Raw genomic sequence first — 55,524 nt, 5'->3', positions numbered from 1 at the left:
CTCGGCGCGCAGAAGCTCCATCTCGGCGCGGATATCCTCGGCCAGCGCGTCGCCCGCGATCATCGTGAAGGCGCCGAGCGTCGCATCGGCATTGGCATCCGTCACGAGGATCGTCTGAACCCCGTCGCCGATCGCCTCGACGGGCACCGGGATCTCCAGAAGCCATTGCCCGGTCCCGCCAAGCGCGCTGACCCGCACCGCGCCGACCGGCTTGCCGTCGAGCGACACCGCGATCTCGGGCGTCGGCGCATCGGCGCGTTCGGCGGTCAGCAGACCCTCCCAGGTGCCTTCCCTGAACCGCGTCTTGGTCAGCGTGTAGCCACTCATCGCGCGCCCCTCACAACTCGGCCCGGGGGCGGCGGCTGAAGGTCAGATCGCGCAGCGTCACCTGGTTCATCTGCGGCCCCTCGAAGATGATGTCGAGCCAGAGCTTCTCGACGCGTTTCTCGTTCAGCTTGGTATAGGCGAGGTCGAACTCGATCATCACGTCATCCTGGTGCAGCGGCATCTCGCGCACCAGTTGTTCCGTGTTGGGCCCGTGCCGGATGTTGAGCCGGGCGAAGATCTCGATCGGCTTTTCCATCTCGACGATGGTCTCGAGCCGGACGAGATGCCGCCGCTTCAGGCCGCGCGCGGCCTCTTCGGGCAGGTCGATGGCCAGCGACAGGTAGGAGCCGGTGAAGCGGAAGACGTCGAGACGCAGCCCGAACGGCGCGAGATCGGCCTCGCGCGTGTTGCGCAGCTGGCGCAGCGTCAGCTCGGACTGGGCGCAATCGTGAAACAGCGTGGCCTCCCGGCCCAGCATGGATTTCGACTGCACCGAGGAGATGCCCTTGACCGGCAGCGGCCCGGTCCAGAGTTCGGGGCGCCAGGCCCAGTCCGCGTCATGCGGGCGCGGAAAGCTCTGGTTGCCGATGAGCGGCAGCGCGAGGCGATTGTCGGCCACATGCAGCAACTCGTCGATCTGCTGCTTGAGCTGGCGGGCCTGGGCCCGCTGGCGCCGCAGCGCGCGCAGGTCGGCCTCGGGCGCCGATTGCGCCGCCCGTTTCAGCCGCCGCAAGGCCGCGCGCTGAATGAGTCCGTCCAAGAAGCTTTGCCGCTCTGCCATCTGTCCCGTCGCCATGATCCGCACCGCACGGGTGCGGTCATGTTTCTTGTTTTATGACAAACTGTTTCGATTCCATAAACAGTCTTTTCAGCCGCGCGACCCGTCGCCCCCGCCCGCCGAGACCGGCTGGCCCAGCGCGGGGCTGGCCGCGCGGATGCGCTCGTAGGTTTCCTGCAGCAAGCGCGCGCCGTCGCGATCCTCGATGCCGCTGTCGGCGGGCGCGTAGATCGCAAGGCCGATCAGGCGTTTGCCCAAGAGGAACGCGCCGCGCCAATATTGCGGATCGCCGCCCTCGAAAAGCGTGTCGCCGCCCTGCCCTAGATAGGCGAGCGTCAGCCCCTCCGCCGAGCGCGCCTCGAGAAGCGGCGCCTTGGCGAGCCGCGCCAGCGTCTCGGCATCGGGTTCGGCGACGCGGCGTTCCTCGGGGCCGACGGTCACGGTGATCAGCGCGGGCGGCACCGCGGCGCCCGACGCGCCGTCGGACAGGATGTTGCAGCTTGCCAGCACCACGAAGCCGCGGGTGCGGCCGCTTTCGACCGTGGTCGGATCGACGCAATAGCCGAAGGGGCCCGCGACGATCACGTCGCCATCCGCGATCTCGACTGCCTCGATCAGCGCCCGCGCCGCATCGGGCTGCGCCAGCGCCGCATTGCCGCCCTCGGATCCCGGGGAGCTGAACCCGGTGAGAAAGCCGCGCGACGGGGCGAGCGTGCCGTCGGGCGCCACCTCGCAGCCTGCAAGCGCGAGCAGCGCCGTGGCGCCCAGAAGGCCGGATATGCAGCGGGACAGGGGCATCAGAGGTCCATATAGACGTGCTTTTCAGCCGCCCCGCCGGGATGCGTCACCGCCCCCTTGTAGGTGGCGCCGACAAGCTGGGCGAATTTCCAGATCGCGCCGGTCGCGTAGATCGTCTCGCGCGGGCCGGTCCAGGCCTTGCGGCGCTCTTCCATCTCGGCGTCGGAGATATCCACGGTCAGCGCGCCGGAGACGGCGTCGATGGTGATCATGTCGCCGTTCTTCAGAAGCGCGATGGGGCCGCCCTGCGCCGCTTCGGGGCCGACATGGCCGACGCAGAAGCCGCGCGTCGCGCCCGAGAAGCGCCCGTCGGTGATGAGCGCGACCTTCTTGCCCATGCCCTGACCGGACAGCGCCGCCGTGGTCGACAGCATCTCGCGCATGCCGGGGCCGCCCGCGGGACCCTCGTTGCGGATCACGATCACCTCGCCCTCGCGGTATTCGCGGTTCTTCACGCCTTCGAAGGCGTCTTCCTCGCATTCATAGACCCGCGCGGGGCCGGTGAAGACCTGGTCTTCGGCGGCGATGCCCGCGACCTTCACGATGGCGCCTTCGGGCGCGAGGTTGCCTTTCAGGCCCACCACGCCGCCGGTCTTGGTGATCGGGTTCGCGATGGTGTGGATGACTTTCCCGTCGGCTTCGCGCGTGGTGCGGTCCAGCTCCTCGCCGATACTGCGGCCCGAGGCGGTCATGCAATCCTCGTGAATGAGGCCCGCCTTGCGCAGCTCCTTCATCACGACCGGCAGGCCGCCCGCCTCGTAGAGGTCCTTGGCGACGAATTGCCCGCCGGGCTTCAGGTCGACGAAATAGGGCGTGTCGCGGAAGATCTCGCAGACATCGTCGAGGTAGAACTCGATCCCCGCCTCATGGGCGATGGCGGGCAGGTGCAGGCCCGCATTGGTCGAGCCGCCGGTCGCGGCCACGACGCGCGCGGCATTCTCCAGCGCCTTGCGGGTGACGACGTCGCGCGCGCGGATGTTCTTCTCGATCAGGTCCATGACCGCCTGCCCCGACGCCTCGCCGTACTGGTCGCGGCTTTCATAGGGCGCAGGCATGCCCGAGGAGTTGAAGAGCGCCAGGCCGATCGCCTCGGAGACGCAGGCCATGGTATTGGCGGTGAACTGCCCGCCGCAGGCCCCCGCCGAGGGGCAGGCCACCCGTTCGAGGATGTCGAGCGCCGCATCGGAAAGCTCGCCGTTCTGGTGCCGGCCCACCGCCTCGAACATGTCCTGCACGGTCAGGTCGCGGCTGGCGAAATCGGCGGGCACGTCGGCCCCGGCGGGCGCCTTGCCCGGCAGGATCGAGCCGCCATAGATGAATACCGACGGCACGTTGAGCCGCACCATGGCCATCATCATCCCCGGCAGCGACTTGTCGCAGCCCGCGAGCCCGACGAGCGCGTCGTAGCAATGCCCGCGCATCGTCAGCTCGACCGTGTCCGCGATCGCCTCGCGCGAGGCAAGCGAGGAGCGCATGCCCTCGTGGCCCATGGCGATTCCGTCGGTCACGGTGATGGTGGTGAACTCGCGCGGGCTGCCCGCCGCCGCCTTCACGCCGAGCTTCACCGCCTGCGCCTGCCGCGACAGCGCGATGTTGCAGGGCGCCGCTTCGTTCCAGCAGGTGGCGACACCGACGAGGGGCTGGTGGATCTCCTCTTCGGACATGCCCATGGCGTAGTAGTAGGACCGGTGCGGCGCGCGCTCGGGGCCTTCGGTCACATGGCGGCTGGGCAGTTTGGTCTTGTCGAAGGGGCGCTTGAGCATGGTGTCCTCCCGGGCGGATTATGCGGCTCTTTCGACGGGCATACAAAAGCGCCCGGGGCTTCACAAGAAGCAAGGCTTGGGGATGGCAGGCGGAGGTCTGCTTGTCAGGAGCAGGTCCGGTCCCGGCCAACGCGACCTCTGGGGGACCGACGCAAGACGCGCGGATGGCATGGTGTCGCGCGTCAGGCGCGCTATTGTGGCCCCAAAGCGCGCGGCCGGTCGCCCTGCGCAATCAGCATCAAGGGGAATGTCAGGATGAAATGGGCACGGGGCAAAACCGGGGACGGGACGGAAGTAACCGGCGTGATCGCGGACGACATGCTGCACCCTAGGGCGCATCTCGGGTCCGACGCGCCCGCGGGCGACCCCATCCCGCTCGGCGATGTGACATTGCTGGCGCCCGTCACGCCGGGCAAATTCATCGGGCTTTGGAACAACTTCAAGGAAGCCGCCGAAAAGGGCGGGCACGCGCATCCCGAGCATCCCCTGTATTTCTTCAAGGCCGACACATCGCTTTGCGGGCCCGGCGCCAGCGTCGAGCTGCCCGCCTCCGCAGGCCGCGTCGTGTTCGAGGGCGAGCTTGGGATCGTGATCGGCAAGACCTGCAAGAATATCAGCCTTGACGAGGCCCGATCCGCGATCTTCGGCTATACCTGCATCAACGACTTCACGTCGCTCGATATTCTGAACGGCGATCCGTCCTTTCCGCAATGGACTAGGTCCAAGAGCTTTGACGGGTTCGGCGTCGCGGGCCCGGTGATCGAGACCGAGGTCGATTGGCGCGATCTGACGATCAGGGTTCTGGTCAACGACCGCGAGCGTCAATCCTACCCGGCCTCGGACATGATTCTGAGCCCGGAGCAGATCGTGAGCTGCCTGTCGCGGGACATGACGCTTAACCCCGGCGATCTCATCGCCTGCGGCACCTCCATCGGCGCGCGCCCGGTCAAGGCCGGCATGGCGGTCGAGGTCGTGATCGACGGCATCGGACGTGTCGGCGTGACCATGAGCGCCCCGCCGGACTGAGTCTCGGGACCGGCTCGGGATACGGGATAGAGGCTGCGGCCGAGCGCGGATGCACCCCGGCCCGCCCAAGGCCGGGATGGGCGGCGTCGGCAGGCGGCGCGGACCGCCTGCCGACGGAGGGAGCTTACAGCGCCCGCGCCTGGCGGAAGGATACCAGGCGCCGCGACCCCTCGTCCCAGAGGTGCAGGCGGACGCTGTGCAGGCTCTGCCGGATGGTCATCCGGTTGGTGTCGGTCAGTTCGCGGTGATCGCGCAGGACCTCCGGCAGCCGGTAGAACGGGATTCGGCTGTAGAGATGGTGCACGTGGTGGATGCCGATATTGGCGGTCAGCCATTGCAGCACCGACGGCAGCACGTAGTGCGAGCTGCCGTGCAGGGCCGCGTCGTGCAGCTGCCAGTCGGCGTCTTCGTCCCAATGCGTCGTCTCGAACTGGTGCTGGACATAGAACAGCCAGACCCCCGCCGTGGCCGCCAGCAGTGTCGAGGGCAGGAAGATCAGCAGGATGGGCGCGAGGCCGCCGAAATAGAGGATACCCGCGACCCAGAGCAGAAGCGCGGCATTGGTGCACATCGCGCTGACCCAGTAGCGGACCTGCCCCATCAGCCCCAGCGGGATGCGGTTCTCGATCAGGAACAGGTAGCCGGGGCCGAGGCCGAACATCACGACGGGATTGCGATAGAGCCGGTAGATCAGCCGGTTGAGCGGCTTCATCTCGCGGTATTCGGCCACCGTCACGGTGGTGATGTCGCCGATTCCGCGCCTTCCGAGGTTGCCCGAGGCGCTGTGATGGATCGAGTGCGATCGCCGCCAAACGTCGTAGGGCGTCAGCGTCAGAACCCCCAGCACGCGCCCGAGCCAGTCACTGACCGTGCGGTTCTGGAAGAACGCCCCGTGCCCGCAATCGTGTTGGATCGCGAACAAGCGCAACAGGAAGGCCGCGTTGACCAGCGACAGCGTGAAGGCCAGCCAGTAGCTGACCGACATGGACCACCAGGCCAGTGCCCAGAGCGTCAGGAAAGGGCCCAGCGTGACCGCGAGCTCGAACGAGCTGCGTTTCGCGTCGGGTTCGCGGTATTCGGAAAGGATCCGCACCCAGTCTTTAGATGAACGTGTCTCGCTGCACGGACGGACTGCTTCAGATTGATCGAGCATTGCCTGCTTTCTTTTGGTTAGTGCCCACGTGGTAGTGGATCGCGGGCACTTCGCAAAGGTCCATTCTTTGACGCAGGGTAAAATCCCCGCGACATTTTCGCTTGCCGCTGCGCGCCCGGACCGGGTTTCGCGCGCCCCTCGCGGCGAAAACGGCCCGCGCGGCAGCGCCTACCACATCCGCGGCTTGGCGCGTTCCTCGTAGCCGTCATCATGCGAGGCACCCCCCATCTCGCCATCCGAGGCCTCGGCGATCAGCGTGCCCATGGAGGGCACCGCGTCGCCATCGTCGCGCGACCAGAGGCCAGAGCGCATGATGGATTTGGGGCATTGGCCGTAAGCCTCGGTGGCGTGGATCACGATCACCGTCTTGGGGTGCTTGCCGCGCTGCTCGAACCGGGCGAGCGCCTCGGGCGCATCGGTCAGGAAGGCGGTGCCGTTCACGCGCAGGATGGTCTTGCAGCCGGGCACCATGAACATCAGCGCCACGCGCGGGTCGCGGACGATGTTGCGCAGGCTGTCGAGCCGGTTGTTGCCCTGCCAGTCGGGCATCGTGAGCGTGCGCTCGTCCAGGATCTGCACCACCGGGCCGTCGTCGCCGCGCGGGCTGCCATCGGTGCCTTCGGGGCCGACGGTGGACAGGATGCAGAAGCGCGCGGCCTCGATCCACTGGCGATGCGCGGGGCCGAGTCGGGCCGTCACCTTGCCGAGCGAGGCCGGCACCGGCGCCTCGTAAAGCGCCTCCAGCGCCGCGATGCTGTCAATCTTCCGCATGCCGGAACCCCGCTTCGTCGAGCAGCTTGTCCGAGGCGGTTTCCACCTCGGCCTCGAGCGTCCTCAGGAATTCGTCCTTGGGCATGCCCGCCTTGATCCGCGGCAGGAATTCGACCACCGCGACGCCCGGCTTGCGGTAGATGCCCTTGCGCTGCCAGTAGACGCCCGCATTGGTGGCGACGGGCACGCAATCATGGCCGATCTCGCTGAACAGGACCGCGGTGCCGATCTTGTAGGGCACCTTCACGCCCGGATTCACCCGCGTGCCCTGGGAATAGATGATGAGCTGACCGGGCCGCGCGCGGCCCTTTTCCACATCGGCGACCATCTTCTTGATCGCCTGGCCGCGCTTGCCGCGATCGACCGGAACGCAGCCGATGCGCAGGCCGTACTGGCCGATGATCGGCGCGTACATCAGCTCGCGCTTCATGATGAACTTGCCCGCGGGCACGGCGTAGAAGATCAGGATGATGTCCAGAAAGCTCTGGTGCTTGGCGGCGATCATCACCTCGTCCTCGGGGGGGGTGCCGCGGATCTCGTAGCGCAGGCCGATCATCCAGCGCGCGGTCCACAGCACGAGGCGGCACCACATCTTGCAGCCCGACCGCGCGCCGCGTTCGGAAAACACCGCCCACGGGAACCACAGAAGGCCGATCACGGCCATGCCGATATAGATGACGATGATATGCGCGAGCGAGCGCAGCCACTGGATCGCATACGCCATCAGGCAAGCTCCTCGAGGACACGTTTGGCAGAGGCACGGGTCGCCAGAAGCGCGACCAGCGCGGCGAGGGGCGGCACCAGAAGCGGCCAGACCCAGTCCAGCCCGCGAAAGCCGAGCCCGGTCAGAACGCCCGCGGCATCGCCGGTATCGGGCATCAGAGTGACCGCGACCATGCCCAGAAGGACACCCGCCGCAGCCCCGCCCAGCGCCCGCAGCGTGAAGCGGCGCACGAAGGCGCCGGCGATATAGGCATCGGTCGCGCCCACCAGCCGCAGCACCGCGATCACCTGCGCATTGGCCGCCAGCGCCGCGTTGGCCGCCAGCGTCACCATCGCCGCGAGCGCGCCGAAGATCAGCACGAGCGCGGTCCAGCCCAGCGCCCGCAGGCCGCCCGCCGCCGCCAGAAGCGGCTCGCGCCAGCGCGCGTGATCGTCCAGCACCGCGCCCGGCACCTCGGCCTGCAGCCGCAGCCGCAGGCCCGCCGGATCGAGGCCCTCCTCGGTCTCGATCACTTCGATGAGCTGCGGCACCGGCAGGTCGTCGAGCGGCAGGTCCGGGCCGAACCACGGCTCCAGCAGCGCGCGCTGTTCGGCATCGTCGAGCGCCCGGGCCGAGGCCACGCCCGGCGTCGTCTCGAGCACGGCGAGCGCGGCGGCGGTCTGGCGGGACATCTCCTCGGCCGGCGCCGAGATGCGGATCGTGGCTGAGCGCGCCAGCTCGTCGCCCCAGCGCTCGGCCAGACGGCCCGCGGCCAGCGACAGGGCCAGCGCGAAGACCGCGAGAAAGGCCATGGAGGCGGCGGAAAACAGCGTGAGCTGCACGGTGAAGCCCGCCGGCGGCACAACCCGGTCGGCGCCGGAATCGCGCGTCAGGACCGTGCGCAGATCAGCCAGAAGCGCCTTCACAGATCCGCCCCCGCCGAAATCAGCCGCCGGTTCGAGATGCGCAGCACCCGCGCCTGCACATGCGCCTTGGCGGCGCGGATGAGGCTCAGGTCATGCGTGGCGATCATCACCGCCTTGCCCATGCGGTTGAGCTCGATGAGCAGGCGCAGCAGGCGCTGCGACATCTCCCAGTCGACATTGCCCGTGGGCTCGTCCGCGAGGATCACATCGGGCGACATGATGACCGCGCGGGCCAGCGCGGCGCGCTGCCGCTCGCCGCCCGACAATTCGGGCGGCAGCGCATGGGCGCGGTCGGTCAGCCCGACCCAGGTCATCAATTCCGCCAGATCGCCCTGATGCGTGCCTGCCTCGTCCCCCGAGACGGCCAGCGGCAGGGCCACGTTCTCGGCCACCGGCAGGTGATCGAGGAAGCGGCAATCCTGGTGCACCACGCCGATGCGGCGCCGCGCGAGGGCCACGCCGTCCCGGCCGATCTGGGTCACATCACGGTCGAACAGGCGCACATGGCCCGCCGTGGGCATCAACGCGCCGTAGCACAGCTTCATCAGCGTGGTCTTGCCGGAGCCGGACGGGCCGGTGAGGAAATGGAAGGACCCGGGCGGCAGCACCAGCGAGATGTCGGACAGAAGCTCTCCGCCGCCATAGCTATACGCTACCTTGTCGAACTCGATCACGCGGGGTCCCCTTCGGATTGCGCGATGTTGTGCCCGAGCATCGGCACGGTTTCAATCCATGGCTTTGACGAAAACGTCTTTTAACGTCCGAGACAGACGCTTATTGTTGCCAAAACAAGGGGTTTTCGGGTGGCACAAGACAAGCGGAGCAAGCGATGCGGCTGACCTGCCCAAATTGCAACGCGCAATACGAAGTTCCGGTGGACGTCATCCCCGAAGCAGGCCGCGACGTGCAATGCTCCAATTGCGGGCATACCTGGTTCCAGCATCACCCCGATTTCGCGCCCGATCCCGAGGATGCGGACGACCTTCTGGAAGCGCCAACCGAAGACGCGCCCGACGCCGAACCGGACCCCGAGGACGGGCTGTCGCCACAGCAAAGCGGCCCCGAAACGCCGGCCGGGGCCAAGCGGCGCGGGCTCGACCCGTCGGTCGCCGAGGTGCTGCGCGAAGAGGCCCAGCGCGAGGCCGAGGCGCGGCGCGCAGATAGCGGCGGCCTCGAAAGCCAGCCCGAGCTGGGGCTCGACAGCGCCAGCGAGACCGAGGAGGAACGCCGCACCCGGCAGGCCCGGGAACGCATGGCCAAGATGCGCGGCCCCGCGGGCGACGGCGCCACCACCGCCGCGGACCGGCCCACCGCCGAATATGCCGAGGCCGCGCCTGCCCCGCCGCCCCCGCGCGCGGAACGCGCCGCCGGATCGTCGCGCAGCGAAATGCTGCCCGATATCGACGAGATCAACCAGACGCTGCGCGCCGCCACCGACCGGCGCCCGACCGAGACCCCCGAGGGTCGGGCCCCCGAGGCCACCGATGACGGGCGATCAGGCTTTTCGCGCGGGATGGCGATCGGCATCCTGATCGCGGTGCTGGCGCTGGCGCTCTACATCTTCGCGGCCCCCATCGCCGAGGCGGTGCCGGCGCTGGCGCCGTTCCTCGACGCCTATGTCGCGCAGGCCAACGATCTGCGGGTCTGGCTGCAAGCCACCCTCGAGGGGCTGGCGGGGATGATCGGCGGGGCTGCCGAGGCGCCCCGGCCGGATACCTGAGGATGGCCCGGCGCCGCGCGCGCGCGGCACGGTGCATCGAATTGTCGGCATTTTCCGCCCGAAACCGGGTGCTGCATACCGATTGGTAAAGGTTTGACCCTAGCCTGATCTTCGAAACGCCAATTTCGGGGGTCGTCACGATGCAGCTCAACGCCAGCGATGCGGGACCGGTCCGCGTCATCTCGGTCCAGGCGGACCGGATCGACGCGGCGGTCGCGCTCGAATTCAAGGACGGCATGCGCGATGCCAGTATCGGGGCGCAGGATCGGATCCTGCTCGACCTGGGGCAGGTCAGTTTCATCGATTCAAGCGGGCTCGGCGCGATCGTCGCGGCCATGAAACAGCTGGAGGATGCGCAGAAGCTCGAATTGGCGGCCCTCAACCCGCTTGTGGAAACCGTGTTCCGGCTGACGCGCATGGATACGATCTTCCGCATCCATGCGACGCTTGACGATGCGCTGTCGCAAAATGCCGCTTAGCGCGATGGTCCTCCCCCCCGGAGAGGGCCCGCCGCCGCCCCGAACGCAGCCGGACGCCGACCGCGCCTGGCACTACGAGATCGGCCCGCGCCCCCGGCAGGTCAGCCTCATCTGCGTGCGCGTGGATGCCGACCTGCGGATAGCGGGCTATGCGCCCGATATCGCGGCCAGCATGGCCCTCGTCTGCGCCGAGGCGCTGAACAACATCGTCGAACATGCGCTGCCCGGCCGAAGCGATGGGTGGATCACGCTGGAGATCGACCCCGCCCCGCCCTGCCGCCTGACCTTTCGGGACAACGGCGCGCCCTTGCCGGACGGTCTGCTGCTGGCCGGTCCCGGCCCCGACCTCAGCGGAGAGCGCCGCGATCTCGCCGAGGGCGGCTATGGCTGGCTGCTCATCCGCAGCTTTGCCGAGAGCGTGGCGTATACCCGGCTTGAGGAAGAGAACGTTCTGCAGGTCACGCTGCGCATGTCCGGCTGAAGGGGGGGCTGCACTGCCGCCCGCCCCGAAGGAGCCTTTGGGCGCGGTGAGCACGGAACTGCGACCGGTCGCCGGCCTCTGCAGGGCGCACAAGCTTGGTCGCCGGGCGCGGGGCTCCGTGCCTTGTCAGAACCGACCGGCGCGTTATGGGCTCCAGCCGGTGTTCACCTGCAGCCCCATTGGATCTTCGATGTAGATTGGCGCGGCCAGATCTCCCGGACCGCAAGAGGTTTCACCGCCGCAATATCTGCGCGCATTGCCGATCTTGGGCGACGTGCCAGCGCTGGCCGTCCTGCCAGCCCTGCCATTCTTGCGCAGCGCGCAAGCGCCGCCGATCCTGCCAGCTCTGTCGAATCAACGCGCCGCGCCAGCGCCGCCGATCCTGACGGAAGCGTCAGAGCGGCAGGCCCCGGCCCGTTCTTCGGCCCCGGGATTCTCGGCGAGATCCGCCCTCCCACATCGGAAAAATTCCTCGGCATTTCGCAGACGAACACGTCCGCCAACTCAAAGCCGCGCCGCCCGGTCCCGCCAGGGTTGTGCCCCCGGCTGCGCCGCGTCGGTCGCGCCCCAAAAAGACCCGATTCCGTTCGTACTCAAGACACACTGGACGGTCAGAATCGCGGTTGTAGCTGCAATAAGCTTCCCTCGGCGCCACGCAGTTTTTAGCCCCCACCCAGTGTGTGGCGTCGAGGCCTTATCTCCCTTCCCCACGTTCCCCCTAGCCCCCATTGTCGTCCCGCCGCGGACACGCCATAACGGCCCCTCATTCCCATCAAGGACCTGAGGGCCATGCGCGATTTTCACCTGCCCGGACGCTCCTCCGTTCACGCCAGCAACGGTATGGTCGCGACCTCGCACCCGCTGGCCTCCGCGGTTGCCATCGATATCCTGAAATTCGGCGGCAACGCCGTCGATGCCGCGATCGCGGGCGGTGTGCTGCTCGGGCTCTGCGAGCCGCAGATGACCGGCATCGGCGGCGATTGCTTTGCCCTGATCTCCCGGCCCGGCGAAGACGTCGTCGCGGTGAACGGCTCGGGCCGTGCCCCGGCGGGCGCGCGGGCCGCGACGCTGCGCGCCGCGGGTCACGAGACGGTGCCGGAGCACAGCGCCCATGCGGTCACCATCCCCGGCGCCATCGACGCCTTCGCGCGCATGTCCGAGCGCTGGGGCAAGCTCGGCCTCGCCGACAGCCTCGCCCCCTCGATCCGCTACATGGAGGAGGGCGTGCCCGTCGCGCCCCGCGTGGCCTTCGACTGGGCGGCGCAGGCCGGCACGTTGCAGGGCGCGGCCCGCGATCACTACCTGAAGGACGGCGCACCCTATCGCACCGGCGACGTCTTCGCCCTGCCCGGCCAGGCCGAGGTGCTGCGCCGCATCGCCCGCGACGGCCCGCAGGCCTTCTATGACGGCGAGGTCGCCGAGGACATGCTGCGCACCCTGAGCGCCGCTGGCGGCGCGCACAAGGCGGAGGATTTCGCCGAGGTCGCGGCCACGCTCGGCGCGCCCATCGAGGGACATTACAAGGGCCGCGACCTCCTGGAGCATCCGCCCAACGGCCAGTCCGCGACGGCGATCCTGCTGCTGAACATCCTCAAGCGCTTCGATCTGGCGGCGATGGATCCCTGGGGCACGGAGCGGGCGCATATCGAGGCCGAAGCGACCAAGCTGGCCTATGACGCGCGCAACCGCTTCCTCTCCGATCCCGATTACATGACCCGGCTCGACCACATGCTGAGCGACGCGACCGCCGAGGCGCTTGCGGCGCTGATCGACCCCAAACGCGCCCAGCGCGCGGTGACCGAGATCACCGAAGCGGTGCACAAGGACACGATCTACATCACCGTCGTGGATCGCGACCGGATGGCGGTCTCGCTGATCTACTCGATCTTCCATGGCTTCGGATCGGGGCTCGCCTCGGAGAAGTTCGGCATCCTGCTGCAGAACCGGGGCGCGGGCTTCTCGCTGGCCGAGGGCCATCCGAACGAGATGGCGCCGGGCAAGCGGCCGATGCACACGATCATCCCGGCCATGCTGCGCGAGGGGGGCCGCGTGACCATGCCCTTCGGCGTGATGGGCGGGCAGTACCAATCGGCGGGCCATGCGCGGTTCCTGACCAATATCGCCGATTTCGGTCTCGATCCGCAGGCGGCCATCGACGGGCCGCGCTGTTTCGCCGAAGGCACGCAATTGTCGGTGGAGCGCGGCTACGCGCCCGAGGTCCGGCAGGCGCTGGCCGAGATGGGGCATGACGTGGTGGTGCCCGACGGGCCGATCGGCGGCGCGCAGGCGATCGTGATCCACGAGAACGGCACGCTCGAAGGGGCGTCCGACGCCCGCAAGGACGGCGCGGCGCTCGGCTATTGACGGGCCCCGCCGCGGGCTGACCGCGGGGGCGCAGCCCCCGCGCGGATCGGCCCGGCGCAGCCGGGGCGAAACCCGATCAGCGCCGGGGACGGCCGCTTGCGGTCAGTAGGAATAATCCGCGAAGACGCGGGTCACATCGCCGTTCCAGTCGGTCTCGAAGCGCCGGATCAACTCGTCCGCGGGGGTCTCCCCGCTTTCGAGGCTGTCCTTGAGCGCGTTCAGGAAATGCGTCTCGTCGGGCAGCATTCCGCCGGCGCCGGGGCGCGCGCGGGCCTTCAGCCCGCCCTCGGCGAGCGCCACCACCTCGCGCGCGAGGTCGTGCATCTTCACGCCGCCCACCTCCGCCGACAGCCCGTCGACCGAGGCCGCCACGCGCCAGGCCTCGCGGGTCTCCGCATCCCAGGCCTGGGCAATGTCCCAGGCCGCATCGAGCGCGCCCTGGTCGTACATCAGCCCGACCCAGAACGCGGGCAGCGCGCAGAGCCTGCGCCAGGGGCCGCCATCGGCGCCGCGCATCTCGATGAATTTCTTCACCCGGGCCTCCGGAAAGATCGTCGTCAGGTGATCGGCCCAGTCCGACAGCGTCGGCTTTTCACCCGGCAGGGCGGGCAGTTCGCCCTTCAGGAAATCGCGGAAGGACTGGCCCAGCGCGTCCACATAGGTGCCGTCGCGGTAGACGAAATACATCGGCACATCGAGCGCGTATTCGACCCAGGCGTCGAAGCCGAAGCCCGCGTCGAAGACGAAGGGCAGCGTGCCGGTGCGCGCGGGATCGAGGTCGCGCCAAATGCGCGAGCGCCAGGATTTGTGGCCGTTGAGCTTGCCCTCGAAGAAGGGCGAATTGGCGAAGAGCGCGGTCGCGACCGGCTGCAGCGCGAGCGCCACGCGCATCTTCTGCACCATGTCCGCCTCGGAGGAGAAATCGAGGTTCACCTGCACGGTGCAGGTCCGGTACATCATGGATTTGCCCATGGTGCCGACCTCGTCCATGTAGCGCGTCATCAGCCGGTAACGGCCCTTGGGCATCATCGGCATCTCGTCATGGGTCCAGTGCGGCGCGGCGCCGAGCCCGATGAACCCCACATCGAGCGCCTCGGCCACGTCGCGCACCTCCGCGAGATGCTGGTTCACCTCGTCGCAGGTCTGGTGGATCGTCTCGAGCGGCGCGCCCGACAGCTCCAGCTGACCGCCCGGTTCGAGCGAGATATTGGCGCCGTCCTTTTCCAGCCCGATCAGGTGGCCCGCCTCCGCGACGGGCGCCCAGCCATGGCGGTCGCGCAGGCCCTCGAGCACCGCGCGCACCGATTGGCGGCCCTCGTAGGGCAAGGGGTCGAGCGATCCCTTGAGATAGCCGAACTTCTCGTGCTCGGTGCCGATGCGCCAGTCCGCCTTGGGCTTGCAGCCCGCTTCGAGGTATTCCGCCAGTTGCGACTGATCCTCGATCAGCCCGCCGCCGCTTTGGGGGATGGACATGGGGGCGCTCCGTCTTTTGGGCTCGGGTTCGCCTCAGATGGTCGGCCCGATCGTCGGGTCAAGCCATGGTCAGGATTGCGGCAGGTGTCAATGCAGCCGCGGGCGCGCGGGTGTCCGGCCCGGCCGCTGCCAGACCCGCAACCGCCCCGTGCCCGGCGCGCGCAGGGCGCGCAGCATCGCCTCGGTGTCGAAGCCGGGCAGCCCCGCGAACGCGTCGAACAACCCGTCCGTTCCGGTCGCGGTCACCGGGATATGGAGTGGCGGGCCGCTCTGATGGGCAATCTGCCAATGTCCGGGCCGGCCATCGCGGTCGAGCGTCACCTCGGTGACGTCGTCGAGATCGGCAACCCCGCCCGAAAGCGGCCCGAAATACATCAGCCGGCCCTCGGTGACGGTGACGATCCCCGGCCCGTCCTCGCCGCTGCGGAAGCGCCCGCGCTGCAGGCCGAGGAGCAGCAGCCCAACACCGCCCAAGGCCACGATCGCGCCGAATCCCGCCACCACCCAACCGAGCGCCACGACCCAGATCAGCGCACCCAGCGCCACGATCCCGGCGCCCGCCAGCGCCTCGCGCCATCGGCGCAGCAGCGCGCACGCCTCGGGCCGGATGAAGCCGCTCATCGCCAATCCCCGAAGCGCATCTGCCACAGGGTCAGCGCGGCCACGGCGGCGGTGTCGGCGCGCAAAATGCGCGGGCCGAGGCTGGCCACATGCGCAGCGGCCATGCCGTAGAGCCGGGCGCGTTCGCCTTCCGAGAACCCGCCTTCGGGGCCGATCAGCACGGCCCAGGGCCCCGTGCCGCCCGCCTCTGCGAAAAGGCCCGCCCGGGCCGATGAGCCCTCCCCCGCGCGCGCCGTCGCCTCGTCGCAGAATATCAACCGCCGCGCGTCATCCCAGTCATCGAGCACCCGCGACAGCTTCTGCAGCTCGGCCACTTCGGGCACGAAGACGGCGCCGCATTGTTCGGCCGCTTCCTTGGCATGGGCCTGCAGCCGGTCCTGCCGCAGTCGTTCGGAATTGGTGAACTCGGTCGCCACCGGTACCAGCCGCCGCACGCCCATCTCCACCGCCTTCTCGACGATGAAATCGGTGCGCGCCTTCTTCACCGGCGCAAAGAGCAGCCACAGGTCGGGCGGGTCCCATTGCGGCGCGGTCTGCGCGCGGCAGGTCAGCACGCCGCCGCGCTTGCCCGCCTGCGTGATCTCGGCCTCCCAGGCGCCGTCGCGGCCATTGAACAGCGTCACGCGACCGCCCGCGCCCTGCCGCATCACCCCGAAGAGGTAATGCGCGTCATCGCGTCCGATCTCGACCGGTTGCCCCTCGGACAGGGGCGCTGATACAAACAGGCGAATTCCTGACATGGGCGGACCCTATGACCGACCGACACGAAGCGCCAGAGGGCCAGATCGCCGATGCGGTGAGCGGGAACTGGGTGGACCGACGCGCCCCGGAGCGGCTGAAGCCCTATCTGCGGCTGTCGCGGCTGGACCGGCCGATCGGCACCTGGCTTCTGCTGCTGCCCTGCTGGTGGGGTCTGACGCTGGCGTCGGTCTCCTCGGGCTGGTTCGGCCCCTACGATCTGTGGATCGCGGTCAGCTGCGGCATCGGCGCAATCCTGATGCGCGGCGCGGGCTGCACCTGGAACGACATCACCGACCGCGACATCGACGGATCGGTGGCGCGCACCGCGCGCCGCCCCATCCCCGCGGGCGACGTGACCGCGCGGCAGGCGCTGGCCTGGGCGGTCCTGCAATGCCTGATCGCCTTCGGCATCCTCATCACCTACACCTCCACCGCGGTCTGGCTCGGCATCCTCGCGCTGGCGCCGGTGGCGATCTATCCCTTTGCCAAGCGCTTCACCTGGTGGCCGCAGATCTTCTTGGGCCTCGCCTTCAACTGGGGCGCGCTGCTGGCCTGGGCCGCGCATACCGGCACGCTGGGCCTGCCGGCGCTGCTGCTCTATGCAGGCGGCATGGCCTGGACGCTGTTCTACGACACGATCTATGCCCACCAGGACAAGGAGGACGACGCGCTGATCGGGGTGAAGTCCACCGCGCGGCTCTTCGGGGACGCGACGCCGCGCTATCTCGCGGTCTTCCTCGGCCTGACGGTCGCGCTGATGGCGGCGGCGGTGCTGCTGGCGGTGCCGGGCGATGCGACGCTCGCGCGGCTCTTCTGCCTTGCGGGTGTGCTGGCGATGGGCGGGCACCTTCTGCGGCAGCTTCTGAGGCTCGATCTGCACGACAATGACGGGCTCCTGCAGCTCTTCCGGTCGAACCGGAATGCGGGCCTGCTGCCTGTGCTGTTTTTCGCCGCCGCCCTGCTGGTCTGATTGCGCCCCTGCCGGCCCCGCCCTATGACAGGGGCACGCCTGACATCACGGAATACATCCATGCGCCTGTCCACCGTCGCCACCCTCGCCGGGACCTTTGCCGCCGCCGCCCTCCTGTCCGTCGCCGCGGCAAGCCTGTCGGCCCGCGTGATGGAGGACAGCTCGATCACCGGCGTCGCCCGCGCGCTCGAGGAAAACGGCATCGACTGGGCCGAGGTCGACGCGAACGGCCTGCAGGTCTTCGTATACGGCGCCGCGCCCTCCGAGGCCGACCGCTTCCGCGCGCTGTCGGTGGCGGGGAAGGTCGTGGATGCCGCCCGGGTCATCGACGAGCTGATCGTCGAGGACGACGCCCGCATCGAGGCGCCGCGCTTTTCCGTCGAAATCCTGCGCAACGACGACCGCCTCTCGCTGATCGGCCTCGTGCCCGCGGCTTATGACCGGGATCGCCTGATCGCCGATCTGCAGGCGCTGGTCGGCGAGGACACGGCGATCTCGGACCTGCTCGAGACCGCGGATTATCCCGCCCCCGAGGGCTGGGCGCCGGCCATGCGCTTCGCCACGCGCGCGCTGGCGGACCTGCCGCGCGCGAAGATCTCCGTCGATGCGGAGGAAGTGGCGATCGAGGCGATGACCGAAAGCCGTGCCCGCAGCCGCGAGATCACCGCGAAATTCGACCGGATCGCGCCCGAGGGCATCACGCTGGCCCTCGCGCTCGAGGCGCCGCGCCCCGTGGTCTCGCCTTTCGCGCTGCGTTTCGTGATCGACGCTGAGGGCGCGCGCTTCGACACCTGCGCCGCCGATACCGAGGCCGCCCAGCAGGCCATCCTGTCGGCGGCCCGCGGCGCCGGTGCCCCTGCCGATGCGGAATGCCGACTGGCCCTCGGCGTGCCCTCGCCGGCCTGGGGCGAGGTGGCCGCGGACGCGATCCGCGCGCTGGGCGAGATCGGCGCGGGCTCGGTGACCTTCTCCAACACCGATATCGCGCTGCTCGCCGCCGAGGGCAGCGACCCCGCGCGCTTCGACGCCGCGATCGGCCGGCTGGAAAACAGCCTGCCCGACGCCTTCGTGCTCGACGCGATCCTGCCCGCCCCGCCGGAGGATGCCGAGGATCGCGGCCCGGTGGAATTCGTGGCCACCGTCAGCCCCGAGGGACAGGTCGCCCTGCGCGGCCTGATCGACGACGACGTCACCCGCGTGGCCGCCGAAAGCTTCGCCCGCGCGGCCTTCGGCTCCGGCGCGGTCCGGATCGGCACCCGGTTCGACGACCGCCTGCCGCGGGGCTGGCGCGCCCGGGTGCTGGCCGCGCTCGAGGCGCTGTCCCGGCTCGAGAACGGCGCCGCCCGGGTCACCGCCGAGACGATCTTCGTGAGCGGCGATACCGGCAATCCCGAAGCCTCCGCGGAGATCGCGGCCCTGCTCGCCGACAAGCTCGGCAGCGAGGAATTCTCGCTCGACATCACCTATCGCGAGCGCCTCGATCCGACCCTCGGCATCCCCACGCCGGAGGAATGCGTCGATCAGATCAGCGTCATCATCGGCACGCGGAAGATCACCTTCGAGCCCGGCGCGGCCACGCTCGACGCCTCCGCGAAGGACATCCTCGACGAGGTGGCGGAACTGCTGCAGCTCTGCGGCGACATCCCGCTGGAAATCCAGGGCCATACCGACAGCCAGGGCCGCGAGGTGATGAACGAACAGCTGAGTCAGGAACGCGCCCAGGCGGTGCTCTTCGCCCTGACCGAGCGCCGCGTGCTGACCTCCTCCTACCGCGCGGTGGGCTATGGCGAGGCGCAGCCCATCGCCGACAACGACACCGCGGAGGGCCGCGAGGCCAATCGCCGGATCGAATTCACCCTGATCCCGCGAGAAACGCCCGCGGATGAAGAAACCACGCTCGAAAGCGTTGAAGCCCCCGGCCAAGATGGGGCACAAGAAGAGACCGGCGCTGACACGGAAGAGACAGGCGAGTGAACCGCATCGAGTTTATCATCACCACGGCGATCATCCTGTTCGTGGCCTTCTGCCTCGGCTGGTTCGCTAACTGGCTGGTGCACCGCTTCACCCGCGTGAGCCAGAGCGATCTGTCCGAGCTCGAGCGGATGAGCCAGGAGTTGCACGAGGCCGAAGAGACGCGCGACCAGGCGATCACCTACCTGCAGCAGCGCGAGGCGGAGCTGACCAACCAGCTCGCCCAGACCGAGGCGGAATTGTCGGCGGCCATGGAAGGCCTGCGCGAAGCCCGCCACGAGGCCGAGGAACTGCGCGCCTATCTCGAACGCAGCCAGGCGGCGGGCTGAGCCCCGCATCCCGCCCGCGCCGCGCACGCCCCCGCCCGACCGGCGCGCCCCTCTTTGCCGCATCGGCTCCCGCCGCAGGGCAGCCGGGCGCGACACGAAACACCCCCGCGCTCCGGGATAAGACCGGCTCCATCTTTCCCGAAAACGTCGGGGTGTGAATTGGCGGCAAGGCCGCCAAGAGAGGGGCAGCGCCCCTCTTGCCGCCCGGTGATCGGCACGATCAGCGGGCCAGACCTGCGCGCGGCACGCGCCCATCCGGATCACGCGGCCCGTGCATTAGCGCTTGCGCCGCCCACCCGAAGACCGGCTGTGAAAAGTCGGCGGGCGCTTCGCGACCCAGGCGAGGAAGGCCGCCATGCGCGGATGCGCCCGCAGCGCCTCGGGCGTGTTGTAGGCCCGCGCCAGCTCCGCCTCGGTGAAGGTGCTGTGGATCTCGTTGTGGCAGATCTGGTGCAGGCGCACGACGGGCCCGCCCTTGCCGCCTTTCAGCTTGGGCACGAGGTGGTGCAGGCTCTGCTTCGCCGCGGGCGGGATCGGGCGCAGACAAAGCGGGCAGATCGGATCGGACATGGTGCTTGTACCTCGGCCAAGGCTCGGCCAAGAGGATGGGACGCGCGCGCGGGGGATCAAGGATGGACGATTGCGACGCATTGGTCGTGGGCGGCGGCCCGGCGGGCCTGATGGCGGCCGAGGCGCTGCTCGATGCCGGGCGCGGCGTGCTCTTGGTCGATCACAAGCCGAGCCTCGCACGCAAGTTCCTGATGGCGGGCAAATCCGGCCTCAACCTCACCAAGCGCGAAGAGCTTCCTGACTTCCGCGCCGCCTATGGCGACGCCGCGGCCTGGCTCGCGCCGATGCTCGACGCCCTGCCGCCGGACGGGATCGAGGCATGGGCCGAAGGCCTCGGCCAGGAGGTCTTCGCGGGCTCCACCGGCCGGGTCTTCCCGCGCGCGATGAAGGCCTCGCCGCTCTTGCGCGCCTGGCTCGCCCGCCTGACCGACAAGGGCCTCGAGACCCGCACGCGCTGGCGCTGGACCGGCGGCATGGCGCCCTTCCGCTTCGACACGCCCGAGGGCGCGCGGGACATCGCCCCGCGCGTCGCGGTGCTGGCGCTGGGCGGGGCGTCCTGGCGGCGGCTCGGCTCCGATGGCGCCTGGGCGGACTGGCTGGGCCGGGACGGCGTGGCGCTGGCGCCCTTCGCGCCCGCCAATGTGGGCGTCGGCGTCCATTGGTCCGCGCATATGACGCGGCATTTCGGAGCGCCCCTGAAGAACATCGCGCTCAGCGCGGGTGCATTGCGCTCGCGCGGCGAAGCGGTGATCTCGAAAACCGGGCTGGAGGGCGGCGGGCTCTACCCGCTCTCGCCCGCGCTTCGGGAGGGCGCGGCGCTGCGCATCGACCTCATGCCGGATCTGGACGTGGCGACGCTGGCCCGGCGGCTGGCGCGCATGCGGGGCAAGGACAGCCAGTCGAACCGGCTGCGCAAGGCGCTGAAACTGCCCCCCGCCGCGCAGGCGCTCTTGATGGAATGCGCCCGCCCGCTGCCCGACGCGCCCGAGGCGCTGGCCCGGCTCGTCAAGGCGCTGACGATCCCCCATGACGGGCTGCGCCCGATGGATGAGGCGATCTCGACCGCGGGCGGGATCCGCCAGGGGGCGCTCGATGCGGGCCTGATGCTGCGCGCGCATCCGGGCGTGTTCGCGGCGGGCGAAATGCTCGACTGGGAGGCGCCGACGGGGGGGTACCTGCTGACCGCCTGCCTCGCCACCGGGCTATGGGCCGGGCGGCACGCGGCGGGCTGGGCACCTCCGGATCAGGACAGGGCCGCGGCGCGCTGATAGGCCGGGCGCTCGCGCAGGCGCTTCGAATAGGCCTTGAACGCCTCGGGCGCGTCGGGAAATTTCGCGACCCGCGCCCAGCCGCCGCAATGACACAGCAGGATATCCGGAACGGTCGGCGTCTCGCCCATGAGATACGGGCCCTCCATCTCGTCGGTGATCCGGGTGAGATTGTTGGCAAACTCGGTGCGCAGGCTCTCCTTCACCTGCGGCACGCGGTGTTCCTCGGGCAGGATGAAACTGTGCCGCGCCGCGGTCCAGAGCAGCGCGTCGAGCTCGTCGAGGATGCGGAAGGTCCAGGCGTCCTGCCGCGCGCGTTCGAGGCTGCCGGCGGGGTGGGTCCAATCGCCATGGCGATCCGCGAGGTAATGCAGGATCGCGCCCGAATCGGGGATCGTCGTCCCGTCGGCAACGAGAACCGGCACCTTGCCCAGCGGGCTGACGCGGCGCACCTCGTCCGAACGGGGCCCGACGGGCCGGTGGTCGTAATCGAGCCCGAGCTCCTCGAGCAGCCAGAGCGGGCGGAAGGCGCGGGTCTTGGCCGATCCGATGATGGTGTAGGGCATGATGGTCCTCCTCTGCCTTGAGCGAAGATGACCCGGCGCGGGCGGCGCCACAAGCCGATGCCCGCATCGGCCCGGCCCGGCGGCGCGCGCTAGCGGCGCGCCAGCATCGCGAGCCGGATCAGCGCGCGTTCGACAAGCGCCATCTGCGGCGCCTTCTGCCCCGCCGAGCGCAGGGACAGGTCGGTATCGGTCAGCACGGTCAGCGCCGTCTCGAGCTTGCGCGCACCCCAGCCCTGCGCCTGCCGCAGCATCCGGTCGCGGCGCGGCCCGAAGATCGGCGGACGTGCCCGGGCGATGCCCGCCGCCGCCCCGCCTGGATCGGAGGCCGCCGCATGCAGGGCGCGGAAATGCCGGGTCGCCATGATGACGAGCGTCACCGGGTTCGTGCCCTGCGCCGTGAGCCGCTGCATCACCGGGCCGATCTGGTCCACCTGCCCTTCGGCCACCACGTGCAGGATATCGTCCACATCCGCCTCGGTGGAGGTGGGCGCCATCAGCGCGACCTCCTCGGCGGTCAGCGGGGCCGCGTCGCCGATCTTGTAGAGCGCGACCTTCTCGACGGTCTGGCGGAAATCGCCGGGATCGAGGCTGCGCGCCAGCGCGTGCAGCGCCTCGGCGGCGTTGCGATCGACGCCCGACAGCCCCGCCCGTTCAAGATCGGCCTCGATCTCCGCGCGGCTCGGCGGATCGTTGTAGATGCCCGCCGCATAGGCGCGGGGATGGGCCTCGAAGAGCTTGCGCAGCCGCGACGTGGCCTTGAGCGCGCCCGCGGTCACGACGATCTGCGCATCGCCCGGCTGCCAGTCCGTGAGCGCGTTGGTCACCGCCTCGGCCACATTGTCGTTGGCATCCTCGACGAAGGCGACGCGCGGGCCCGGAAAGAAGCCCTGCGCCTTGACCGCATCCAGGAGCGCCGCGGGATCCTTGCGCAGATCGCCGCCCGAAAGGCGCGTCAGGCGCATCTCCTCCTCGCCCTGCGGGCCGACGAGCGCCGCGATCACCTCCTGCCGCCTGAGCGCCACGCGCATCGCGTCCTCGCCGAAGATCAGCAGACCCGTGGCATCGGGGTCGGGCTTGCGGAAATAGGCGGGCGCGTCGCGGACCGAGAGCTTCATGCGGGGGGCAGCAGATCGGCGGCGAAGATCAGTTCCTCGACCATGCGATCGGCGAGGATGGTGGCCAGCCGCACCTCGGCATCGGCGCGCGCGGCGGGTGTCGAGACGATGGAGCCGGTGGCCGAGAAGCCGACGAATTCCTCCACCGTGCCGCGGGTGATGAGGCGGCCGGAGGCCTCTTTCAGCTCGTAGGTGATGGTGCCGACGAGCCGGTAGCGGGTGGTGAAGCCCGCCGAGGTGGTGCCGAAATCCTGCTCGTCGATGCGGTATTCATAGTCCAGCTGCATCGGCCCCGAGGCCCGGCCGAGCCGCTCTTCGAGACGGCGCACCAGAAGGTAGCCGTTGCGATTCGACGGCTCCGCGACGGCGATGGTGCCGAGGATGTCCGAGGCGCCGCCCGCCGGGCCATAGGCCGGGGTGAAGCCGCAGGCGGCGAGGCCCGCAAGCCCGGCGAGGCCCGCGAGCAGCTGGCGGCGGTCAGATGACGACATTCACGATCCGTCCGGGCACGACGATCACCTTCTTGGGCGCGGCGCCCTCGAGCGCCTTGACCACAGCATGATGAGCGAGCGCGGTCTTTTCAACCTCGGCCTTGTCCATGTCCTTGGGCACGGCGATCTCCGCCTTGCGCTTGCCGTTGATCTGGATGGGCAGCGTCACGGTGTCCTCGACCATCATCGCCGCGTCCGCCTCGGGCCAGGGCGCATTGGCGATGAGCCCGTCGCCGCCGAGGGTTTGCCAGAGTTCCTCGGCCAGATGCGGGGTCATGGGCGACATGAGCTGCGCGAGGGTTTTCGCCGCCTCGCGCTTGGCCGCGCCACCGGCCTTGGCCTTCGACAGCGTGTTGGTGAAGGCGTAAAGCCGCGCGATGGCGGCGTTGAAGCCGAAGCTTTCGACGCCCTTCGTGACCTCGTCGATGGTCTTGTGCATCTCGCGGAGCAGGCCCTCATCGCCCTCTTGCGAGGGCTCTTCGGAGGCGGCGGCCTCGGTCGCGATGCGGAAGACGCGCGCCAGATGCTTGTTCGCGGCCTCGGCCCCGGCGGCGGTCCATTCCACGTCCCGCTCGGGCGGGCTGTCCGAGAGGACGAACCAGCGCGCGGTATCGGCGCCGTATTGCTCGATGATGGCGACGGGATCGACCACGTTGTTCTTGGATTTCGACATTTTGGCCGAGGGAATGATGTCGACTGCCCTTTCTATATCGTTTTTTACAGCCCCATAATTCTCTTCGAAAGACAATGCTGGATCGAAGTCCTTTTTCAGGACACCGACGCGCTTACCATCAAATTGACCAACTACGACTTCATCCGGGTAATGAAATACAGCTTTGGTCACTCCAATTTTCTGTGACTTGCCGTCAATAATTTCGGTCCTTTGGAACCTGCTACGCGTGTAGTAAATTTCGTGCGTGACCATGCCTTGCGTAAACAGCGCATCGAAGGGCTCTTTCGCGGTCTCCGGCAGATGGCCCGTCAGGTGCATCGCGCGGGCGAAGAAGCGCGAATACAAAAGGTGCAGGATCGCATGCTCGATCCCGCCGATATACTGGTCGACGTTCATCCAGTAGGACGCCTCGTCCATGTCCGTGGGCGTCTCGGCGCGGGGTGCCGTGAACCGCGCGAAGTACCACGACGAATCGACGAAGGTGTCCATCGTGTCGGTCTCGCGCGTCGCGGGCGCACCGCAGGACGGGCAGGCACAGTCGCGCCAGGACGGGTGCCGGTCCAGCGGGTTGCCGGGGATCGAGAAGTCGATCGCCGTGCCGTCCTCGTCGTAAGGCAGCTCGATCGGCAGGTTTTCCTTCTTCTCGGGCACCACGCCACAGCTCTCGCAGTGCACCACGGGGATCGGGCAGCCCCAGTAGCGCTGGCGCGAGAGACCCCAGTCCCGCAGGCGGAACTTCGTGACGCCCTGGCCGACGCCGTTGTCTTCGCAGAAGCCGATGGCGGCATCCACGGCCTGATCGCCGGTCTGCGCTTCCTCGCCGGCGAAGCCCTTGATGTAGCGCACGGTCTCGGATTTCGGCGGCACATAGGCCGGACCGCCATCCTCGGGCAGGATGAAGGTGCCCTCCTCGCCCATGGCGGGGGCATAGACCGTGGTGACGGGCAGTTCGTACTTGCGCGCGAAATCGAGGTCGCGCTGGTCGTGCGCGGGGCAGCCGAAGATCGCGCCGGTGCCGTAATCCATCAGGATGAAATTGGCGATGTAGACCGGCAATTCCCAAGACGTATCAAAGGGATGGCGCACGGTGATGCCGGTGTCGAAGCCCCGCTTCTCGGCCTTCTCCATGTCCTCCTCGGAAGTGCCCATGCGGCGGCATTCGGCGCAGAACTCGGCGATCCGCGCGTTGTCGCGCTCAAGGTGACGGGCCAGCGGATGATCGGGCGAGATGCCCACGAAGGAGGCACCCAGCAGCGTGTCGGGCCGCGTCGTGTAGACCTCGATCCGGTCATGGCCATCCGGCGCATCCACGGTCGAGAAGGCAAACTGCAGACCGCGCGACCGCCCGATCCAGTTGGCCTGCATCAGCTTCACCTTGGCGGGCCAGTCGTCGAGCGTGTCGAGCGCGTCGAGCAATTCCTCGGAGTAATCCGAGATGCGGAAGAACCATTGCGTCAGCGCGCGGCGTTCCACATCCGCGCCCGAGCGCCAGCCCTTGCCGTCGATCACCTGCTCGTTGGCGAGCACGGTCATGTCCACCGGATCCCAGTTCACCACCGCTTCCTTGCGGTAGACGAGGCCCTTTTCGAGGAAATCCAGAAACAGCGCCTGTTGCTGGCCGTAATATTCCGGGTCGCAGGTGGCGAACATGCGGCTCCAGTCGAGGCCGAAGCCCAGCGGCTTCATCTGGTCGACCATCGTGTCGATGTTGGAATAGGTCCAGTCCTTGGGGTGGCCTCCGCTGGCCATCGCGGCGTTCTCGGCGGGCATGCCGAAGGCGTCGAAGCCCATCGGGTGCAGCACGTTATGGCCGGTGGCGAGCTTGTAGCGCGCGATCACGTCGCCCATCGTGTAGTTGCGCACATGCCCGATATGGATGCGGCCCGAGGGATAGGGGAACATCTCGAGCACGTAATATTTGGGCTTGTCGCCGGTGCGCGCGGCCCGGAAGGTCTGGGCCTCGTCCCAGGCGGCCTGCCATTTCGGCTCGATCTCGGCGGGTGCGTAGCGCGACATGGAAGCTCCCCTCTCGCGGGCATGATCTGTAACTCACCGGGCGTGATAGGGCGGCAGCGCATTGGCGTCCACCCATAAGGGCGGCAGGATGGGCACAGGGGCGGCGCGTCGGCTGCGGGGGCGCTAGGCGAAGCCGGGCTCTCCGTGCCACAGAAGGGCAGCACCGACACCACCGGGACGGCCGATGAACATCCTCTGCATCCACCAGAACTTCCCCGGACAATACAAGCACCTCGCCCCGGAACTGGTGCGCCAGGGCCATCAGGTCACGGCCCTGACCCCCAAGGTGAAAAAGCCCACCATGTGGCAGGGAGTGCGCATCCTGCCCTACGAGATCACCGGCAAGTCCACCAAGGACATCTTCCCGCTGCTCGCGGATTTCGAGACCAAGCTCCTGCGCGCGACGGCGTGTTATCGCGCCGCTCTGGGGCTGCGGCAGCAGGGCTATCTGCCCGACGTGATCCTCGCCCATCACGGCTGGGGCGAGCCCCTGTTCCTGAAGGATATCTGGCCCGAGGCGCGGATGGGTCTCTATTGCGAGCTCTACCACCTGTCGGATCCACTCTTTTCCGCCTTCGATCCGGAATTTCCGCCGAAGGTCGCGGCGGACGTGCCGCTCAAGCTGCGGATGAAGAACATCAACAACCGCCTGCACGAAGAGATCATGGATGCGGGCCTCAGCCCCACGCGTTTCCAGGCGGACACCTTCCCGGAGCGGTTCCAGGACCGGCTGCGGGTGATCCACGACGGCGTCGATACCGACCTCGTGCGCCCGAACCCCGATGCGGCGCTGACGCTGGAGGACGGAACCATGCTGACGCGGGACGACGAGGTAATTTCCTTCATCAACCGCAATCTCGAGCCGTTCCGGGGCTATCACGTCTTCATGCGCGCGCTGCCGCGCCTTCTGCGCGAACGGCCCAAGGCGCGGGTCGTGCTGCTGGGCGGCGACGAGGTCAGCTACGGCGCCCGGGCGCCCGGCGGGCAAAGCTGGAAGCAGATCTTCATCGACGAGGTGCGCGGCGAGATCCCCGATGCCGACTGGGCGCGCGTGCATTTTCTCGGGCGGGTGCCGTATGCCCGCTACCTTGCGCTGATCCAGGTGGCGCGGGTGCATGTCTACCTGACCTATCCCTTCGTGCTGAGTTGGTCGCTGCTGGAAGCGATGAGCGTGGGCGCCGCCATCGTGGCGAGCGACACGCCGCCGGTGCGCGAAGTGCTGGAGGACGGCGTTCAGGGCTGGCTCACGGATTTCTTCGACGGTCCGGCGCTGGTCGAGAAGGTGTCGCGCCTTGCCGAGGATGCGGCGGCGCGCAAGGCGCTGGGTGCGCGGGCGCGGGCGCATGTGGTGGAGAATTACGACCTGCGCACGCGCTGCCTGCCGCAACTGGTCAAATGGGTCGAGGACCTGTCGGCGCGGTCTTCGCGTCCGCCGATGGATTGAGGCGCGGGGCGGCACACGCCCCGCGGATCATGCGCTCGGGCCACACCGTCAGTAACGGGAATCCCGCTGCCGCAGCTGCCGGGCGCGGGTCAGGATCGCATCCTCGACCGCGAGCACCGTCGCGGCGCTGGCGGGGCCGGAGCGGGTCATCAGCGCGACGTTCAGCGACCGCGCATCGAGCGCAGGATCGGAGACATAGACCGTCGCGCGATAGGCGCGCCCGCCCCCCGGCGGCGTCCCGTAGCCGGTGGAGATGACCCCGGTGAACGGATCGACATTGTCGAGCGGCAGGAAGCTCAGCGTCTCGAGCGCGGCATTCCAGATGTAGCGGTTGACCGAGCCCACATTCTCGGCGTCCTGGCTGCCGCGGAAGAAATCCCAGATCGTCGACGAGGGCGGACCTTCGTCGCCGTAGATTTCCTGGTCGAGGATCTCCTGCGCCGGACGGGTTTCAACCGGCGGGGCGGCGGGGTCGCGCTGGAACATGCCGCAGCCTACGAGAAGCGCCGAAAGGCCGATCAGACCGAACGCGTTTGCGATCCGCTTGGCTGTCATGTCTGGTCCCTTCCACCTATGCGTCGCAATATTCCTTACTAGCCGCGCCCTGCCGGAACAAGTCGTCAATGGTTTCCGCCGTTTCGGGCATTTGTCCGGCCGCCCCGGAACCGCGCGGGCGACACGGTCCGCAGGCCCGCGGCGCCGTCCGGCCCGTCCCCGCAGGGCCTTGTGGCGGGGGTGTGAAATCCTTGTGGCAAATGTGCATCACGGACATGAATGTTCCGAAGGCCCCGGCGGGTCCGCTTGCAACCCCCGCCCCCCTCGGCGCATAGAAACCGCATCAAGGCCGGATATCCGGATTGGTACGTGCCTTACGAACACATGAGGGAAACAATGAAAAAGCTTCTTCTTGCATCGACCGCGCTCGTTGCAACTGCAGGCGTCGCATCGGCTCAGGACATCGCACTGTCCGGCTTTGCAGAAATGGGTATCTTCGGCGGCGAAGACATCGACACCCAGTTCTTCACCGACATCGACGTCACCTTCACCATGTCCGGTGAAGCAGACAACGGCCTGACCTTCGGCGCCAACGTCGATCTCGACGAGTCCGATGGCGGCACCGACAGCTGCACGCTGACCGACGCACCGGGCCTGGCCGACAACTTTGCCGGCGGCACCGAGGTTTGCACCATCGATGCTTCGTCGGGCTCGTTCGCTGCGGCCCGTCAGGGCGGTGAGTCGATCTTCGTCTCCTTCGGCGGCGTGACCCTGACCATGGGCGACACCGACGGCGCACTCGACGCACGCGTTCCCGAGATGGCCCTCGCAGGCGGCTCGCTCGCAGACGACGAGACCATCCACGGCGGCTACGACGCTGGCGAAGCCTTCGAAGGCGGCCTGCTGAACTCCGGCGACGGCCAGATCGCACGTCTCGACTACGCGATCGGCGCCATCACGGCATCGCTCTCGGCTGAGCAGGAAGCAAACGGCGCAGACGACAGCGACGACATCTTCGCAGTCGGCTTCAGCTACGCGGCCAACGTCGGCGGCGTCGACCTGAACGCAGGCATCGGCTACCAGGCGCAGGAAGACAACGCAGAGATCGTCTCCGTTGCTCTGACCGGCGGTCTGGCCAACGGCCTGTCGCTCGGCGTGACCTACAGCGCGTGGGACATCGACGACGACAACACCGGCGCTCTCGCAGGCGCAGATGATGCAAACCACGTCGGCGTCGGCATCGGCTACACCATGAATGCCCTGGCCATCGGCCTGAACTACGGCATCTACACCATCGACGAGGACGACACCTCCGAAGGTTACGGCCTGGCCGCAACCTACGACCTCGGCGGCGGCTTCCAGCTGCGCGCTGGCTACGGCTACACCGAGACGGACATCGGCGGCGTCGAGGACGACTCCGACACCTTCTCGCTGGGTGCACGCATGAACTTCTAATCTCCCCCGGAGATTGGATGAGAGAGCGGGTCTTCGGGCCCGCTCTTTTCTTTTGCGCGGATGCCACCTAGACCGAAGGCATGGCCCGCAACCCGAACCAGACCGCCCGAACCGGAGAGCTGACGGCCCGCTACCAGGCGGGTCTTGCGGCATTGCAGGCCGGACGGCTGGGCGAGGCGCGCACGACCTTCGAGGCGCTGGACAAGGCGCGCCCGGATCAGCCGGAAATCCAGTTCCAGCTGTCGCGCGTGGCGCATCTTTCGGGCGACCATGCCGCGCGCGCCGCCTATCTGACCCGCGCATTGGCGCTGAAACCCGACGAGCCCGCGCTGCTGGACGCCGCCACCGACGCCTACGCGGCCGCGGGCGATGCCGACGCCGCGCTGGCCGCCCATGACGGGCGCATCAGGGCTGCGCCGTCGAAGATCGGACCGCGCGCGGACAAGGCGCTTTATCTCCAGCGGATCGGGCGGTTCGACGAGGCCGAGGCGATCTTCCGCCACCTCCTGCGGCGTCATCCGCGCGAGGGATCGCTGTACCGGATGTTCTTCGCGGGCCAGAAGATCGGCGCGGACGACCCGCTCCTGCATGCCTTGCGCAAGACGCTGAACAACCCGAAAACCACCGACGAGGCCCGCGCGCAGGCGTATTTCGCCATGGCCAAGGCGCTGTTCGATCAGGACCGGGGCGCCGAGGCCTTCGCCGCGCTGCACAAGGCCAACGGGCTGCAGCGCCGGATGGCGCCTTATGACGACGCCGCACGCCGGGCCGAGCAACTGGCGATCCGCGCAGCACAGGAGGGCGCGGACCTCGCGCCTGTCGGCGATCCCGAGGCGCCGCATCCCGTCTTCGTCACCGGCATGCCCCGGTCGGGCACCACGCTGGCCGAACAGATCATCGCCGCGCACAGCGAGGCGACCGCCGGGGGCGAGCTCGCCCATGCGCTGAAACTGGTCTGGTCGGACTTCGTGAAGAACGGGCAGATGGCGCCCCTGCGCGCCATCCCCGAGGCGCAGATCGCGGAGTTTGCCCGCGCCTACCGCGCCCTTGCGCGGCGCGATACCGGCGCGCGGGCGGGCGTCTTCACCGACAAGTCGATCCAGAACCACCTGATCTACGGCTACCTGTCACGGGCCCTGCCGGGCGCGCGGTTCATCGTGATCCACCGCGATCCGCGCGACATCGCGCTCTCGATCTACCGCAATCACTTTACCACGGGCAGCCATCGCTACGGCAACGACCTGCGCGATATCGCAAGCGCGATCAAGGACTTCCGCGCCAGCATCACCTATTGGAAAGGCCGCCTCGGCGATCGGCTGGTCGAGGTGCGCTACGAGGACCTGGTGCATTCGCCGGAGCCCGAGGCGCGCCGGCTGATCGCGGCGGCAGGGCTTGAATGGGAAGAGGCCTGCCTCAGCTTTCACAAGTCGAAAGCGGCGGTGAAGACGCTCAGTATCGCGCAGGTGCGCCAGCCGATCCATGCCGGGCGCGCGGCGGCCTGGACCAAATTCGAGACAGAACTGGCCCCGTTCATCGCGGCCTGGGGAGACACGCCATGGGACTGAAAGAGATCAACGACCGCATCGCCAAGGCCGCCGCGGAAGCGGGCCGGGACGCCGGCGACATCCACCTGATCGCCGTATCGAAAGTGCAGCCCAATGAGCGGGTCGAGGCCGTTCTGAAGGAAGGTCACCGGCTCTTCGGCGAGAACAAGGTGCAGGAGGCCGAGGGCAAGTGGCCCGCCTTCCAGGAGACCTATCCGGACGCGAAGGTGCATCTGATCGGCCCGCTGCAATCCAACAAGACCCGCCGGGCGATGGAGCTCTTCTCGGCCATCCATTCCGTCGACCGTCCGAAACTCGCCAAGAGCATCGCGCGCATCGCGCAGGAACTGGGTGCCTGCCCGGATATCTTCCTGCAGGTCAATACCGGCGAGGAAGACCAGAAGGCCGGGATCGGCCCGGACCGGATCGACGGCTTCGTGCAGGAATGCCGGGACCTCGATCTGCCGGTCGTCGGGCTGATGTGCATTCCGCCGGTGGAGGAGACGCCGAGCCTGCATTTCGCGCTGCTGAAGAAGCTCGCGGAGCGAAACGGCTTGGACGGCCTCTCGATGGGCATGTCCGGCGATTTCGAGGAGGCCATCGGGCTCGGGGCGACACACATCCGCGTGGGCTCCGCGATCTTCGGCGAACGGGTCTACGACTAGCGCCACGCCCGACGCCTTCCGCGGATGGGTGACATCGCCGGGAGGCGCTTCTATAAGGCGCGCAAATTCATGTACGAGACGAGGAGACACCCATGACGATCCAGGTTTTCGGCCACAAATCGCCCGATACCGATTCCACCGGCAGCCCGATCATCTGGGCGTGGTACCTGAACGAGATCAAGGGCCAGAAGGCCGAGCCGGTGCTGCTGGGCCAGCCCAACACCGAGGCCGCCTTCATGCTGGAGCGCTGGGGCCTGACCATGCCGCGCGTTCTCGGCAAGCTCGATGACGGCGCGCCGGTCGTCATCGTCGACACCAACAATCCCGCCGAACTGCCCGAGAACATCAACAGCGCCGATATCCAGGGCATCATCGACCACCACAAGCTGGTGGGCGGGCTCGAGACCAAGGGTCCGATCGAGATCCGGGTCGAGCCGCTGGCCTGCACCGCCACGATCATGTGGAAGATGATCGGCAAGGACATGGCACAGGCGCCGAAAGAGATCAAAGGCGCGATGCTGACCTGCATCCTGTCCGACACGCTCGAATTCCGCTCGCCCACCACGACGCAGGAAGACAAGGCCATCGCGCATGCGCTGGCCGAGGATCTGGGGCTCGATATCTCCGCCTATGCCGCCGAGATGTTCGCGGCCAAGTCCGACGTGTCGGAATTCTCCGATGCCGAGCTGATCCGGATGGATTCCAAGGAATACACCGTGGACGGTGTGAAACTGCGCGTCTCGGTGCTGGAAACCACCGCGCCCGAGCAGGTGCTGTCGCGCAAGGACAGCCTGATGGCCTCGATGAAAGAGGTCTGCGCCGAGGACGGTGTCGACGAGGTGACGCTGTTCATCGTCGATATCCTGAACGAAGAGGCGACGATGCTGATCCCGAACGACCGGGTGAAGACCATCGCCGAGAAGAGCTTCGACGCGACAGTCTCGGGCGACACGGTGGTCCTGCCCGGCGTCATGAGCCGCAAGAAGCAGATCATCCCGAACCTGAAGGCGTAAGCGCCAGGCGAAACGGTATCTGGAAACGCCGGTCTTCAGGGACCGGCGTTTTTCGTGCCCGGATCCGGCGCTCCAGCGCCGGTCCGGCGGAGCGGCGCAGCGACGGCTGGCCAGTGCGCTTTATCTCGTCACGTCATCGCATCGGTCGCGCGATGCGCTGGCGGGACCAAAGCGCCGATCCGGTGGGGCCGGACCGGCGCTGGAGCGCGGCGGCTGCCAAGGCAGCCTTGTTCCGCACTCCCCGGCGCGCCGAACAACCGGCAATCCGCAAATCGCGGGAGTGGGAAGCGCTGCGCGGCCCTTTTCGGCTCTTCCAAGCGCCGTCCTTCCCATTCCCCGATCACCGGCCTAGGAAGACACCAACCCACAAGGAGCCGCCCCCATGTCCCAGATCGTCCGTTCGCTGTCCGATATCGCCGCGCCCTATGATGCGCTTTTCGTCGACCTCTGGGGCTGCGTGCATAACGGCGTGCGGGCCTATGACGACGCGATCACGGCGCTGCAGGCCTTCCGCGCCACCGGCGGCAAGGTCGTGCTGCTCACGAATGCGCCGCGCCCGCGCGACAGCGTCGCCCGCCAGATCGCCAAGCTCGGCGTGCCCGAGGACGCCTGGGACACCATCGCGACCTCGGGCGACTCGGCGCGCGCGGCGATGTTCCGCGGGGCGGTGGGCCAGAAGGTCTGGTTCATGGGCGAGGCGCATGACGAATCGTTCTTTTCGCCGCTGCATCTGGTCGCAGACCCGGTCGAGATCACCCGCGTCGATCTGGAAGACGCCGAGGGCATCGTCTGCTGCGGGCCCTTCGATCCGCATGCGGACCCGTCCACGCTGCGCCCGCAGCTTCTCTATGCCAAGCAGAAGCGGCTGAAACTGCTCTGCGCCAACCCCGATATCGTCGTCGATCGAGGCGAGACGCGGGAATGGTGCGCGGGGGCGGTCGCCCGGCTCTATACCGAGATGGGCGGCGAGAGCCTCTATTTCGGCAAGCCCCATCCGCCGATCTACGACCTGGCGCGGAACCGGCTGGCCGAGCTGGGCGTCGCGCCGTCCGACGCCAATATCCTCGCCATCGGGGACGGGCCGCAGACCGATATCGCGGGCGCAATCGGCGAGGATATCGATTCGCTCTTCATCACCGGGGGCCTCGCCGCGGCGGATACCAGGACCGAGGCGCAGCCCGATCCGGACGCGCTGGCGGCCTATCTGGCGAAGGAAGGCATCTCGCCGACCTATTCCATCGGCTTCCTGCGCTAGGCGCGGGCCGCCCGGCCACTGCGCCCCGGGCGCCACAGACCTTCTGACTAAGACCAAAGCCGCCTTGCTTTACGCGCTTGCCAAGCAATATTATTGCGGGTAAGGCGGCGTTGCCGCGCATTTTGTTACCCAGCGATCCCGCAGCGGCGCTCAGGAGGCCAGCCCATGTTCGACAATCAGCCGCGCGGCACGATCCCGATCGAGGATATCGAGATGGGCATGACCCGGTATCTCCAGAAGGAGATCACCGATCAGGACATCGAGATGTTCGCCGATGTCTCGACCGACCGGAACCCGGTGCATCTGGACGAGGGCTATGCCCGGGACACGATCTTCGGCGGGCGCATTGCCCATGGCATGCTGACGGCGGGCCTCGTCTCGGCGGTGATCGGCGAGCAGCTGCCCGGCCACGGCACCGTCTATCTGAGCCAGACGCTGAAGTTCCTCGCCCCGGTGCGCCCGGGCGACATGGTCCATGCGGAGGTGACGGTGACCGGCATCGAGATGGGCAAGCGTCGGGTGACCATGTCGTGCCATTGCGCCGTCGACGGCAAGAAGGTCCTCGTGGGCGAGGCGACGGTCCTCGCGCCGACCCGCAAGCTCGACTGATCCGCCACGGCCCGGAGGCGGCACGCCGCTGCTTGCACAGGCCCCGCCGCGCCGCTACTTCCCGGGCATGCGCATTCTCCGCGATCACCGTTCCATCCCCCCCGAGGCCCGCGGCGCCAGCGCGGCCATCGGGAATTTCGACGGCGTGCATCTGGGCCATCGCTCGGTGCTCGACCTCGCGCGGGAGGCTGCGCCCCACGCGCCCCTCGGCGTGCTGACCTTCGAGCCGCATCCGCGCGAATTCTTCGCCCCCGACGCCCCGCCCTTCCGGCTGACCTCGGCGGCGGCGCGGGCGTCGCGGCTGGCAAAGCTCGGCGTCGAGACGCTGTTCGAACTGCCCTTCGACAGGGCCCTGTCGCAGCTTTCGCCCGAAGACTTCGCGCGCGATGTGCTGGCCGAGGGCCTCGGACTGTCGCACGCGGTCGTCGGCGCGGATTTCTGCTTCGGCAAGGGCCGCGCGGGCACCGCGCAGGACCTCGTCGCCTTCGGGCAGGCCATGGGGTTCGGCGTCACCATCGCGACGCTGATGACGAACGGCACGGGGCAGATTTCCTCGACCGCGATCCGCGAGGCGCTGAGCGCGGGCCGCCCGCGCGATGCCGCCGACCTTCTGGGCCACTGGCACCGCATCGAGGGTCCGGTTCTGCATGGCGAGAAGCGCGGACGCGATCTGGGCTATCCCACCGCCAACATGTCCATCGACGGGCTGCACCCGCCACGCTTCGGGGTCTACGCGGTGCTGGTCGATATCCTCGACGGGCCGCATGCGGGCACCTATCACGGCGCGGCCTCGGTGGGCGTGCGGCCGATGTTCGGCGAGAACCGCGCGAATATCGAGACCTACCTCTTCGACTTCAAGGGCGACCTCTACGGCGCGCACCTCTCGGTGGGTCTCGTGGAGTTCCTGCGGCCCGAGGAAAACTTTGACAGCGTCGAGACCCTCATCACCCAGATGGAACGCGATTGCGCCGAGGCGCGCGCGATCCTGTCCAGCCTGTGATCCGGCCATGAGCGACGACCCGATCGACCGCGACGGCCTGTCCCCCCGCTTCTGGGAGCGCAAGCCGCTTTCCAAGATGAACGCGGCGGAATGGGAGGCGCTGTGCGACGGCTGCGGGAAATGCTGCCTCAACAAGCTCGAGGACGAAGAGACCGGCCAGGTCGACCTGACCCGCGTCGCCTGCCGCCTGTTCGACGATGCGACCTGCCGCTGCGCGCAATACGACACCCGCCACAGCTTCGTGCCGGAATGCATCGTGCTGAGCCCCGAGACCCTCGAGCAGCACGCCTACTGGCTGCCGCGCACCTGCGCCTACCGCCTGCTGCATCTCGGTCGGCCACTCTACGATTGGCACCCGCTGATCTCGGGCCGGGCCGAGAGCGTGCACGAGGCCGGCGTATCGGTGCGCGGCATGACGGTGCCCGAGTTTGAAGTCGACGACGATGCGTGGGAAGACCACATCATCGACGAACCCCATTGATTGCGAGCCCTCCCCGATGTTCTTTGCCTCCGACAATTCCGGCCCCGTGCCGCAGCAGATCCTCGATGCGCTGACCCAGGCCAATCACGGCTTCACGCCGGGTTACGGCAATGACGATCTGAGCCGCGAGGTCGCAGGGCAGCTGCGCGATCTCTTCGAGGCGCCGGAGGCGGCGGTGTCGCTCGTGGCGACGGGCAGCGCCGCCAATTGCCTCGCGCTGGCGAGCTTCGTGCAGCCCTGGGACGCGATCTTCTGCACGCCGCCCGCGCATATCGAGGAAGACGAGTGCAACGGGCCGGAATTCTACACCGGCGGCGCCAAGCTGCGCCTCGTGGGTGAGAGCGACAAGTTCGACCCCGCCGAGCTGGAGGCCGCGATAAAGGGCACCGGCGGATCGGTGCACAACGCCCAGCGCGGCGCGGTGTCGATCACCCAGGCCACCGAAAAGGGCCATATCTACAGCCTGGAGGAGCTGCGCGCGCTCTGCGACCTCGCGCATGCGCACAAGCTGCCGGTGCATCTGGACGGGGCGCGCTTTGCCAATGCCTGCGTCGCGCTGGATTGCACGCCCGCCGAGATGACGTGGAAGGCCGGTGTCGACGTGGCGGTCTTCGGCGGCACCAAGAACGGGCTGATGGGGGTCGAGGCGGTGATCTTCTTTGATCCCGGGAAGGCCTGGGAATTCGAGCTGCGCCGCAAGCGCGGCGGGCACCTGTTCTCCAAGCACCGTTACCTGGCCGCGCAGATGCATGGCTACCTCAGGGAAGGGCTGTGGCGTGATCTGGCGGAGAAGGCCAATGCCAAGGGCGCGCGCCTTGCCGAGGGGCTGCGCGGGATCGAGGCCGTGCGGCTGAAGAACGACCCGCAGGTCAACATGATCTTTCTCGAGATGCCGCGCCGCCTGCATGCCCGCGCCTTCGAGGCCGGGGCCTATTACTACACCCATGCGGATGTGACCGAGGGCGATCCGGACGAAATGGTGGGCGCGCGGCTGGTCACCGACTGGTCCGTCGCTGATGCGGAGATCGACCGTTACGTGGATATCCTGAAGCGCGCGTAAGGCGCCTGCGGGGCGGGTTGCGGCCCGCCTTGCGCGCTGGTCTCGTCCGGCAAAGTGAACACGTGTGCCGGCCGCCCCGTGACGGGGCAGCCCGAATGGCTGGCTGACCGCCCCGTGGCGTCAGCCGCCCCGCGGGCCCATCAGTTCATCTGAAAATGCGGCTCGTAGCTGCCATCGTTGAACTGGCCGAAGAGGTCCGGAATATCGGGATGGTCCACCGGTTCACCGGAATAATCCGCGACGAGGTTCTGTTCCGAGACGTAAGCCACGTAGAAGCTCTGGTCGTTCTCCGCGAGCAGATGGTAGAACGGTTGCTCCTTCGCGGGACGGCTCTCCTCGGGGATGGACTCGTACCATTCGTCGGTGTTGGAAAACTCCGGGTCCACGTCGAAAACGACCCCCCGGAACGGGTGGCGGCGATGGCGGACCACTTGGCCCAGCTTGTATTTCGCGCGTTGTGTATGCATGGGCATGATCCTCTATCGTCCAAACTTAGCGCTTTCAACGCCGCTTTGTCCATTTTTCCGCCCTAGTTTTGCCGGAAACACATTGTGCAGCCGTTCCGGACAAAGATTCGTCGCCCCGCACCGGCCGGGCTGTCGGGCGAAGATCAGCCAGTCGCCTGTGCCGCAGCCCGCCCTGCCCGGTTTGTGATTTCCCCCCGGGACGTTTTTCGCTAAACTCGCATCTAAGAGCCGTAAACGGCCGATAAAGAGCGAGAGGCAGATGAGCAGTTTCTTTCGCGCACTCGTGATCGTGTTGCTGGCGGCATCCTGTGGCGGCGGCGGCGGACCGAAATCCGCGCCTTCCGACCTGGACAATGCCTGCTCGATCCTGAGAGAGCGCCCCCAATATTACCGTGCATTCCGCGCCGCCGAACGCAAATGGCGCGTGCCCGTCCATGTGCAGATGGCCACCATCTACCAGGAAAGCAAGTTCATCGGCGATGCGCGCACCCCGTTCCGCTACCGGCTGGGCGTGATCCCGGTCGGGCGTCAAAGCTCGGCCTTCGGCTACAGCCAGGCGCTGGACGGGACCTGGAAGGAATACCAGGACCAGCATGGCGGGCGCCGGACCCAGCGTGACGACATCAGCGACGCCACCGATTTCATGGGCTGGTACATGGCGCAGACGACCGAGCAGCTGGGCATTTCGCCCTATGACGCGCGCAACCAGTACCTCGCCTATCACGAGGGCCGCACCGGCTTCCGCCGGGGCAGTTACAACTCGAAAAGCTGGCTGCTGCGGGTGGCCGACGAGGTCGGGCAGCGCTCGCTGGTCTACCAGGCGCAGCTTCAGGGCTGCCGCTACGCGCGCTGAAGCGCCGCACCCCGCCCGCCCTGCGCGACGGCGCGGGACGGGCGCTTGGCCGGGCCGCTGAGCGCTAGTTCGCCGCGGCGATCGCCTGGTCGATGTTGAAGAGCGCGTTGGGCAGCGATTTCTTCTGCAGCGCGCCGAGGATCACGGTCGTCGTCTGGCCGTTCTGATCGGTCACGATCCACTGGCGCAGCTCGACCGGATCATCGGTGAACTTCATCTCGATCGTGCCGTATTCGGGACGCCGGGGATCGCGCGCGGTCACCGTGGTCGCCGTGCCGTCATAGCTGTGGCCGACCACCACGCCCGGTTCGCCGAGATTGACGTTCGGCGCGAGGATGATCGACAGCGGCGTCTGGCCCAGCGGATAGGTCTCGGTGCTGCCGACGCGGCGGTCGATGACGACCACCGTGCCCCGCCCGGCCATCACCAGCGCCTGTTCGGGCGGGTTGTAGTCGAAGCGCATCTTGCCCGGCCGCGACAGCGACACCTCGCCCGTGGAAATCGTGCCGTCCGCGTTGACCTGCGTGAAATCGCTCTGCGCGGTGCGGATGGAATTGAGGTAGCTGGAGATCTGACCGAGGCCCAACTTCTCGGCGGAGGCGGGCGCGGCGAGCCCGAGACTCAGCGCGAGCGCGGCAATGAACCCTGTGAAACGCATGAATGGTCGTCCTTTGGTTGCGTGTCTTGCCATCGATATGGGGCACAACCCGCCGATATGCGATAGCGACGCCCGGCCATGTGATGAAAGCGGCATGGGATTGCCGGGGGTGCGTCCGGATCGGTGAGCGCTCCGGCCCGACGGCGTCACAAGGCGCGCGTGGCCGCGGCGCCTGCCCGCGGGGTGGCGCCGCGGCCAGTGAAGGTCAGAGTATTATCTCACTAAGTCAATACCTTGAATGAGCGGCGGTTTGCCCCACCAAAGCGCCAGCCCGCCATTCCAGAGGCGTGAACCACCGAGTGGCGCACCCAAGCTGCGAGGACGGGCAGGCGCGGGAGCACTGCGGCTGCCAAAGCCGCCTTGCGCCCGCGCCCGGGGTTCCGAGCCCGAACCACGCCCGACCCGATCCGCGCCTTCGCGTGACAGTTCACAGCGGGGGGCGCGTGAAAGCCCCGGGAACGACCCGGCGATCAGACCGGCTCGGGGATCAGGATCTCGCGCTTCCCCACGTGGTTCGCGGCGGAGACGACTCCGTTCTCCTCCATCTGCTCCACCAGCCGCGCGGCCTTGTTGTAGCCGATGCCGAGCTTGCGCTGGATGTAGGAGGTCGAACATTTGCGATCCCGCGCGACGATCTCGACGGCCTCGTCGTATTGCGCGTCCTCGCTGCCGGTATTCCCGCCCGTGGAGAGGCCCAGCACGGCGTCGATATTCTCGGCCTTCTCCTCGGCGGGGCCCTCCACCACGCCGCCGACATAGGAGGGCGGACCGAAGGCCTTGAGGTGGTTCACCACCTCCTCGACCTCTTCGTCCGACACGAAGGGGCCATGACAGCGGGTGATCTTCGCGCCACCCGCCATGTAGAGCATGTCGCCCTGGCCCAGAAGCTGCTCTGCGCCCATCTCGCCCAGAATGGTCCGCGAATCAATCTTGGACGTCACCTGGAAGGAGATACGCGTCGGGAAGTTCGCCTTGATCGTGCCGGTGATGACGTCGACCGACGGGCGCTGCGTGGCCATGATGAGGTGGATACCACTCGCCCGCGCCATTTGCGCGAGGCGCTGGATGCAGGCCTCGATCTCCTTGCCCGCGACCATCATCAGGTCCGCCATCTCGTCGACGATGACGACGATATAGGGCATCTTGCGGGGCTCGAATTCCTCGGTCTCGAAGACGGGCTCTCCGGTCTCGTCGTCGAAGCCCGTCTGGACGGTGCGCGAGAACATCTCGCCCTTCTTCAGCGCATCCTCGACCCGGCCATTGTAGCCGTCGATGTTGCGCACGCCCATCTTGGACATCTTGCGATAGCGGTCCTCCATCTCGCCCACGACCCATTTCAGCGCCACGACGGCCTTCTTGGGATCGGTGACGACGGGCGACAACAGATGCGGGATGCCGTCATAGACGCTGAGTTCCAGCATCTTCGGGTCGATCATCACCATGCGCAGGTCGTCGGGCGTCAGCTTGTACAGCAGCGACAGGATCATCGTGTTGATCGCCACGGACTTGCCCGAACCGGTGGTGCCCGCGATCAGGAGGTGGGGCATCTTGGCGAGGTTCGCGACCATCGGATCGCCGCCGATATCCTTGCCGAGCGCGAGCGGCAGGCGCTGGGTGCCGTCGCCATAGGAGCGCGACGAGAGGATCTCGCGGAACGACACCATCTCGCGATTGTCGTTGGGCAGTTCGATGCCGATCACCGACCGCCCCGGCACGGTCGAGACCCGCGCCGAGAGCGCCGACATCGACCGCGCGATGTCGTCCGCAAGCCCGATCACGCGGGATGCCTTGAGGCCCGGCGCGGGCTCCAGCTCGTACATGGTGACGACGGGGCCGGGGCGGACGGAGACGATCTCTCCCTTCACGCCGTAATCGTCGAGCACGACCTCGAGCATGCGGGCGTTCTCCTCGAGCGCCTCGTCGGAGAGATGATGCCGCTCGATCCGGTCGGGATTGGCCAGAAGCGACAGCGGCGGCAGTTCGAAATCGTCGGAATTGTCCTCGAAGGCGAGGCTCGGCTGCGCTTCGGCGCGGGCGCGCCGGGAGGGCTGCACCGGCTTGCGCGCGGCGGGCTGGACGACCTTTTTCGGCTGCGCCACCGGCACGACCGGGCGCTCCACCGCCGGTTGCGGGGCGTAATCGCCGAAATCGGGCGCGATGTAGTCGTCCTCTTCGAACCACGGATCCTCGACATCGATGAAGCGGTCGGATTCGGGGGCGGGCGGCACGGCGGCGGGCTGCCGCGCAAGGACGCGCTGAGCGGCGGGATCGGGCACGTTGCTCCCCGCGGCCAACGTCCCGGCGGCAGAGGCCGCCGTCGCGACAGCGGGCGCGACCGGCACGGCGCCGGAGGTGAGCGGCGGCTCGGGGCGCAGACCCACGGGCGCGGGGCTGTAGATCAGCGGATCGGGACGGCGGCCCCGGCCCTTGGTCAGCGGCGCCTCGGTGACGATGCGCGCCTCGGGGGTGCGGCGCAGCTTGGCCTTCACCGCGTCGGCGATCTTGGCCGAGACGCGGGCATCCTCGGGCATGTCCATGTCGGGCGCGAGATCGGGCTCGATCAGCTCGGGCTCGGGGTCGACGGGGACACTGCGCGGCATCAGCCGCGACAGGAAGGAGCCGCGTTCGGGCTGTGCCGACACCGGATCCTGCGGCGCGAACTGCGCCGCATCGGCGCGGGATGCGGCCATGGACGGCGCGGCGGGCAGCGCGGAGGGCGCGGCGGGCGCCGTGGCGCGCAGCGTGGGTTCGCGGCGCGCGGTCAGCTGCGGCTCCGCCCGGATCACCCGGTCCGAGGGGCCCGTGGCGGCGCGGGCCTGCGTGTAGGGCACATGGGATTGCGCGGCGGCGAATGCCTGGGCCTGCGCGTTCTCTTCGGCGCGGGCCTGCCGGCGCGCCTCATGGGCCGATTGCACCGCCTGCGCGCCGCGCATCGCGCCGTGGGCGCCCTGCCCCAGCACGCGCAGAACCGTCGCATAGGCCATCACGAGGCCGATCATCGCCACCCGCGCGGCATGCGACAATTCCCGTTTGGTGAAGCCCAGCACGAAGGTGCCGAAGACCAGCACGAAGCCTCCGAAGACGAGCATGGCAAGCTTCAGCGACGCCCCGGCCCCGAGCGGCAGGAAGGTCAGCACCGACCCCATCGCCATGTCGCCGAAAAGACCGCCCATGCCGAAGCTGTGGGTCCAGTCCGGCCCCGGCATCTGGCCCGCCGCGAAGACCGACAGAAGGGCGATCCAGATCGGCGCGAAGATGACCCGGCCCATGGCGCGCTCTTCCCCGCGATGCAGGATGAGGCGCAGGCCCCAGACCACGAGCACGGCGGCAATCGCCCAGGAGCCGCGCCCGACGATCATGTAGAGCGGTGCGGCGACCGCCGCGCCGAGCTTGCCCATCCAGTTCTGCACCGGCGCATCCGTGGCGGCGATCCAGGACGGATCGGACGGCGCGTAGGAGCCGACCATCGCCGCCGCCATCAGCCCGATGGCGACGAGCAGGATGCCCAGAAGTTCCTTGCCGCGCTTTTCGATCGCCGCCTGCATCTCGCTGTCAAACAGCGGTTCGCGTCCCCGTGCCGGATAAGCCATTCATCGCCTCGTCTTGGTCTTTTGTTCTTGTCGTCGTTCAGTCGTAGAGACAGGCACGCAGCCGCGTCAGCCCGTCCAAGGTCTCGTCGCGGGGGGCCACCATCGCCACGCGGATGAAGCCCGCGCCGGGATTGCCGACCGCATTGTGCCCCGCCATGCCGCCCCCTGCCGAAGGCGCGGTGTCGCGCGACAGATAGGCGCCCGGCAGGACCCGCACGCCGGTCTCCTGCCAGAGCTTCAGCGCGGCTGCCTCGCCGTCCTCGACCGGCAGCCACAGGAAAAAGCCCGCCTCGGGGGCCGAAGCCCCGGGCACATCGCGGAAAATCTCGTCCGCGATATCATATTTCTCGACATAAAGCGCGCGGTTCTCGGCCACATGCGCCTCGTCGGACCAGAGCCGTTCTGCCACTGCCTGCAAAGGCATCGGTAGCGGCGCACCGGCATAGGCGCGCAACTGCTTGACGCGCCGGATCGTCTCGGGCCCGCCCGCCACGAAGCCCGACCGCAGCCCCGGCACGTTCGAGCGCTTGGAGAGCGAATGGAACGCCACCACGCGCTCCGGCGACACGCCCATGTCGCGCGCCACTTCCAGCGCGCCGGTGGGGGGTGCGTCGCGGTAGATCTCCGAATAGCATTCATCGGCGAGAATCTGGAAATCGTATTCCTCGGCGAGCCCGATCAGGGTTTCCCAATAGCCGCGCGTCGCCACCGCGCCCTGCGGATTGGCGGGCGAACAGAGATAGGCCAGCGCCACACGGCGCAGCGTCTCGGGCGGCAGGGACGCGTAATCGGGCAGGTGCCCGGTTTCGGCGGTGGCGGGCACGAATACGGGCTCCGCGCCCACCGACAGCGCCGCGACCGCGTAGACCTGGTAGAACGGGTTCGGCGTCAGCACGATGGGCCGTTTTCCGTCCTTCGTCTCGGGGCAGAGCGCCATCGCGGCGTTGTAAAGCCCTTCGCGCGTGCCATTGAGCGCCATGACCCGGCTTTCCGGATCGAGATCGACACCGTAGCGGCGCCCCAGCCAGTCGGTGATCGCGCGGCGCAGCCCGTCCGAGCCCTCGTTGACGGGATAGCGCGCGAATCCCTCGACATGGGAGGCCAGCACCTCGCCGACCCAGTCCGGAAACGGGTGGCGCGGCTCTCCGATCGTCATGTGCACGACCTCTCCGCCCGGGCTATGGGCGTCAAGAAGCGCCCGCAAACGCGGGAACGCATAGGCCGGAAGGTCCGAAAACCGTTCGGGAAACATGCTCGACTGCCTCATGAATGCGGGATCATGCGCGCCCCGCTTTGCACGAAGGATACGTCAGCTGCCGGGTCTGCGTCCAGAATTTCCCAGAAGGTTCAGGCACCTGTGGCAGGAAAATCGCAGGACGCCCGGGCGGATCGGGGCCCGCGCCTAGCCGAGAACCGCCTCGACCGCCGCGGCCACGCGCAAAAGCCGGGCCTCGCCCAGGGGCGCCCCCATCAGGGACAGCCCCACAGAGGGCGCACCGGTGGGCAGCGTGACCGCCGAGACGCCCATCAGGTTGCCGATCCGCGTATTGCGCAGGGTGAGCAGGTTCTCGGTGACGTAGTAGTCGTTATCTTCCATCAGGCGGGTTGCGTCAGGCGCGATATTGGGAGTCGTGGGCAGGATCACCGCGTCGAAGGCCGCGGCCATCCGGTGCCAATCCGCGCGCACCGCCTCGAGCCGTTCCCAGGCGCGCACATACTGGCCCGCGCTCACATCGCGCCCGCCTTCGAACCGCGCCCGGATCGGCGCGAACATCTTGTCGCCCGCGACCTCGATCGTGTCGCCCCAGAGGCCCCAGGCCTCGCCGGTATAGAGAATGGCCGCGTCGCCCATCGGGCCTGCGAGATCTTGAAAGGCCAGATCGACGATCTCGGCGCCCGCCGCGCGCAGACGGCCCAGCGCATCGGCGTAGCCCGCGGCGACCTCGGGGCGCAGATCGTCCTGCGCGATGGTGGTGAGCTGCGCGAAGCGGCGCCCGGCAAGGTTGCCCGGCCCGCGCAGGTCGGGCCCGTCCGCCCGGCCCTCCAACACGCCCAGAAGGGCCGCCGCATCTGCCACGCTGCGCGCAAGCGGGCCGACCGTGTCGAAGCGCTTGGCCAGAGGCACGGAGCCTGCAAGCGACAGGCGCCCCGCGGTGGTCTTGAGCCCGACGAGGTCGTTCCAGGCCGACGGCACCCGCACCGAGCCGCCGGTATCGGTGCCGATGCCCGCCGCCGCCAGACCTAAGGCGACCGAGGCCGCCGCACCCGAGGACGAGCCGCCCGCCACGGCCTCCGCGTCGTTCACGCAGGGCGGGGTTTCCGTCACCGGATTGAGGCCGAGACCGGAGAAGGCCAGCTCCGACAGGTGGGTCTTGCCGAGGCAGACGAGGCCCATCGCCGTGGCCGCCTGCAGGACCTCCGCGTCGCGCGCGGGCACGCGACCCTCGAGCATGGCCGAGCCCGCCTCGGTGACGATGCATGCCGTGTCGAAAAGGTCCTTCCAGCTCACCGGCACGCCGTCGAGGACCGACCGCCGCAGGCCGAGCCGCGCGCGTTCTGCGGCCGCGCGGGCCTCCGCCCGGGCGCGGTCGGGGGTGAGCCGGGCATAGATGCGGTCGCGCAGCGGATGGGCCGCGATCTTGTCGAGATAGGCCTCGGTCAGCGCGACCGGATCGATCTCGCCCGCCGCGATGCCGCGGCCCAGCGCCACGGCCTCCATCCCTGTCCAGTCGGTCATGCGCATACCCTTTCCGTGTCGCGGCCACGCTAGCGGCGCTGCGCCTCATGGACAATGGCGCCGGGCGGGGCATATTCGGGCGCATGAGCAATGACACCAATATCGCCATCGTCGGCGGCGGACTTGCCGGCGGGGCCACGGCCCTCGCGCTGGCGCGGGCGGGCCTGTCGGTCACCCTTCTCGATGCCGCGCCGCGCGCGGTTCTGGACGATCCGGCCTTCGACGGGCGCAGCTACGCGATGGCGCTGGCCTCCACGCGCCTTCTGCGCAATCTCGGTTTGTGGGACGCGCTCGAGGCGCACGCACAGCCGATGCAGGAGATCAAGGTCACCGACGGGCGCGTGGGCGACGCGGCGGTGGCCCTGGGCCTGCATTTCGACGCGGCCGAGCTCGAGGAAGGCCCGATGGGCTACATGATCGAGGACCGGCATCTGCGCCGCGCCATGCTCGACAGGCTCGACGCGACGCCCGGGATCACCATCCGCAACGAGACGCGCGTGACCGGCCAATCGGTGGGCGACAGCGGCGCGACCCTGACCCTGGCCGATGGCACCACGCTGAGCGCCGATCTGGTCGTCGGCGCCGATGGCCGGCAAAGCGGCACCGCGCAGCGCGCGGGCATCGGCCGGACGGGCTGGGACTATCCGCAGACCGCACTGGTCTGTGCCATCGCCCATGAGCGGCCCCATCACGGCGTCGCGCACCAGCTCTTCCTGCCCTCCGGTCCGCTCGCGATCCTGCCGCTGACCGGCAACCGCTCCTCCATCGTGTGGAGCGAACGGCGCGGCCTCGCCGAGGAGATCGACCGGCTGTCCGACGCCGAGTATCTCAGCGTCCTGCGCCCGCGCTTCGGCGATTTCCTGGGCGAAATTTCCCTCGCCGGGGCGCGCTACACCTATCCGCTGAACCTGACGCTGGCACAAAGCTTCACCGCGCCGCGGGTAGCGCTGGTGGGCGATGCCGCGCATGGCATCCATCCCATCGCGGGACAGGGACTGAATGCAGGGCTGCGCGATGTGGCGGCGCTGGCGCATGTGCTGACGGCTGCCAGACGGCGCGGCGAGGCGATCGGCAGCGACGCGGTGCTCGACCGCTATGCGCGCTGGCGGCGTTTCGACACCGCCGCGCTGGGGATGGCCACGGACCTCTTCAACCGGCTCTTCTCGAACGATTCCGCGCTGCTGCGCACCGCCCGTGATCTGGGCATGATGGCAGTGAACCGCCTGCCCAGCCTGCGCCGCGGCTTCATGCGCGAAGCGGCGGGCCTGAACGGCGATCTGCCCGACCTCATGGCAAGGGACATGACATGACCGACGCCCGCCCCATCGCCAATATCGAGCATTGGGAGATGCGCTGCGATCTCGCCGCCGCCTTCCGCTGGGCCGTCCGCGAATCGCTCCACGAGGGCGTCGCGAACCACTTCTCCGTCGCGGTGAACGACAGCGGCACGCGCTTCCTGATGAACCCCAACCAGCGGCACTTCGCGCGCATCCGTGCCTCGGACCTGATCCTCGTCGATGCGGAGGACCCGGCCACCATGGAGGGCCCGGACGCGCCCGATCCCACCGCCTGGGGCCTTCATGGCGGCATGCATCGCCATGTGGGCTGGGCGCGCTGCGTCATGCACGTGCATTCGCCCTATGCCACCGCGCTGGCCTCGCTGGAGGACCCGTCTCTGCCGCCCGTCGATCAGAACGCGGCGATGTTCTACGACCGCGTGGTGATCGACCGCGATTACGGCGGGCTGGCCTTCGCCGATGAGGGCGCGCGCTGCGCGGCGCAATTCACCGACCCCAAGGCACGCGTCATGGTGATGGGCAATCACGGCGTCCTGGTGATCGGCGGCACCGTCGCCGAGACCTGGAACCGGCTTTATTATTTCGAGCGCGCGGCGCGGAACTACATGCTCGCGCTGCAGACCGGCCGTCCGCTCAAGGTGCTGAGCGCCGACGTGGCGGAAAAGACCGCGCGGGAACTCGAAGCCTATCCCGAGCAGGACGTGCGGCACCTCGCCGAGCTGCGCGCGATCCTCGATGCCGAAGGCTCCGATTACGCGAGCTGATCCTCAGCTGGGCCGGAGGCCCGTCTCGACCAGCATGCCCTGGCGCTTGGCCTCGTAGTAATAGCCCCGCGAATACCACTTGACCGCCGTGTCGTAGGACCCGTCCGACAGAAGCCACGCCCCGCGCAGGTATTTCACCGCGTATTTCAGGTTGGTCTCGGCATCCAAGAGGTCGGACGGCGCGCCGCGGAACCCCATCGTTCGCGCGGTCTCGGGCAGGATCTGCATCAGCCCGTAATAGGGTCCGTTCCGCGCAGAGGGCCGGTGCGTGCTTTCGCGGATCACCACGCGGTGGACCAGCGGACGCGGCACACCGTAGAGATCCGCATATTCGTTGATGAGCGCGCGAAGCTCCGGTGTTTCGTTGGGATGAAGCGGGATCGTGTCCGCGCGCGCCACCTGTGGTTCGTCGACCACCATCAGGAAGGCGCGGCTGGTCGCGCCTGACACGGACGCAACGGAAGACACGGACACCGGTGCGCAGGCGGACAGCACAAGCGCGGCTAGGCAAAACGGGACAGCAAGGCGCATTTGCGCGCTCCGATTGATGACAACCGGGGCAGGTTTGCCCGTGCCGTGCCGACTTGGGAAGCGCCTTGCGAAGGCCTCGGCGATCCGCCGCCCAAGTGCTTGCCAAGCGGCGCCGATCCGCGCAGGGTCGCGCCCATGACACAGACGCTCCTTTCCCTCGGCCACGGCTATTCCGCCCGTGCGCTGACCCGCCGCCTTTTGCCGCAAGGCTGGGAGGTGATCGGCACCACCCGCGATCCCGCGAAACTGGAAAGCCTGCGCGCCACCGGCATCACCCCGATCCTGTGGGACAAGGACGCCATCGAAGACGCGCTGCCCCGCGCCACGCATGTGCTGATCTCGGCCTCCCCGGACGATGACGGCGATCCGGCCCTGCGCCTTGCCCGCGACGCCATCGCCACGCGCGCCCCGCATCTCGACTGGGCGGGGTACCTCTCGACCACTGGCGTCTACGGCGATGCGGATGGCGCCTGGATCGACGAGACGGCGCCCCTCGCGCCATCCGGCGCACGCGGCGCGGCCCGCGTCGACGCCGAGGCCGCCTGGGCCGATATTCCGGGCCTCCCGCTGCACATCTTCCGGCTCGCCGGCATCTACGGGCCCGGCCGCGGCCCCTTCGCCAAGGTCCGCGCGGGACGCGCCCAGCGCATCGTGAAGCCCGGCCAGGTCTTCAGCCGCATTCATGTGGAGGATATCGCCCGCGCGCTTCACGCCTCGATCGAGAGCCCCGATCCAGGGGCGGTCTACAATCTCTGCGACGACGAACCGGCCCCGCCGCAGGACGTGATCGCCCATGCAGCCGAACTTCTGGGCCTGCCGGTGCCCCCTGAAGTGCCCTTCGACGAGGCCGAGATGTCGGACATGGCACGCAGCTTCTACGCCGACAACAAGCGCGTCTCCAACGCGAAGATCAAGGCGGATCTGGGGCTGACCCTGGCCTATCCGAGCTATCGCGAAGGCCTCGCCGCCCTCCTTGAAGACGGCGCCTAGGCGGCGGCCATTGCCGCATCGGCTCCCGCGATCCGGGAACCGGGTGCGACGGCCCCGGCCATGAGCGCCCCGGAAAGCCCCTTCATCTTTCTCGGAAAACGCGCGGGGCGTGAATTGGCGGCCTGCCGCCAAGAGAGGGGCAAGGCCCCTCTGACCGCCCGATGATCGGCACGATCAGCGGGCCAGGGATGCGCGCGGCACGCGCCCATCCGGATCGGGGTCAGGCGCGCCGGCCCATCTGCGCGACGCCCAGCGTGTCCAGCACCTTGGCCTCGATATCGGAGGCGTTCAGCCCCGCCACCGCGTACATGTCCGCCGGGCTCGCCTGGTCGATGAAGGTATCCGGCAGCACCATGGAACGGAACTTCAATCCGTTGTCGAAGACGCCCTCTTCCGCCAGAAGCTGCGCCACGTGGCTGCCGAAACCGCCCACAGCCCCCTCCTCGATGCTGATCAGCGCCTCGTGCTCCCGCGCCAGTGTCAGGATCAGGTCGCGGTCGAGCGGCTTGGCGAAGCGCGCATCGGCCACGCTCGGCGAGATACCCCGCGCCTCGAGCGCCTCGGCGGCTTCGACGACCTCCTTCAGCCGGGCGCCGAAGGACAAAAGCGCCACCCGCGCGCCTTGACGGATCATCCGCCCGCGGCCGATCTCGAGCACCTCTCCGCGTTCGGGCATCTCGACGCCGACGCCTTCGCCGCGCGGATAGCGGAAGGCGATGGGGCCCGCGTCATGCGCCGCCGCGGTCGCCACCATGTGGCGCAGTTCCGCCTCGTCGGCGGCGGCCATCACCACGAATCCCGGAAGATTGGCCAGGAAGGCGGTGTCGAAACTGCCCGCATGGGTCGCGCCGTCGGCCCCCACCAGCCCCGCGCGGTCGATGGCGAAACGCACCGGCAGGCGCTGGATCGCCACGTCATGCACGACCTGGTCGTATCCGCGCTGCAGGAAGGTCGAATAGATCGCCGCGAAGGGCCGCATGCCGCCCGCCGCCAGCCCCGCCGCGAAGGTCACGCCATGCTGCTCGGCGATGCCCACATCGAAGGTGCGCGAGGGATAGCGCTCCGCCATCAGGTTGAGCCCGGTCCCGTCCGGCATGGCGGCGGTCACGGCGCAGATGCGGCTGTCCTCGGCGGCCAGCTGCACCAGCGTCTCGCCGAAGACCTTGGTGTAGGAGGGCGCGTTCGACGGCGCCTTCTTCTGCTCGCCCGAGACCACGTCGAACTTCGCGGTGGCATGGCCGCGATCCGGCCGGCCCTCCGCGGGCGCGTAACCCTTGCCCTTCTTGGTGATGACATGGATCAGGATCGGGCCGTGCGCCCGCGCCTTCACGGTGCGCAGCACCGGCAGGAGGCTGTCCATGTCATGCCCGTCGATGGGGCCGAGATAGGAAAAGCCCAGCGCCTCGAAGAGCGTGCCGCCCACCGCCATGCCCTTGATCATGTCCTTGGCGCGCTTGGCGCCTTCGCGGAAGGGTTCGGGCAGGAAGGACACCGCCCCCTTGGCCACGTCCTTCAGCGACTGGAACGGGGCCTCGGCATAAAGCTGCGACAGGTAGGAGGACATCGCCCCCACCGGCGGCGCGATGGACATCTCGTTGTCGTTGAGGATGACGATCAGCCGCTTGCCCAGGTGACCCGCATGGTTCATCGCCTCGTAGGCCATGCCCGCCGACATGGCGCCGTCGCCGATCACCGCGATGGCGTCGCCATGCCCGGTCTCGGACGCGCCGCCCAGATCGCGCGCCGCGGCAAAGCCCAGCGCCGCCGAGATGGAGGTGGAGCTGTGCGCCGCGCCGAACGGGTCGTAAGGGCTCTCGGAGCGCTTGGTGAAGCCCGACAGCCCGTCCTTCTGGCGGATCGTGCGGATGCGGTCGCGGCGCCCGGTGAGGATCTTGTGCGGATAGCTCTGGTGCGACACGTCCCAGATGATCTTGTCGCGGGGCGCGTCCCAGACCGCGTGCAGCGCGACGGTCAGCTCCACGACGCCCAGCCCCGCGCCGAGATGGCCGCCGGTCTCCGACACCGCCGCGATGGTCTCGCTGCGCAGCTCGTCGGCCACCTGGCGCAATTCGCGGTCGGAGAGGCCCTTGAGATCGGCAGGCACCTGCACCCGGTCGAGAAGCGGAGTTTGCGGACGGTCGGACATGGACGCGATGCGCCTCCTTGACGCTCAGAATGGGAACCCGCGCGGTGCTCAGGTCTCGCGGGCGATAACGAAGCGGGCCGCGTCAATCAAGCCGCGGGCGTCCTCGCCATAGGGAGATAGGGCGTCACAGGCGCTGTCCACCAGCTCCGCCGCGCGCAGTTTTGCGCCGTCCAGCCCAAGATGCGACACGAAGGTCGCCTTGCCCCGCGCGGCATCCTTGCCCGCGGCCTTGCCCATGGCCGCCGCGTCGCCTTCCACGTCGAGGATGTCGTCGGCGATCTGGAAGGCGAGGCCCAGGGCCGCGGCATAGGCGCGCATCGGCGCGGGATCGGCCCCGGCGAGCCGCGCGCCGGCCTCCGCGGGCCAGACGATCAGCGCGCCGGTCTTGCCCGCCTGCAGCGCGGTGATCTCCTCGAGCGTCAGGGGCGCCGCCGCGCTTTCCGCCGCGATATCGAGCGCCTGGCCCAGCACCATCCCCTCGGCGCCCGCGGCCCGGGCGAGGCTCAGCGCGAGATCCGCGCGCACCCCCGCATCTTCGTGGGTCGCGGGCGTGAGGCACAGCTCGAAACCCAAAGCCTGCAGCGCGTCGCCGACGAGCACGGCGGTCGCCTCGTCCCACTGGCGGTGCACGGTCGGCTGACCGCGCCTGAGATCGTCGTCGTCCATGCAGGGCAGGTCGTCATGAACGAGGCTGTAGGCATGGATCGCTTCGATCGCGAGCGCGGGATTGAGCGCGTCGTCGATCCCGTGCAGCCGCGCGGATTCAAGCGCGAGATACCCGCGCAGCCGTTTGCCGCCCCGCACGGCATAGCGCATCGCCTCGGTCACCGGCAGGTGAGGCGCGCGCGCGTGCCAGGCGTCGAACCCGGCCTCGATCCGCGCCTGCGCCTGCCTCAGCCCGGCCTCGAACACCGGGGCCTCTATGTCGGATCGACGGGTTTCAGGCCCGCGGGCTGCCCCTCGGCATCGAGGGTAATGGCCGCGACCTTCTCCTCGGCCTCCTTGAGCTTCTGCTCGCATCGCTTCTTCAGCGCGGCCCCCCGCTCATAAAGCTTGATCGAATCCTCGAGCGGCACATCCCCGCGTTCCAGCTGGCCCACCACCTGTTCGAGCGCGCGCATCGCGGCCTCGAAGCTCATCTCCTCGACGGGGGTGTCTGTCTCACTCATCGGCCTGCCTCCATCAATGCGGTCACATGCGCGGCGCCTGCCTCGCTGAGCGCCTGAAGATCATAGCCGCCCTCCAGTGTCGAGACCACGCGCCCCCCGCAGACCTCAGCGGCGATGGCGCAGAGCTGCTCGGTCACCCAGGCGAAATCCTCGGTCTCCCAGTCGAGGTTTGCGAGCGGATCGGCGCGATGCGCATCGAAGCCCGCAGAGAGGATGACCAGCTCGGGCTCGAAGGCCCGCAGACGCGGGAAGACGCGATCCTCGTAGACCGCGCGCATCCGTGCCCCGTCCGATCCCGGCGGCAGCGGCACGTTCAGCACGTTGTCATGCGCGCCGGTCTCGTGCGGCTCGCCGCTGCCGGGCCAGAGCGGCGATTGATGCGACGAGACGAACAGCGTGCGCTTCTCGTGCCACAGTAGATCCTGCGTGCCATTGCCGTGATGCACGTCGAAATCGACCACCGCGACGCGGGACAATCCCAGCACGTCGAGCGCGTACTTCGCCCCGATCGCCGCGTTGCCGAAGAAACAGAACCCCATGGCGGTCTGCCGCTCCGCATGGTGGCCGGGCGGGCGCATGGCGACGAAGGCGTTGCCCACCTTGCCGCCCACCACCATGTCCACGGCCTCGACCACGCCGCCCACGCCGCGCCGCGCCGCCTCGAGGCTGCCGGGCGAGAGGAAGGTGTCGCCATCGACCTGGTGAAACCCGCGCGAGGGCGCGTGGCGCTCGAGCGAGCCGATATAGCTGGCCGGATGGCACCGCTCGATCTCCTCGTCGCCCGCGATCTGCGCCGCGACGCGCACGAGGTCGAAGCCGGCCAGCGCATGCAGCAAATGTTCGATCCGCGCCACCCGTTCCGGGTGCCCGTCGGGCGTGACGTGCCGCAGGGCCGCGTCGTGGGTGATGAGTGCCGTTGCCATGATTGCCTCCGTCGGTCGCGCCGCAGGAAACCGCGAATGGCCGCCGGGAACAACCGCGAAACGCAAACGCCTCTGCCCGCCCGCGTGTCCCAGCCCGGGACCGGAGCGCTCCGCCCCAGTCACGGCCGGACCGGAAATACCTCCAGAGAGCGCGAGAGACAGCGTCTCTCGCAGGCGCCGTCCCGGCTCGATGCCGGGGCGGCGCCTCCCCCGCTCAATCCGGCGACAGCATGTAGCCAGCCCCGCGCACGGTCTGCAGGTAGCGCGGCTCCTTCGGGTTGACCTCGAGCTTGCGGCGCAACCGGGTGATTTGCACGTCGACCGCGCGTTCCTGGGCCTGGCCCTTGTCGCGGCCCAGCTCCTCCACCAGCTGGTTGCGCGACAGCGCCGTGCCCGGCGTCTTGCAGAAGATCCGCATGAGCTGCGCCTCGGTCGCGGTCAGCCGCACCGGGTCCTCGCCGCGCCACATCTCGCCGCGCTCCACGTCGTAGCGGATGGGCCCCAGCGAGATCACCTTGGGCTGCGCGGTTTCGGGCTCCACCTCGGGCATGCGCCGCAGGATCGCGTTGATCCTCAGCAGCAGCTCCTTCGGCTCGAAGGGCTTGGCGAGGTAATCGTCCGCCCCGGCCTCGAGCCCGGCGATGCGGTCCTCGGTCTCGGCCCGCGCGGTCAGCAGAAGGATCGGCGTCGCGGATTTTTCCCGGATGAACCGCGTCAGGCTCACCCCGTCCTCGCCCGGCATCATCACGTCGAGCACGATGAGGTCGAAATCGAGCCCCGCGAGGATCCGCCGGGCATGGCCCGCATCGCGCGCCGCCGATACGAGGAACCCGTGCCGCATCAGGAATTTCTGCAAGAGCCCGCGAATCCGTTCGTCGTCGTCGACGATCAAGAGATGTGCATCGGGATCGCTCATCCCCGTCCCTCCCTCAGCGCGGAATATTGCCGCTTCATCTCGGGGTCCATCATCGCCTCGAGCACGCGCTTGAACCCGCTGACCGCCTCGGGTCCCGCATCGCGGTAGGCCCGGCGCATCCGCGCGCGCTGCGCGTCCGACAGGGCGCGTTCCAGCTCCGCCCCCTTCTCGGTCAGGGTGAGGTGCCGTTCGCGCTTGTCCGAGCGTCCCACCCGGCTTTCCACCAGACCGTCCCCGATCAGCGTGCGCAAGACACGGTTCAGCGATTGCTTCGTGACACCGAGGATCGACATCAGGTTGTTGACCGTCGTGCCCGGCGCGCCGTTGATGAAATGCAGCGCCCGGTGATGCGCCCGGCCATAGGAATATTCCGCGAGGATCCGATCGGGATCGGCGGTGAAGCCGCGATAGGCGAAGAACATCGCCTCGATGCCCTGCCGGAGTTGTTCGTCCGTCAGGAAAAGCAGGGTCTCGCCCCCGATGGGTGCATTGCGGTCCGCGTCGGCCATGCCGGTCCCTCGTATTTTCGGCACAGGTTAAGTCAGTCTTGTTGACATTCCAAGGTGCCAATGATAGCGAATCTCAGTTTTTGTGAAATTTTATGTCCGCATCGGACGTATCTCACGCAACTTATGGAAATGCGCCGCATGCGCAGAGGGAGTAGACCAATGGCCGGAGCTTATGACGACCGCGACGGGAAAATCTGGATGGACGGCCAGCTGGTCGACTGGCGCGCGGCCAACGTGCATGTGCTGACCCACGCGCTGCATTACGCCAGCTCCGTCTTCGAGGGCGAGCGCGCCTATAACGGCAAGATCTTCCTGTCGCGCAAGCATTCCGAACGGCTGCACTTTTCCGCCGGAGAGCTCGACTTCCAGATCCCCTACACCGTCGACGAGATCGAGGCCGCCAAGATGGACGTGCTGGCGGCCAACGGCCTGACCGACGCCTATGTGCGCGCGGTGGCGTGGCGCGGCGCGGGCGAGGACATGGGCGTCGCCTCGGCGCGGAACCCCGTGCGGGTGGCGATTGCGGCCTGGGAATGGGGCAGCTATTACGGCGACGCCAAGATGAAGGGCGCCAAGCTCGACATCTCCAAGTGGAAGCGTCCCTCGCCCGAGACGATCCCGGTCCACGCCAAGGCGGCGGGCCTCTACATGATCTGCACCACCTCGAAACATGCCGCCGAGGCGAAGGGCTGCTCGGACGCGCTCTTCATGGATTACCGCGGCTACGTGGCCGAGGCGACCGGCGCCAACATCTTCTTCGTGAAGGACGGCGAAGTGCATACGCCGAAACCCGATTGCTTCCTCAACGGGCTGACGCGCCAGACCGTGATCGGCATGCTCGAGGAAAAGCAGGTCAAGG

Annotated in this window: 54 protein-coding genes (2 of these 54 running past the window's edge); 24 read left to right on the top strand and 30 right to left on the bottom strand. The window is 68.4% G+C overall.

What is annotated here, in order from left to right; translation table 11 throughout:
* From BW990_RS02080 to ilvD, 4 genes are all read right to left on the bottom strand, one after another.
* A protein-coding gene (locus BW990_RS02080; RefSeq protein WP_076444493.1) for a hypothetical protein crosses the window boundary here: on the bottom strand, window positions 1-327 show its 5' portion. The gene continues 51 nt to the left of window position 1, outside the view; 327 of the gene's 378 nt are visible here — the first part of the coding sequence; the start codon lies at window positions 325-327; its stop codon lies beyond the left edge, outside the window.
* A gap of 10 nt (window positions 328-337) precedes the next feature.
* Window positions 338-1,123, bottom strand: coding sequence for a DUF6478 family protein (locus BW990_RS02075; RefSeq protein WP_076444491.1), 786 nt, complete (start codon window positions 1,121-1,123; stop codon window positions 338-340).
* A gap of 72 nt (window positions 1,124-1,195) precedes the next feature.
* Window positions 1,196-1,903: a hypothetical protein gene (locus BW990_RS02070; protein ID WP_083950430.1), complete on the bottom strand. Its 708-nt coding sequence runs from the start codon at window positions 1,901-1,903 to the stop codon at window positions 1,196-1,198.
* Entirely contained in the window at window positions 1,903-3,666 is a 1,764-nt protein-coding gene (gene ilvD, locus BW990_RS02065) for a dihydroxy-acid dehydratase (RefSeq protein WP_076444489.1), read from the bottom strand. Before ilvD ends, BW990_RS02070 begins: the two co-directional genes overlap by 1 nt.
* 255 nt (window positions 3,667-3,921) lie before the next feature.
* On the opposite strand from ilvD, the gene BW990_RS02060 reads away from it, so the two are divergent.
* The gene (locus tag BW990_RS02060) at window positions 3,922-4,692 is read left to right on the top strand and encodes a fumarylacetoacetate hydrolase family protein (RefSeq protein WP_076444487.1); all 771 of its coding nucleotides are present in this window, start codon (window positions 3,922-3,924) and stop codon (window positions 4,690-4,692) included.
* 124 nt (window positions 4,693-4,816) lie between these two features.
* Here the strand turns inward: BW990_RS02060 and BW990_RS02055 are convergent, their stop codons facing one another.
* The 5 genes from BW990_RS02055 to BW990_RS02035 all read right to left on the bottom strand — a co-directional run bounded on the left by BW990_RS02055 (window position 4,817) and on the right by BW990_RS02035 (window position 8,919).
* A complete protein-coding gene (locus BW990_RS02055) occupies window positions 4,817-5,845 on the bottom strand; it encodes a fatty acid desaturase (RefSeq protein ID WP_076444485.1) in 1,029 nt (342 codons plus the stop codon).
* Window positions 5,846-6,013: 168 nt separating this feature from the next.
* Window positions 6,014-6,616, bottom strand: coding sequence for a pyridoxamine 5'-phosphate oxidase family protein (locus BW990_RS02050; protein WP_076444483.1), 603 nt, complete (start codon window positions 6,614-6,616; stop codon window positions 6,014-6,016).
* On the bottom strand, window positions 6,603-7,340 hold the full coding sequence (locus BW990_RS02045; protein ID WP_076444481.1) for a lysophospholipid acyltransferase family protein: 738 nt from the start codon (window positions 7,338-7,340) through the stop codon (window positions 6,603-6,605). Before BW990_RS02045 ends, BW990_RS02050 begins: the two co-directional genes overlap by 14 nt.
* Complete coding sequence (locus BW990_RS02040) at window positions 7,340-8,245, bottom strand: cell division protein FtsX (RefSeq protein ID WP_076444479.1); 906 nt, start codon at window positions 8,243-8,245, stop codon at window positions 7,340-7,342. The genes BW990_RS02045 and BW990_RS02040 overlap by 1 nt, the downstream gene beginning before the upstream one ends.
* On the bottom strand, window positions 8,242-8,919 hold the full coding sequence (locus tag BW990_RS02035; RefSeq protein WP_076444477.1) for a cell division ATP-binding protein FtsE: 678 nt from the start codon (window positions 8,917-8,919) through the stop codon (window positions 8,242-8,244). Before BW990_RS02035 ends, BW990_RS02040 begins: the two co-directional genes overlap by 4 nt.
* Before the next feature lie 155 nt (window positions 8,920-9,074).
* Here BW990_RS02035 and BW990_RS02030 point away from each other — a divergent pair, with 155 nt between their 5' ends.
* The 4 genes from BW990_RS02030 to BW990_RS02015 all read left to right on the top strand — a co-directional run bounded on the left by BW990_RS02030 (window position 9,075) and on the right by BW990_RS02015 (window position 13,289).
* The gene (locus BW990_RS02030) at window positions 9,075-9,965 is read left to right on the top strand and encodes a zinc-ribbon domain-containing protein (protein WP_076444475.1); all 891 of its coding nucleotides are present in this window, start codon (window positions 9,075-9,077) and stop codon (window positions 9,963-9,965) included.
* 140 nt (window positions 9,966-10,105) lie between these two features.
* Window positions 10,106-10,444: an STAS domain-containing protein gene (locus tag BW990_RS02025; RefSeq protein WP_076444473.1), complete on the top strand. Its 339-nt coding sequence runs from the start codon at window positions 10,106-10,108 to the stop codon at window positions 10,442-10,444.
* Window positions 10,445-10,448: 4 nt separating this feature from the next.
* Window positions 10,449-10,925 (top strand): ATP-binding protein, encoded by a 477-nt coding sequence (locus BW990_RS02020; protein ID WP_076444471.1) that lies wholly within the window; start codon window positions 10,449-10,451, stop codon window positions 10,923-10,925.
* 789 nt (window positions 10,926-11,714) lie between these two features.
* On the top strand, window positions 11,715-13,289 hold the full coding sequence (locus BW990_RS02015; RefSeq protein ID WP_076444469.1) for a gamma-glutamyltransferase family protein: 1,575 nt from the start codon (window positions 11,715-11,717) through the stop codon (window positions 13,287-13,289).
* Between the two features lie 102 nt (window positions 13,290-13,391).
* Here the strand turns inward: BW990_RS02015 and BW990_RS02010 are convergent, their stop codons facing one another.
* The 3 genes from BW990_RS02010 to BW990_RS02000 form a co-directional block, all read right to left on the bottom strand.
* Window positions 13,392-14,762: a glutamate--cysteine ligase gene (locus tag BW990_RS02010; RefSeq protein WP_076444467.1), complete on the bottom strand. Its 1,371-nt coding sequence runs from the start codon at window positions 14,760-14,762 to the stop codon at window positions 13,392-13,394.
* Between the two features lie 87 nt (window positions 14,763-14,849).
* A complete protein-coding gene (locus tag BW990_RS02005; RefSeq protein ID WP_076444465.1) occupies window positions 14,850-15,383 on the bottom strand; it encodes a hypothetical protein in 534 nt (177 codons plus the stop codon).
* Window positions 15,380-16,123 carry a 16S rRNA (uracil(1498)-N(3))-methyltransferase gene (locus tag BW990_RS02000; RefSeq protein WP_076444463.1) on the bottom strand — a complete coding sequence of 248 codons (744 nt, stop codon included), beginning with the start codon at window positions 16,121-16,123 and terminating at the stop codon, window positions 15,380-15,382. Before BW990_RS02000 ends, BW990_RS02005 begins: the two co-directional genes overlap by 4 nt.
* An 11-nt stretch (window positions 16,124-16,134) precedes the next feature.
* Between BW990_RS02000 and ubiA the strand changes: the two genes are divergently transcribed.
* Genes ubiA through BW990_RS01985 form a run of 3 tightly spaced genes read left to right on the top strand, consistent with a single transcriptional unit; the run spans window position 16,135 to window position 19,394 of the window.
* On the top strand, window positions 16,135-17,094 hold the full coding sequence (gene ubiA / locus BW990_RS01995; RefSeq protein WP_076444461.1) for a 4-hydroxybenzoate octaprenyltransferase: 960 nt from the start codon (window positions 16,135-16,137) through the stop codon (window positions 17,092-17,094).
* Between the two features lie 60 nt (window positions 17,095-17,154).
* Window positions 17,155-19,068 (top strand): OmpA family protein, encoded by a 1,914-nt coding sequence (locus BW990_RS01990; protein WP_076444460.1) that lies wholly within the window; start codon window positions 17,155-17,157, stop codon window positions 19,066-19,068.
* A complete protein-coding gene (locus tag BW990_RS01985) occupies window positions 19,065-19,394 on the top strand; it encodes a hypothetical protein (protein WP_076444458.1) in 330 nt (109 codons plus the stop codon). Before BW990_RS01990 ends, BW990_RS01985 begins: the two co-directional genes overlap by 4 nt.
* 276 nt (window positions 19,395-19,670) lie before the next feature.
* Here the strand turns inward: BW990_RS01985 and BW990_RS01980 are convergent, their stop codons facing one another.
* Window positions 19,671-19,964, bottom strand: coding sequence for an HNH endonuclease family protein (locus tag BW990_RS01980; protein ID WP_076444456.1), 294 nt, complete (start codon window positions 19,962-19,964; stop codon window positions 19,671-19,673).
* A 62-nt stretch (window positions 19,965-20,026) separates the two neighbouring features.
* On the opposite strand from BW990_RS01980, the gene BW990_RS01975 reads away from it, so the two are divergent.
* Entirely contained in the window at window positions 20,027-21,232 is a 1,206-nt protein-coding gene (locus BW990_RS01975) for a TIGR03862 family flavoprotein (RefSeq protein WP_083950428.1), read from the top strand.
* Here BW990_RS01975 and BW990_RS01970 read toward each other — a convergent pair.
* From BW990_RS01970 to leuS, 4 genes are all read right to left on the bottom strand, one after another.
* Window positions 21,208-21,798 carry a glutathione S-transferase family protein gene (locus tag BW990_RS01970; RefSeq protein ID WP_076444452.1) on the bottom strand — a complete coding sequence of 197 codons (591 nt, stop codon included), beginning with the start codon at window positions 21,796-21,798 and terminating at the stop codon, window positions 21,208-21,210. The genes BW990_RS01975 and BW990_RS01970 overlap by 25 nt on opposite strands.
* Before the next feature lie 89 nt (window positions 21,799-21,887).
* Complete coding sequence (gene holA / locus BW990_RS01965; protein ID WP_076444450.1) at window positions 21,888-22,913, bottom strand: DNA polymerase III subunit delta; 1,026 nt, start codon at window positions 22,911-22,913, stop codon at window positions 21,888-21,890.
* A complete protein-coding gene (lptE, locus tag BW990_RS01960; RefSeq protein WP_076444448.1) occupies window positions 22,910-23,404 on the bottom strand; it encodes an LPS assembly lipoprotein LptE in 495 nt (164 codons plus the stop codon). The genes holA and lptE overlap by 4 nt, the downstream gene beginning before the upstream one ends.
* On the bottom strand, window positions 23,391-26,093 hold the full coding sequence (leuS, locus tag BW990_RS01955) for a leucine--tRNA ligase (RefSeq protein ID WP_076444446.1): 2,703 nt from the start codon (window positions 26,091-26,093) through the stop codon (window positions 23,391-23,393). The genes lptE and leuS overlap by 14 nt, the downstream gene beginning before the upstream one ends.
* Window positions 26,094-26,277: 184 nt before the next feature.
* On the opposite strand from leuS, the gene BW990_RS01950 reads away from it, so the two are divergent.
* A complete protein-coding gene (locus BW990_RS01950; protein ID WP_076444444.1) occupies window positions 26,278-27,537 on the top strand; it encodes a glycosyltransferase in 1,260 nt (419 codons plus the stop codon).
* Window positions 27,538-27,585: 48 nt separating this feature from the next.
* Here BW990_RS01950 and BW990_RS01945 read toward each other — a convergent pair whose 3' ends face one another.
* Entirely contained in the window at window positions 27,586-28,092 is a 507-nt protein-coding gene (locus BW990_RS01945; protein ID WP_076444442.1) for a DUF3576 domain-containing protein, read from the bottom strand.
* Between the two features lie 336 nt (window positions 28,093-28,428).
* On the opposite strand from BW990_RS01945, the gene BW990_RS01940 reads away from it, so the two are divergent.
* The 9 genes from BW990_RS01940 (at window position 28,429) to BW990_RS01900 (ending at window position 37,114) form a co-directional block, all read left to right on the top strand.
* Window positions 28,429-29,487, top strand: a complete 1,059-nt coding sequence (locus BW990_RS01940) for a porin (RefSeq protein WP_076444440.1) — start codon at window positions 28,429-28,431, stop codon at window positions 29,485-29,487.
* Window positions 29,488-29,567: 80 nt separating this feature from the next.
* Window positions 29,568-31,052 (top strand): tetratricopeptide repeat-containing sulfotransferase family protein, encoded by a 1,485-nt coding sequence (locus BW990_RS01935; protein ID WP_083950427.1) that lies wholly within the window; start codon window positions 29,568-29,570, stop codon window positions 31,050-31,052.
* Window positions 31,043-31,696 carry a YggS family pyridoxal phosphate-dependent enzyme gene (locus BW990_RS01930; protein WP_076444438.1) on the top strand — a complete coding sequence of 218 codons (654 nt, stop codon included), beginning with the start codon at window positions 31,043-31,045 and terminating at the stop codon, window positions 31,694-31,696. The genes BW990_RS01935 and BW990_RS01930 overlap by 10 nt, the downstream gene beginning before the upstream one ends.
* A gap of 92 nt (window positions 31,697-31,788) precedes the next feature.
* On the top strand, window positions 31,789-32,709 hold the full coding sequence (locus tag BW990_RS01925) for a manganese-dependent inorganic pyrophosphatase (protein WP_076444436.1): 921 nt from the start codon (window positions 31,789-31,791) through the stop codon (window positions 32,707-32,709).
* Between the two features lie 382 nt (window positions 32,710-33,091).
* Entirely contained in the window at window positions 33,092-33,964 is an 873-nt protein-coding gene (locus tag BW990_RS01920) for a TIGR01459 family HAD-type hydrolase (protein ID WP_076444434.1), read from the top strand.
* A 165-nt stretch (window positions 33,965-34,129) separates the two neighbouring features.
* Window positions 34,130-34,573: a MaoC family dehydratase gene (locus BW990_RS01915; RefSeq protein WP_076444432.1), complete on the top strand. Its 444-nt coding sequence runs from the start codon at window positions 34,130-34,132 to the stop codon at window positions 34,571-34,573.
* Between the two features lie 67 nt (window positions 34,574-34,640).
* Window positions 34,641-35,573 (top strand): bifunctional riboflavin kinase/FAD synthetase, encoded by a 933-nt coding sequence (locus BW990_RS01910; RefSeq protein ID WP_076444430.1) that lies wholly within the window; start codon window positions 34,641-34,643, stop codon window positions 35,571-35,573.
* Window positions 35,574-35,580: 7 nt separating this feature from the next.
* Complete coding sequence (locus tag BW990_RS01905; protein WP_076444428.1) at window positions 35,581-36,054, top strand: YcgN family cysteine cluster protein; 474 nt, start codon at window positions 35,581-35,583, stop codon at window positions 36,052-36,054.
* A 16-nt stretch (window positions 36,055-36,070) separates the two neighbouring features.
* Window positions 36,071-37,114 (top strand): threonine aldolase family protein, encoded by a 1,044-nt coding sequence (locus tag BW990_RS01900; protein ID WP_076444426.1) that lies wholly within the window; start codon window positions 36,071-36,073, stop codon window positions 37,112-37,114.
* Between the two features lie 140 nt (window positions 37,115-37,254).
* Here the strand turns inward: BW990_RS01900 and hspQ are convergent, their stop codons facing one another.
* Window positions 37,255-37,581, bottom strand: coding sequence for a heat shock protein HspQ (gene hspQ, locus BW990_RS01895; protein WP_076444424.1), 327 nt, complete (start codon window positions 37,579-37,581; stop codon window positions 37,255-37,257).
* A 259-nt stretch (window positions 37,582-37,840) separates the two neighbouring features.
* Here hspQ and BW990_RS01890 point away from each other — a divergent pair, with 259 nt between their 5' ends.
* Entirely contained in the window at window positions 37,841-38,434 is a 594-nt protein-coding gene (locus BW990_RS01890; RefSeq protein WP_076444422.1) for a transglycosylase SLT domain-containing protein, read from the top strand.
* Between the two features lie 64 nt (window positions 38,435-38,498).
* On the opposite strand, the gene BW990_RS01885 is transcribed toward BW990_RS01890, so the two are convergent.
* The 4 genes from BW990_RS01885 to BW990_RS01870 form a co-directional block, all read right to left on the bottom strand.
* The gene (locus tag BW990_RS01885) at window positions 38,499-39,092 is read right to left on the bottom strand and encodes a LolA family protein (protein WP_076444420.1); all 594 of its coding nucleotides are present in this window, start codon (window positions 39,090-39,092) and stop codon (window positions 38,499-38,501) included.
* 470 nt (window positions 39,093-39,562) lie between these two features.
* Entirely contained in the window at window positions 39,563-42,682 is a 3,120-nt protein-coding gene (locus BW990_RS01880) for a DNA translocase FtsK (protein ID WP_076444418.1), read from the bottom strand.
* Window positions 42,683-42,719: 37 nt separating this feature from the next.
* Window positions 42,720-43,934 (bottom strand): aminotransferase class I/II-fold pyridoxal phosphate-dependent enzyme, encoded by a 1,215-nt coding sequence (locus BW990_RS01875; protein ID WP_076444416.1) that lies wholly within the window; start codon window positions 43,932-43,934, stop codon window positions 42,720-42,722.
* 150 nt (window positions 43,935-44,084) lie between these two features.
* Entirely contained in the window at window positions 44,085-45,419 is a 1,335-nt protein-coding gene (locus BW990_RS01870) for an amidase (protein WP_076445110.1), read from the bottom strand.
* A gap of 83 nt (window positions 45,420-45,502) precedes the next feature.
* On the opposite strand from BW990_RS01870, the gene BW990_RS01865 reads away from it, so the two are divergent.
* Both BW990_RS01865 and BW990_RS01860 read left to right on the top strand, forming a co-directional pair.
* The gene (locus BW990_RS01865) at window positions 45,503-46,729 is read left to right on the top strand and encodes an FAD-dependent monooxygenase (RefSeq protein ID WP_076445108.1); all 1,227 of its coding nucleotides are present in this window, start codon (window positions 45,503-45,505) and stop codon (window positions 46,727-46,729) included.
* Window positions 46,726-47,481: a class II aldolase and adducin N-terminal domain-containing protein gene (locus tag BW990_RS01860; protein ID WP_076444414.1), complete on the top strand. Its 756-nt coding sequence runs from the start codon at window positions 46,726-46,728 to the stop codon at window positions 47,479-47,481. Before BW990_RS01865 ends, BW990_RS01860 begins: the two co-directional genes overlap by 4 nt.
* A 3-nt stretch (window positions 47,482-47,484) precedes the next feature.
* On the opposite strand, the gene BW990_RS01855 is transcribed toward BW990_RS01860, so the two are convergent.
* Window positions 47,485-47,901: a lytic transglycosylase domain-containing protein gene (locus BW990_RS01855; RefSeq protein WP_076445106.1), complete on the bottom strand. Its 417-nt coding sequence runs from the start codon at window positions 47,899-47,901 to the stop codon at window positions 47,485-47,487.
* A gap of 246 nt (window positions 47,902-48,147) precedes the next feature.
* Here BW990_RS01855 and BW990_RS01850 point away from each other — a divergent pair, with 246 nt between their 5' ends.
* Window positions 48,148-49,002, top strand: coding sequence for an SDR family oxidoreductase (locus BW990_RS01850; RefSeq protein WP_076445104.1), 855 nt, complete (start codon window positions 48,148-48,150; stop codon window positions 49,000-49,002).
* A 220-nt stretch (window positions 49,003-49,222) separates the two neighbouring features.
* On the opposite strand, the gene dxs is transcribed toward BW990_RS01850, so the two are convergent.
* From dxs to BW990_RS01820, 6 genes are all read right to left on the bottom strand, one after another.
* A complete protein-coding gene (gene dxs / locus BW990_RS01845; RefSeq protein ID WP_076444412.1) occupies window positions 49,223-51,148 on the bottom strand; it encodes a 1-deoxy-D-xylulose-5-phosphate synthase in 1,926 nt (641 codons plus the stop codon).
* A gap of 48 nt (window positions 51,149-51,196) precedes the next feature.
* Complete coding sequence (locus BW990_RS01840; RefSeq protein ID WP_407690120.1) at window positions 51,197-52,060, bottom strand: polyprenyl synthetase family protein; 864 nt, start codon at window positions 52,058-52,060, stop codon at window positions 51,197-51,199.
* 8 nt (window positions 52,061-52,068) lie between these two features.
* Entirely contained in the window at window positions 52,069-52,317 is a 249-nt protein-coding gene (locus tag BW990_RS01835) for an exodeoxyribonuclease VII small subunit (protein ID WP_076444411.1), read from the bottom strand.
* On the bottom strand, window positions 52,314-53,240 hold the full coding sequence (locus BW990_RS01830; protein ID WP_076444409.1) for a histone deacetylase family protein: 927 nt from the start codon (window positions 53,238-53,240) through the stop codon (window positions 52,314-52,316). The genes BW990_RS01835 and BW990_RS01830 overlap by 4 nt, the downstream gene beginning before the upstream one ends.
* 214 nt (window positions 53,241-53,454) lie before the next feature.
* Complete coding sequence (locus tag BW990_RS01825) at window positions 53,455-54,156, bottom strand: response regulator (protein WP_076444408.1); 702 nt, start codon at window positions 54,154-54,156, stop codon at window positions 53,455-53,457.
* Entirely contained in the window at window positions 54,153-54,665 is a 513-nt protein-coding gene (locus BW990_RS01820) for a MarR family winged helix-turn-helix transcriptional regulator (protein ID WP_076444406.1), read from the bottom strand. The genes BW990_RS01825 and BW990_RS01820 overlap by 4 nt, the downstream gene beginning before the upstream one ends.
* 159 nt (window positions 54,666-54,824) lie before the next feature.
* Between BW990_RS01820 and BW990_RS01815 the strand changes: the two genes are divergently transcribed.
* Window positions 54,825-55,524: the 5' portion of a branched-chain amino acid aminotransferase gene (locus BW990_RS01815; RefSeq protein WP_076444404.1), read on the top strand. 170 nt of this gene lie beyond the right edge of the window; 700 of the gene's 870 nt are visible here — the first part of the coding sequence; it begins with the start codon at window positions 54,825-54,827; its stop codon lies off the right edge, out of view.

The sequence above is a fragment of the Roseivivax lentus genome, assembly GCF_900156805.1.
Taxonomy (GTDB): Bacteria; Pseudomonadota; Alphaproteobacteria; order Rhodobacterales; family Rhodobacteraceae; genus Roseivivax; species Roseivivax lentus.
Note: the sequence above shows the minus strand (reverse complement) of the source record. Positions and strands in the feature narration are given on the sequence as shown.

Coding starts and splice junctions, on each gene's coding strand:
- BW990_RS02075 (WP_076444491.1), bottom strand. CDS start 1,123: ATGGCGACGGGACAGATGGCAGAGCGGCAAAGCTTCTTGGACGGACTC.
- BW990_RS02070 (WP_083950430.1), bottom strand. CDS start 1,903: ATGCCCCTGTCCCGCTGCATATCCGGCCTTCTGGGCGCCACGGCGCTG.
- ilvD (WP_076444489.1), bottom strand. CDS start 3,666: ATGCTCAAGCGCCCCTTCGACAAGACCAAACTGCCCAGCCGCCATGTG.
- BW990_RS02060 (WP_076444487.1), top strand. CDS start 3,922: ATGAAATGGGCACGGGGCAAAACCGGGGACGGGACGGAAGTAACCGGC.
- BW990_RS02055 (WP_076444485.1), bottom strand. CDS start 5,845: ATGCTCGATCAATCTGAAGCAGTCCGTCCGTGCAGCGAGACACGTTCA.
- BW990_RS02050 (WP_076444483.1), bottom strand. CDS start 6,616: ATGCGGAAGATTGACAGCATCGCGGCGCTGGAGGCGCTTTACGAGGCG.
- BW990_RS02045 (WP_076444481.1), bottom strand. CDS start 7,340: ATGGCGTATGCGATCCAGTGGCTGCGCTCGCTCGCGCATATCATCGTC.
- BW990_RS02030 (WP_076444475.1), top strand. CDS start 9,075: ATGCGGCTGACCTGCCCAAATTGCAACGCGCAATACGAAGTTCCGGTG.
- BW990_RS02025 (WP_076444473.1), top strand. CDS start 10,106: ATGCAGCTCAACGCCAGCGATGCGGGACCGGTCCGCGTCATCTCGGTC.
- BW990_RS02020 (WP_076444471.1), top strand. CDS start 10,449: ATGGTCCTCCCCCCCGGAGAGGGCCCGCCGCCGCCCCGAACGCAGCCG.
- BW990_RS02015 (WP_076444469.1), top strand. CDS start 11,715: ATGCGCGATTTTCACCTGCCCGGACGCTCCTCCGTTCACGCCAGCAAC.
- BW990_RS02010 (WP_076444467.1), bottom strand. CDS start 14,762: ATGTCCATCCCCCAAAGCGGCGGCGGGCTGATCGAGGATCAGTCGCAA.
- BW990_RS02005 (WP_076444465.1), bottom strand. CDS start 15,383: ATGAGCGGCTTCATCCGGCCCGAGGCGTGCGCGCTGCTGCGCCGATGG.
- BW990_RS02000 (WP_076444463.1), bottom strand. CDS start 16,123: ATGTCAGGAATTCGCCTGTTTGTATCAGCGCCCCTGTCCGAGGGGCAA.
- ubiA (WP_076444461.1), top strand. CDS start 16,135: ATGACCGACCGACACGAAGCGCCAGAGGGCCAGATCGCCGATGCGGTG.
- BW990_RS01990 (WP_076444460.1), top strand. CDS start 17,155: ATGCGCCTGTCCACCGTCGCCACCCTCGCCGGGACCTTTGCCGCCGCC.
- BW990_RS01980 (WP_076444456.1), bottom strand. CDS start 19,964: ATGTCCGATCCGATCTGCCCGCTTTGTCTGCGCCCGATCCCGCCCGCG.
- BW990_RS01975 (WP_083950428.1), top strand. CDS start 20,027: ATGGACGATTGCGACGCATTGGTCGTGGGCGGCGGCCCGGCGGGCCTG.
- BW990_RS01970 (WP_076444452.1), bottom strand. CDS start 21,798: ATGCCCTACACCATCATCGGATCGGCCAAGACCCGCGCCTTCCGCCCG.
- holA (WP_076444450.1), bottom strand. CDS start 22,913: ATGAAGCTCTCGGTCCGCGACGCGCCCGCCTATTTCCGCAAGCCCGAC.
- lptE (WP_076444448.1), bottom strand. CDS start 23,404: ATGTCGTCATCTGACCGCCGCCAGCTGCTCGCGGGCCTCGCCGGGCTT.
- leuS (WP_076444446.1), bottom strand. CDS start 26,093: ATGTCGCGCTACGCACCCGCCGAGATCGAGCCGAAATGGCAGGCCGCC.
- BW990_RS01950 (WP_076444444.1), top strand. CDS start 26,278: ATGAACATCCTCTGCATCCACCAGAACTTCCCCGGACAATACAAGCAC.
- BW990_RS01945 (WP_076444442.1), bottom strand. CDS start 28,092: ATGACAGCCAAGCGGATCGCAAACGCGTTCGGTCTGATCGGCCTTTCG.
- BW990_RS01940 (WP_076444440.1), top strand. CDS start 28,429: ATGAAAAAGCTTCTTCTTGCATCGACCGCGCTCGTTGCAACTGCAGGC.
- BW990_RS01935 (WP_083950427.1), top strand. CDS start 29,568: ATGGCCCGCAACCCGAACCAGACCGCCCGAACCGGAGAGCTGACGGCC.
- BW990_RS01930 (WP_076444438.1), top strand. CDS start 31,043: ATGGGACTGAAAGAGATCAACGACCGCATCGCCAAGGCCGCCGCGGAA.
- BW990_RS01925 (WP_076444436.1), top strand. CDS start 31,789: ATGACGATCCAGGTTTTCGGCCACAAATCGCCCGATACCGATTCCACC.
- BW990_RS01920 (WP_076444434.1), top strand. CDS start 33,092: ATGTCCCAGATCGTCCGTTCGCTGTCCGATATCGCCGCGCCCTATGAT.
- BW990_RS01915 (WP_076444432.1), top strand. CDS start 34,130: ATGTTCGACAATCAGCCGCGCGGCACGATCCCGATCGAGGATATCGAG.
- BW990_RS01910 (WP_076444430.1), top strand. CDS start 34,641: ATGCGCATTCTCCGCGATCACCGTTCCATCCCCCCCGAGGCCCGCGGC.
- BW990_RS01905 (WP_076444428.1), top strand. CDS start 35,581: ATGAGCGACGACCCGATCGACCGCGACGGCCTGTCCCCCCGCTTCTGG.
- BW990_RS01900 (WP_076444426.1), top strand. CDS start 36,071: ATGTTCTTTGCCTCCGACAATTCCGGCCCCGTGCCGCAGCAGATCCTC.
- hspQ (WP_076444424.1), bottom strand. CDS start 37,581: ATGCATACACAACGCGCGAAATACAAGCTGGGCCAAGTGGTCCGCCAT.
- BW990_RS01890 (WP_076444422.1), top strand. CDS start 37,841: ATGAGCAGTTTCTTTCGCGCACTCGTGATCGTGTTGCTGGCGGCATCC.
- BW990_RS01885 (WP_076444420.1), bottom strand. CDS start 39,092: ATGCGTTTCACAGGGTTCATTGCCGCGCTCGCGCTGAGTCTCGGGCTC.
- BW990_RS01880 (WP_076444418.1), bottom strand. CDS start 42,682: ATGGCTTATCCGGCACGGGGACGCGAACCGCTGTTTGACAGCGAGATG.
- BW990_RS01875 (WP_076444416.1), bottom strand. CDS start 43,934: ATGTTTCCCGAACGGTTTTCGGACCTTCCGGCCTATGCGTTCCCGCGT.
- BW990_RS01870 (WP_076445110.1), bottom strand. CDS start 45,419: ATGACCGACTGGACAGGGATGGAGGCCGTGGCGCTGGGCCGCGGCATC.
- BW990_RS01865 (WP_076445108.1), top strand. CDS start 45,503: ATGAGCAATGACACCAATATCGCCATCGTCGGCGGCGGACTTGCCGGC.
- BW990_RS01860 (WP_076444414.1), top strand. CDS start 46,726: ATGACCGACGCCCGCCCCATCGCCAATATCGAGCATTGGGAGATGCGC.
- BW990_RS01855 (WP_076445106.1), bottom strand. CDS start 47,901: ATGGTGGTCGACGAACCACAGGTGGCGCGCGCGGACACGATCCCGCTT.
- BW990_RS01850 (WP_076445104.1), top strand. CDS start 48,148: ATGACACAGACGCTCCTTTCCCTCGGCCACGGCTATTCCGCCCGTGCG.
- dxs (WP_076444412.1), bottom strand. CDS start 51,148: ATGTCCGACCGTCCGCAAACTCCGCTTCTCGACCGGGTGCAGGTGCCT.
- BW990_RS01835 (WP_076444411.1), bottom strand. CDS start 52,317: ATGAGTGAGACAGACACCCCCGTCGAGGAGATGAGCTTCGAGGCCGCG.
- BW990_RS01830 (WP_076444409.1), bottom strand. CDS start 53,240: ATGGCAACGGCACTCATCACCCACGACGCGGCCCTGCGGCACGTCACG.
- BW990_RS01825 (WP_076444408.1), bottom strand. CDS start 54,156: ATGAGCGATCCCGATGCACATCTCTTGATCGTCGACGACGACGAACGG.
- BW990_RS01820 (WP_076444406.1), bottom strand. CDS start 54,665: ATGGCCGACGCGGACCGCAATGCACCCATCGGGGGCGAGACCCTGCTT.